This window comes from Vibrio sp. Vb0304 (assembly GCF_033338995.1).
Lineage (GTDB): Bacteria > Pseudomonadota > Gammaproteobacteria > Enterobacterales > Vibrionaceae > Vibrio > Vibrio alginolyticus.
Map to the genome: position 1 here is coordinate 285,985 of NZ_JAWOTT010000001.1, position 57,671 is coordinate 343,655.

Genomic DNA, 57,671 nt, shown 5'->3' on the forward strand with positions numbered 1-57,671 from the left:
AGCACATTATTAGATGTTGCGGATACGCTAATTGCCCTCGAAAAATGGCCGGGCGAAATAAAAGTCATTGGCCCTATATCTGAAAATCAAAAAATGGCTGTTGCATTCCGTAAAAATTCCCCTGAATTACGCAAAGCATTTGATCGTTATTTAAACTCGATAAAAAAAGACGGTTCATACGAAAAATTAGTAAAAAAATACTATCCATCTATTTACTACTTTTATAACGATTACTTTATAGAAGATAAAAAGAAAGTCCGATGAATAAGGCCGTTAAAAAATTTTCCAGTAAAAGATTTATTACAATAAGCGCAATATTAGTTTCAATTTACCTAGCTATGCTTATTACTGTGACTAGCGTAGGTCAAAATAAATTAAAAGAATCTCAATACAGAGAACTAGATTTAAAAGTTAAAAGTTATGCAAGCACACTCGATAATTTATTTACCATAGCGAGTGAAGATGTTGATAATCTAGCTACAGATAAAACAATACAAACATTCTTTGGTAATTTAGCTTCTGGAATGTCAATGGAGTATGGGTTAGGTGCCAGTTTAATTAATTTAAAGCGTCGCTTCGATGAGAAGATAGACAGTAAGCTAATTAATAGTAGCCAAATCTATAAAAAGCTCACGCTGGTAGGCAGTGATGGAGTCACCATTGTCACCACTGGATCTGAAAACCTTGCCGAGCACAAAATGGACATACAAACCTTAATGACTCAACACGGGCATCCCGAAGAGGTTTGTGCGACGCGATACAATGATGACGTTCGCATTCAAGTCATTAAGCAAGTTAAGTTCTCCGGAAAGCCTGTTGCTTTTTTAATTGCCGATCTTAATAAGAATATTGTTATTGACCAACTTACTAACCAAGAACACGAAGATAGTTATAGCCGAATGGTGCTAAAAATAAAAGACGTGGAAATGGTTGTATGGGATATCATAAATAAAATACCTTCTCACAATAAGGATGAGAACTATTTCGTTTCTGAGGCTGTAGACGGAAAAATTTACTTTGAAGTGCCTGTGGATAAACATCACTTTAAATTGATGGCGTGGTTCGAGCCTTTGAGTGAACGAGATATATTTACATCACGGCTCTTTATTATTGGTTTGAGTATTCTGGCCGTTATGATCGTCATTGCTTTATGTTATGCATTCATCACGAACAATAATAGGATTGAATTGAAAATTAAGCTTGAGGAAGAAAAAAAGCGTAAAGATATTCTTTCTCAACAGAATAAAAAATTAACGAACGAAATTGAACGTCGAAAAGCGTCTGAAAAAGAACTCGCCTTCCAAGCTAAATATGACACATTAACTAATTTGCCTAATCGTAGTTATGGTTCCGAGCGATTGGCTTTGGAGTTAATTAGGGCATCGCGTAGTGGGTCTAAAGTTTTGGTGATGTTCATCGACTTAGACCACTTCAAGCAGATTAACGATTCAATGGGACACTTTGTTGGGGATGAAATCCTTAAACTCAGTGCTCAGCGACTGTATCAAGTCGCGAGAAAAACAGACTTATTGGCGAGAATTGGTGGGGATGAGTTTTTACTCGTCATCCCTGATTTGCCTGATAATGATACTGCAAAGCGAGTTGCTTCAAGTGTACTTTCGGCGTTTAACGATCCGTTTGTTTGGAACAACCATGAATTCTTCTTGAGTAGTAGCGTCGGAATGTCTGTGTTCCCGGATGACGGAGACAACGCTGAGCAGCTTCTTGCATGTGCAGATATGGCAATGTATCGGGCGAAACAAGATGGGCGTGATGGCTTTTGTTTTTATAACCATAATATGAACCAAGACTTGCAACGCTACTTAGATCTGGAAAATCGCCTGAGAAGTGCGATCTCCAATCAGTTGTTAGAGCTGTATTATCAGCCAATTATTGAGCTGAGTAGTGGTAAAATCGTAGGGGCAGAAGCGCTAATGCGTTGGAATGATGACAAGTACGGATTCGTAAACCCTGAAGAGTTTATCTCTATTGCAGAGAAAAATGGTTTAATTCATCAAATTGGTGAGTTTGCTATTCAACAAGCGTGTCGACAAGCGGCACAATGGCAGAGTCTGACTCCGTTGTTTGTTTCTGTAAACTTTTCTAGTGTTCAATTTAGGTACTGCGAGCGCTTACTTACGTTTATTAAACACAGCCTTGAGGAGTCTGGTCTTCCGTCAGATAAGTTCGATATTGAAGTGACAGAAAGTCTCCTCTTCAATCACGATTCTGAGCTATTAGACATGCTTAATAACTTACGAGCGTTAGGCACCAAACTTACTATTGATGATTTTGGTACTGGTTATTCTGCGCTGAGTTACTTGCAGAAGTTTCCGTTCGACCGCTTAAAGATTGATCGTAGCTTTATGCAAAATATGTTCGAGAACGACTCAGACCGCGAGCTTGTGAACGTAATTATAGCAATGGCGAAAGCGCTGGATCTTAAGATCGTCGCAGAAGGCATCGAAGAACAGCGTCATGTGGATTACCTGAAAAACCTAAACTGTGAGTTCGGACAAGGTTTCCACTATAGCCGACCATTACCTGCTAAGGACTTTGAAGCACTTTTGGCTAAGCCTACCTGGCTATAATTCCTTTTATAACAACCTTATAGAAAAGCATTAATTGAATTTGTGCCTAGGATTCATTAATGCTTTTCCACCTTAAGGTATAATCCTTCCTCCTTCCTTGAATTACACTACAATTAATTGATGAGTGATAGCCCGTGACGCCCGTCACATAAAGGCTCAACCTAATTCTAAACGAGTAAATACTCGCCAAAATAACTAGGAAGGAATTTCAAATGTCTTCTGCATTCTACCAACAGATTCAGCAGCAAATCGAAGAAGTAAAGGCGGAAGGCCTTTACAAATCAGAGCGTGTCATTACGTCTCAACAGCAAGCGGCTGTTAAAATCTCTACAGGTGAAGAAGTACTAAACTTCTGTGCGAACAACTACCTTGGTCTTGCTAACCACCCGGCACTTATCGAAGCGGGTAAAGCAGGCATGGACGAGCACGGCTTTGGTATGGCTTCAGTACGTTTTATCTGTGGTACGCAAGACATCCACAAAGAGCTTGAGCAGAAGCTTTCTAAGTTCCTAGGTAAAGAAGATACGATTCTTTACACATCATGTTTCGACGCAAACGCGGGCCTATTTGAAACTATTCTAGGCAAAGAAGACGCAATCATCTCTGACGCTTTAAACCACGCGTCAATCATCGATGGTGTTCGTCTATGTAAAGCGATGCGTTTCCGCTACTCAAACAACAACATGGAAGAGTTAGAGCAACAACTGATCGCTGCGAAAGAAGCAGGTGCTCGCCACATTCTTATCGTAACGGACGGTGTGTTCTCAATGGACGGCGTAGTAGCAAACCTTCCGGCTATCTGTGACCTAGCAGAGAAGTACGGCGCGTTGACTATGGTTGATGACTCTCACGCTGTTGGCTTCATGGGCAAAACAGGTGCAGGTACGCACGAGCACCACAACGTGGTTGACCGTATCGACATCATCACTGGTACGCTAGGCAAAGCAATGGGCGGCGCTTCAGGCGGTTACACATCTGGTAAAGCGGAAGTGATTGACTGGCTACGTCAGCGTTCTCGTCCATACCTATTCTCTAACTCTGTTGCACCAGCAATCGTAAGCGCTTCTATCCGCGTTCTAGATCTACTAGAAGAGAGCGGTGACCTACGTGATCGTCTATGGGAAAACGCAGCACACTTCCGTACTCGTATGGAAGACGCTGGTTTCACAATGGGTGGTGCTGACCACGCAATCATCCCAATCATGCTTGGCGACGCAAAAGTAGCAGCAGAATTTGCAGAGCGTGCGCTGGAGAAAGGCATCTACGTAATCGGCTTCTCATTCCCTGTAGTACCAAAAGGTCAAGCACGTATCCGTACTCAAATGTCTGCGGCGCACTCTCGCGAGCAACTAGACCGTGCAATCGACGCGTTCATCCAAGTTGGTAAGGACATGGGTCTTATTTAAGATTCTAGGCCTTAGACAATAGGGCCTTTAATTAAGGTTACATTATGAAAATTAAAGCATTATCAAAGCTAAAGCCTGAAGAAGGCATCTGGATGACTGAGGTTGATAAACCTGAAGTTGGCCATAACGACATTCTGATCAAAATTAAGAAAACCGCTATCTGTGGTACAGACGTACACATCTACAATTGGGACGAATGGTCACAAAAGACAATTCCAGTGCCTATGGTTGTCGGTCACGAATACGTGGGTGAAGTGGTTGCGATTGGTCAGGAAGTTCGTGGCTTTGAAATCGGTGACCGCGTATCTGGCGAAGGTCACATCACGTGTGGTCATTGTCGTAACTGTCGTGGCGGCCGTACTCACCTATGTCGTAACACGATTGGTGTGGGCGTTAACCGCGAAGGCGCATTTGCAGAATACCTGGTTATCCCAGCGTTCAACGCGTTCAAGATCCCAGACGAGATCTCTGACGACCTAGCGTCTATCTTTGACCCGTTTGGTAACGCAGTACACACAGCACTTTCTTTCGACCTAGTAGGCGAAGACGTGCTTATCACAGGTGCTGGCCCAATCGGTATCATGGCAGCGGCAGTAGCAAAGCACGTTGGTGCTCGCCACGTAGTGATCACAGACGTGAACGAATACCGTCTAGAACTTGCTCGTAAGATGGGTGTAACACGCGCAGTAAACGTGGCTGAAGAGAAGCTAGAAGACGTAATGGCTGAGCTAGGCATGACAGAAGGCTTCGACGTTGGTCTAGAAATGTCTGGTAACCCAGCAGCATTCAACTCAATGCTAACCACAATGAACCACGGTGGTCGCATTGCACTACTCGGTATTCCACCGTCAGACATGGGTATCGACTGGAACCAAGTTATCTTCAAAGGCTTGGTGATCAAAGGTATCTACGGTCGCGAAATGTTCGAAACGTGGTACAAGATGGCTTCACTGATCCAATCTGGTCTGGATCTATCGCCAATCATCACGCACCACTACAAGATTGATGACTTCCAAGAAGGCTTCGATGTAATGCGCAGCGGTATGTCAGGCAAAGTTATTCTTGATTGGGAATAACTTATTCAAGTAAGAAATGCGCTCCTTTTGGGGCGCATTTTTGTTTCATGAAGATTTTTGTTTCGGGAAGAAATGGTCGCCAATCTTTTCTAAACTTCTCGTATCGTTCTGCTACTTTTTTAGATTTTTTCCACTCAACTTCACCCTACCTTCTAACTCATTGTCGATTCTATATTTGGAACAAGATAATAACCATTTGTTTTTGGTGGTTATTATTTAGCATTACATGCTTAAAAATCGTCACTTTTAAGTTTAATATTTTTATTTGCTGTTCGTCTTTATCCTTATCCTGCTTCTTTTTATTGTTTTACATTTTATATGCATTTGGTTTGTCATAATTGAGCTATAACTAATAAAAAGGTTATCGATATACAGTGGAATGTAAAAATGGAGCTTTATATGAAAAGATTTTATCTGATGATGCCTCTGCTCTTAACCTCATTTAGTTGGCAAGCGAGTGGAGCGTCAGTTAGCGGTACGATTGATGTTTCAATTAACCTTGTACAAGGTTGTGTGATTAATGGAAATAATGCGGTAGATGCAGCTTCTGGCGTTGGCTTTGGCTCACTCGCCTTTGGAGACGTGCCTGCAATCTTCAGTGAACAAGATGGTGTGGTAAATGGTGGTAGTGCGACGGGTATTGAAGTGCTTTGTAGTAACGGTGTGACACCGACGTTTACATTGGGCACCGGATTGTATGATGCAAGTGCGACCGTTGGTACCTATGCGATGTCAAATGGCGCGCAATTTATTGATTATACGTTGTTTACCGACTCAGACCGAAGCACACAAATTATACAAGGCGGGACGGTAGCTCTGTCTGAATTTACTAGTGCAACATCGCAAACTATTGAGCTTTTTGCGAAAGCTTACGGTACGAGCAGCATTGCCGGTACATACTCCGATACCATCAGTGTGACGCTAAGCTGGTAAAACGTGACGCTGGTTTTTAGGGGCTTTTCACTTGTCGCGATGAGTTTGTGCTCTTTAACTGTGCTGGCTGATGCGACACAAACTTTTCAGGTGTCTGCCACCGTAGATACAGGTTGTTTGATTAACGGCGTAGTACAAGAAGAAAGCGCAACCCAAGCCGGGCAAATAGGCACGTTAGATTTTGGTGAGCATTCTTCAGTTTACGCGACGGAAGTACAAGGCAGCATCACTTACAGTTCATCACTCACATTAAGCTGTACTCCGGGTATTACGATGAATGTTTCCGTAAATGGCGGGATGAATGCATCGGATGGTGTACGTAAGCTAAAGCACAGTGAAGAAGCGACAACGGTAGATTACTTTTTGTTCCAGGATCTAAATTACACGCAGGTGCTTGATATTGACACGCAATATTCCGTCGATACTGACCAAGACCCAGATAATATTCAGTTTCCTATCTGGGCAAAGGCGACAATAAATGGGAATGAAATGGCTGGAATTTATATGGATACGCTTACGCTGACATTAGAGTGGTAAGTGAACTTTGGAGGGGTGAAATGGAATTCATACTCAAAAAACTATTATTAATAGCCTTCCTTTTTGTTTTTTTCTCAAATGCCAACGCTAACTCATTATTAATTTGGCCGATTTACCCCAAAATATCAGAGGAGAGCAATGCAACATCACTTTGGATGGTAAATAAAGGCAGTGTTGATTCTTATTTACAGGTGAGAATTTTTAAGTGGGAACAAAACGAAGGAGAAGATAGCTATTCAAGTCAAAGCCAGTTAATTGCAACCCCTCCGTTTGTCAAAATTGAACCAGGTGAAAAGCAGTTAATCCGCATCATCAACCAAGATGAAGCCTCTGCGGGTAAGGAGTATGCATACCGAGTGATCATAGATGAATTACCGCCAACTCAAAACCCTCAAACAGAATTGACGGAAAATGAACTCGCTGTAAAAGTCCGAATGCGTTACTCGATACCTTTGTTTATTTACGGGAAAGGGCTGACTGATACTCAAAAACCAAACCGTGACAGTGAATTATGGGATGATTTACAGGCACAGTTTATTAAGAAAAATAATCAGCGTTTTGTTCACATTAAAAATTCAGGAAAACACCATGTTCGCTTAGTGAATTTACAATTGAACCTACCAAATAAAGATCCTGTCGTTATTTCCGATGGACTAGCTGGCTATATTCTTCCTGAACAGTATAAGGTTTGGTCTATTCCCCATAGTAATGTCAGACCTATGAGTTTGAGCGCGAATATTGGAGGTAAACGTTACCAAATACCATTGAAGCAATAATGAATAGATTTAATACAATGAATGCTTTCTTTTGGTTGGTATTACTTAGCGTAACGTGGAGCAGTATTGGTCTTTGTGCAAATTCAGCAAACCACTTCTCTGAGCTACCGAGTCCTGAAAATTTCTCTTTAGAAAAGTTTGAGAATATCAGCCTCAATCTGGAGTTGGTGATCAATCAAAGAGCAACAGGGCTTGTTGCGAAAGTTGAGCGAGTTGGCGATCAGTTCTTTTTGCTCCGGGAGGACCTCATTTCAGTTGGGGTTACCGCCAAGTCGTTGCCTGGAACCGAAGAGAGACTTGAGGTTACGTCTATCCCAGGTGTTAACGTGCGTTACTTGCAATCGTCATTGCAACTTGCAATTGACGTACCGCCTAATTGGTTACCGATGCAGAACTTATCAGCGCAGGATATGGGGCGATTTTCCCCGGCTCAGTTTGGGCGTGGTGGCCTGCTTAACTACAACGTATTTGGTGTGTACGAGAACGAAAGCCGACAAAAGGAGGTTTCTATCAATCATGAAGTCAGAGCCTTTTCTGAGTTTGGCGTTTTTTCTACTACCGGGATATTTAAATCTAACTTTCATCGCGATGTTCAGTCCCAGCAAAGCAGCCAGTACACTCGTTTTGATACGAGTTACGAGTACGTCAATCAAGAGAAGCGAATTCGTATAGAGGTAGGGGACTATATTGTTCGCCCTTTATCTTGGAGCCAACCAGTAAGACTGGCGGGTATTCAGTTGTCGCATGATTTCTCTATGCGTCCGGATGTCGTGACGACGCCGTTACCTGCATTTTACGGTGAGGTCACAGCGCCCACTACGTTAGATTTGTTTATCAATGGCTTTAAAACTGACTCAATGAATGTTGGGCCCGGTCCTTTCATTATTAACGATATTCCAATGCTCTCTGGTGCTGGGGAAGCAACGGTAATTGCAACGGATGCTCAAGGTAAGCAAACGGTCATGACCAGCCCATTTTTTCTCTCTTCCGATCTACTCAAGACCGGATTTACATCTTACAGTGCGAGTATTGGTGCGATCAGAGAAAATTTCGGTAATGCATCTAACGACTATGGAGACGGTGGCGTGGTTACCGCTCTGCGTCATGGCATGACTGATTGGTTAACACTAGAAGCTCAAGCTGAAGCAAAAGATGACCTGATCGTTGCGGGGCTGGGCTTTGTCACCAATGCTTTCAACTTGGGTACGGTGGATGCCTCGTTTCGTGTGAGTAATTTTCAGGATCAATCTACCTCATATGCGCTAGGTTATAGTTATCAGTCTCGGCTGTTTAGCTTCGCTGCTCGAACTCAAGTAGAACAAGCCGACTTTTATACCTTATCTCATTTACCAAATCACGAAATGCTCGATGAAGGCAAGGACGCTTCACTCGCGTCGCGCCATCTATCACAAATCAATATGGGAGTCCGTTTGGGAGATTGGGGCTCACTTTCTGGTGGGTACTTTGATATTCAACAATCCGACTCAGATTCACGTACCCTAAATCTTACTTATAGCTACGCTCTGCCTTTTAATATCAATATGTCCCTTTCTTACAACCATAGTATTGGTGGTCAGAGTGTTACGCTGGCGCAATTCTCTCTACCTTTCAGTTCTTTGGGGGGAAGTTCGGGGCTAACGCTGAAAAGAGAGGACGATGGCGATGTGCGAGGGCGAGTGGGTTACAGCCGCCTTGCGCCAATACGAGGTGGGTGGGGCGTCAATTTAGCGCATGATATTAACGAACACCCAGAAAACCGTAAACAGGCCGATTTGACCTACCTTGCGTCATGGGCGCAGTTCAGAGCGGGGTTAAATGGCACCAGTGGCGACTATGATTATTTTGCGGAAATGGCAGGTTCAGTCTCTACGTTGGATGGAGAAATATTCCCAGCGAATGAAGTGTATGACAGCTTTGCGGTAGTGAGCACCAGTGGTTTTGAAGGTATTCCGGTTAAATATGAGAATCAAATTGTCGGAGTGACAGACGATGAAGGTTACCTACTTGTTCCTTGGGCTACGGCGTATTACACCGCCAAATATGAAATCGATCCACTTAATTTACCAGCCAATGCTGCGTTTTCTGCAACAGAGCAGTTTGCCTCGATACATTCGGGCTACGGCTACCTGTTAGAGTTCCCAATAGAGCTACAAATTGCACTGAGCATGACGGTGGTAGACGAAAATCATTTGTTCCTTCCGATTGGTACATATGGCCGCTCAGAAACGGGCTTAACAAGCCAAATTGGTTGGGATGGTTTTACCTACTTTGAAGGCGTTGACCCAGGCCGCTACATTCAGTTTTATCCTCAAGGACAGCCGCCATGTAAAGTGTTTATTGAGGGGTTGTATCAGCGTGAGAGTCAAAAAATACAAACATTGCCTGAGCAGGTTTGTATCAAAGCCGAAGAAGAGGCCGCACTATGATTTTGCGCCGCTGGCTTGCTAGCCTACTTCTCTTTTTCTCGTGCTCGACAATGGCTTGTCAGCTCACGGCGGCAACACCTTTAATCTTGTTTGGCAATGTTTCTTCGTTTACTGTTTCAAGCTCTCAGCAGCAAAGCTCAGCTCAGCCTCATGCGGGGATTACGTGTGACTTTTCTACACTTGTGTCTTTGTTAAGTGGCGACTACGTATCAGCAACGTTTAACAGCATAAATAATGGTTTGCTATTAAATGAGGATGATCCGAGTTCGGAGCTCAGCTATCAGATTTTTGGCGATCCAGGTCTTTCACAAGAGTATGTATTCGGCCAAACTTACAATTTTTTTGAAATCGGGTTAATCGATTTACTCGGGTTGTTTGGCACTCAAGCCGAGTTTCCGCTCTATGCTCGGACGGGAGTGGGTAGTAATCTTTCCGCTGGGACTTATAAAGACCAAATCACCGTATCCTGGATTTGGGATTACTGTAAGGGTATCGGGGTTCTAGGGGTATGCATTGGCCGCGCCAATGGCAGCGCTCAAAGCGTGATTACGGTTGAGTTGGAAGTGACCCCTGATTGTATGATCACAGCGCCAGATATTGATTTTGGTTCGTCCCCATTAGTGGCCGGTTTTGAACCAGTCAGTCAGGTTATATCGTTAACTTGTACCAAGAATAGTTCCTTCTCCATTGGCTTGAATGATGGCCTAAATGCGTCCGGCGGTCAGCGGCGAATGATTTCTAGTGGTCACTATTTGGAGTATGAAATCTATAAGTCATCAACGATGGAGCGCTGGGGAGGAACCAGTTCTGAACGTCGTGAACACAGTGACGTCGATACTGGCGGCTCCATTCCTGATGGTATCACTCCACAGAATTATAATTATCGCGCGCAGATACTAACCAGCCAAACGACCCCTCCTGCAGGTACTTACACCGACTCAATAATCGTTGACGTTCAATTTTGAGCATCATGTCAATTACATCATTAGAGGCTTCTATTCCAAAAATCTTTTGTAATCATAGTTTTCACTCTGTCACTGCTTAATTTTGTGAGATTAGTATGGCTTTATTCTCACGGAATTTAACTTTCAGAAATAAGGAAAATGATGAAGAAGTCACTAACAACATTAGGTTTGGCACTGGTATTTACAGGAACAGCTTATGCAGCAAGCTGGGGCTACGAGGGAAACCATGGGCCAGCTCATTGGGGTGAGTTTGCATCTGAGTGCGCGAAAGGTCAAAACCAGAGCCCAATCAACATTGAATCGGCGACCGAAGCGAAGCTAGAAAAATTGGATTTCGACTACGAAGGTAAGGCAATTTCACTGCTGAACAACGGTCACACTTTACAGACTGGTTTAGAAGGTAAAAACACACTCACCATTGATGGTAAAGAGTTTACGTTGAAACAGTTCCACTTCCATACGCCATCTGAAAACCATGTGGATGGTAAAGAATACCCACTAGAAGTACACTTTGTGCATGCCGACAAAGTAGGTCATCTAGCTGTTGTCGCGGTGTTCTTTAAACTGGGTGACGCGAACCCAGATTTAGCTAAGATGCTAGCTAACATTCCAACTAAAGATCAAGATGTTACCATCAAGGTTCCATTTGATGCTGATGCCCTTATCCCAAGTGATAAAGACTACTACCGCTTTAACGGCTCACTAACGACACCACCATGCTCTGAAGGTGTGCGTTGGTTGGTGATGAAAGAAGCACAAACTATTTCTCCTGAGCAGATAAAATCTTTTTCGGAAGTAATGCGGAAAAACAATCGCCCAATCCAACCGCTGAATGCACGTATGGTGTTAACGCAACAATAACCACTTCATGCGAAGAAAAATAAAAAGCCCGCTTAAACACAGCGGGCTTGATTATTGGGGTATTGGTGAGAACTAGAAGCCGTGATCTTCTTGCTCTTCCGATTTTACCATTTGTATAGGGTCGAGCTTAAGCGTCTGAGTAGGGAACGCGATATCTGCATCGTGCTCTTTAATGATGTTGATTACCTTAAGCAGTATGTCCTGCTTAACCTCATGGTATCTCACCCAATTCACGGTTTTAGTAAAGGTATAGATAAAGAAGTGCAATGATGATGGACCGAATGTATCGAAATTAACGATAAGAGTTTGGCGTGCATCAATGTCTTTGTGATTTTTCAGCATTTCTTTTACCGCGGTGATAATTTGCGGCATTTTTTCAGCATCGTCGTAACGAAGTCCAATTTTTTCGTAGATGCGTCGGTTCAGCATGCGAGATGGGTTTTCTACGACAATGCTGCTAAACACTGAGTTTGGCACATACAGTGGACGCTTATCGAAAGTTCGGATAATGGTCATACGCCAGCCAATGCGTTCTACCGTCCCCTCTATTTGTCGGTCTGGAGAACGGATCCAATCGCCAACTTTAAATGGACGATCGAAGTAGATCATAAGACCTCCAAAAAAGTTAGACAGCAAATCCTTCGCCGCTAAACCGACGATCAAACCACCAACACCACCGAAGGTAAGTAGGCCCGATAGTGACAGACCAAATGCCTGCATTACGGTTAGAATTCCGACGGTAATAAAGAACAGGCGCGCGACCTTAGCTATCGCTTGTACTGTTGTTTCATCTCGGTTCTTTTGTTCGAGAACATGCTCTTCAACATTGGTAATGAGCCGCATAACGGTCCATACGAAGATGCTGATGATTAAAATCAGTTTCAGCGTACTTAACCAGTTTATTTTATCGTTGAGCTCGCTCTCTAATATGATGCCGATAGAGACGGTTGCTGGCCAACACCAAATGAGTGTACTGACTGGCGCTTTTAGCGCATCAAGCAACATGTCATCCCAGTGGAAGGGCGTTTTCTCTACGAGCGCAGCGAGGCGAGAGCGGATCAGCCGCCAAGCTATCCAAGCTATAAAGCTAGCGAGCGTAATGAAAAGGACGCTTCCACTCCAATTTTGATGAGACGTTTCAATGTAGCTTTGTAATTCGGTAAACCACTGTGGCATATGTAACTTATTTCTAGTGAACCATGGAAGGAAAGGTAGCAGATATTACTCCTTCACCCCAGTGATTTCCTTTAAATCATTTACTTATGTCTAAACCGTCCGAGATGGACTTTTCCTTCCGGTGACAAGAGAGTCACCTCAATGTTCTGTTGAGCGACCGCCTCATGCATGTTCAGAGGTACGCTACCAATGATTGAGGGTTGATATTTGGACGATCAATTATAACTTCTCTGACTTATCGCTAACATTTATCTTAAGTAAGTGTGAGAGTGTATTGGCTCTTGAATTAGCGGAGGCAGATATGGAATTTACAGAGCTGGATCGAAACGCGCTCTACGACATCTGGATGTCACAAAAAGCCAAAATGCACATCACTCAAATGGAAATGGCTAAGCGCCTTGGTTTGAGTCTACACGAGTTTTCTGGCTTGTTACGTGGTAATTCTCCACTGACGCTAGGTTTTGTAAAACAGCTATGCGAGCAGCTACATGTACGTCCTGGTCAGGTGATTCCGTCTTTGACGGAGCGTGATCTATCTGCATCTGGTACCGTTTATTTACAAAATCGTGTGACGGTGGATGGTGATATCAGTAACGTGTTTATCGACGGAAACCAAGTCGTGATCGAGTACGTTCACCAAGTTAGCTAGCTTGCTCGTCAAATTATCGGGTTGAAGAGCAATAAAAAACGAGCCACTGTTGGCTCGTTTTTTCGTTTCTGTTTTGCTCGCTCGCAAAGATTATGGGATTTTCACTAGCGAATCGCGTGAAAGATCCGCGATAGACTTAGCTCCAGTCAGCGTCATTGCTACACGCATTTCTTTATCGTACAGATCCAGTAGATTTTCAACGCCTGCTCCGCCTTGTGCTGCCAATGCGTACACAAATGAACGGCCAAGAAGCGTACAGTCTGCACCAAGTGCGAGCATACGAACGACATCAAGACCAGTACGAATACCAGAGTCTACGAAGATCTTAAGATCACCTTTTACCGCATCCGCAATGCTTGGCAGTGCTTTAGCACTTGAAAGTACGCCATCTAACTGACGGCCACCATGGTTAGATACCACAATGCCATCTGCGCCGAAACGTACCGCATCTTTCGCGTCTTCTTCATCTAGAATGCCTTTGATAATCATTGGGCCATCCCAAAAATCACGAATCCACTCAAGATCTTTCCAGGAGATAGAAGGGTCGAAGTTTGCGCCTAACCAGCCGATGTAATCTTCTAGCTTTGTTGGTTCGCCACGATAAGTTGAGATGTTACCTAAGTCGTGCGGTTTACCAAGTAGACCCACATCCAGCGCCCAGCTTGGGTGGCGCATCGCCTGGAATACACGACGCATGGCCGCGTTAGGGCCACTCATACCTGAGTGCATGTCACGGTAACGTGCGCCAGGAACTGGCATATCAACGGTAAACACCAGCGTTGTTACGCCTGCTGCTTTTGCACGCTCAAGTACGTTTTTCATAAAGCCACGGTCTTTAAGCACGTAAAGCTGGAACCACATTGGACGTTCAATTGCAGGTGCGACTTCTTCAATCGGACAAACCGAAACAGTAGACATAGTAAATGGGATGCCTTTTTTCTCGGCTGCTTTTGCTGCTTGCACCTCGCCTCGGCGCGCGTACATACCAGTTAGACCAACAGGAGCTAGCGCGATTGGCATTGCCAGTTTCTCACCGAAGATCTCGGTTTCGAGGCTCAAATCTGTCATATCGCGTAGGACGCGTTGGCGAAGAGCGACATCACCTAAATCGTCAGTATTACGCTTCAGCGTGCGTTCGTCGTAAGAGCCGCCATCAATATAATGGAATAGAAACGGGGGAAGCTTGGCTTTCGCGGCAGCGCGGTAGTCAGTAGAAGCTGAGATAATCATAATGGTGTCCTAGCGGTTATTCTAAGCAAAGTTGTGGAGCAATTTGCTCTTTCGTTGAGCCTTCATCGCAAAGCAGTGAAGACATCAAAATGAGTATAGTTACCTATGGTTCACTTACGTTTGAATCGGTGATGTTGGTAACCCATTTACATAATTGGTTGAAAAATTTTGTTAAATCACTCAATCAGTTATGCAAACTGGAAAGGGTGACACAGCTGTCGGGGGAATTGATGTAGCAAGCTAAATCAACATGTCGGGGTAGTAGTGCAGACAGCTGTGTCAAATTAGGCAGGGCTGTAAACCCTGCATTTCGCGTTACTTCATCAAGACATCTGTCATTTGGAAGCCATAAATCAGCACCAATCCAATAATGCCTGTCATTACAATGTAGTAGAACGTAGGGATAATCGTTTTACGCAATGTTGCGCCTTCTCGACCAAGCAAACCTACCGTGGCTGATGCGGCAACAACGTTGTGAATCGCAATCATGTTACCTGCGGCAGCACCGACGGCCTGGAGTGATACAACAATCACACTCGAAATAGACAACGTTTGTGCCACTTCGAATTGGAACTGGCTGAACATCATATTTGATACCGTGTTTGAGCCAGCGATGAACGCACCCAGAGCACCAACGGTGGCACTCAGCGCTGGGAACGAAGAACCAACAAGGTCAGAGGCGAAGTTTGCGGTTGTGACGGGCATACTTGCTAGGTCAGCACCGTTGATGCCTGAGTTGATAAAGATACGAACCATCGGAATGGTAAATACCAAGACAAAACCCGCCCCAATCAGTGTTTTGCTTGACTCGCCAAATGCTTCACGCAATGGCTTTACGCTGCCGCTTTGTAACATTGCAGCAAGTAGTGCGACAAACACCAGAATGCCACCAGGAAGGTATAACGGCTGAATCGCAGCGCTAACGCCAGTCTCACCAAGAATGTTGCTGAACGACAAACTTACGCTTTGTACAAAGCCTTTCAGCTCGGGGCTTACGCGGCTTGCGACGAGAATAACTGCCAGCATTACATATGGAACCCAAGCTTTTACGATGCTCATTGGCTTGCCCGGATTGTCGTTTAGATCGACTTTTAGCGAACCTAACCACTCTGCAGGCCATTTTTCTTCGCTTTCGAAATCCCACTTAGTCTTTGGTACTAAGAAGCCTTTTTTCGCTGCGGTAACAACGATAGACAGACCAACCAAACCACCGATAAGTGAAGGGAACTCTGCGCCCAAGAATACGCCGGTTAACGCGTATGGAACGGTGAAAGAGACACCAGCGAATAACGCAAATGGTAGAATATCCAGGCCTTCACTCCAGCTTCTGTTCTTGCCGAAGAAACGTGTTAACATCATCGCCATTAATACCGGGATCATCGTACCTACGACTGCGTGAATGACAGCAACGTGCGCTGTGATATCTTGCAGGTACATTTCCCACGTTGCACCTTGTGCGGCCAACGACTCACTGATGTTATGGGTGTCTAAACCTTTGTTTACACCTACGATGATAGGCGTGCCTACCGCGCCGAATGAAACAGGCGTTGACTGAATCATCATGCCCATAAGGACAGCGGCTAGCGCAGGGAAGCCGATTGCAACCAGTAGTGGTGCAGCGATTGCTGCCGGGGTACCGAACCCAGATGCGCCTTCAATGAACGAGCCAAAGCACCAAGCAATGATGATGGCTTGTACACGGCGGTCAGCCGAAATATCGGTAAATCCATTACGGATTGTGGTGATCGCTCCAGTGTGTTTTAAAGTGTTGAGCAAGAAGATGGCACCAAACACGATCCATAGAACAGAGACAGTAATGCCCAGTCCTTGGAATACGGAAGCCAGTACGCGATTGGCTGACATATCCCAAAACATAAGTGCGATAGCGACGGTTAGACCGAACGCAACAGGCATGGCTTTTTTAGCAGGCCAGTTGAGACCAACCAATAAGATGGCGGCAACAACAATTGGCGAAAATGCCACTAGGGCAAGTAGGGTTTCACTCATTTGTACATCCTTCGTACGCTGACTTCTCGAACGGTGTCAATCCGCTGTAGAGGTGACTTTTTGTTGTAATGGTTTTGTTAATTTGGCGTGAATTTACTCCTTTATTTTTTGTTGATATAGGGAAATAATGAAAATAATTAATTCCAAAAGTGACATAATGGTATGAGAGCAGACGACTTAATCCTATTTTCTCAAGTAATCGAACTTGGCAGCTTTAGCAAGGTTGCAGAGGCAAATAACCTTACAAATTCGGTAGTTAGCAAAAGAATGGCGAGGTTGGAGGAAGAAATAGGGGCTCAGCTATTATATCGAACAACGCGCAAATTAACCTTGACCGAGGCAGGTAAGGTGTTACTCCACAGTGCTAAAAATGTGAAGCAGGCCACTCAGGAGGCTATGGATGCTGTTGCAGGCTTTGGAGAGAATGTGAGCGGTCATATAAAAATGTCCGTACCGTGTATCTCTGGAGATTTGATACTTGCTGATGCTGTTGCCGAGTTTTGTAACCTTCATCCGGGTCTGACCGTGGACATGTCATTGGATAACCGCTTTGTCGATTTAGTGGCTGATGGTTACGACTTAGTCATTCGAACTGGCTACCTAGCCGACTCCAGTTTGATCGCACGACATATTCTCGATTCCCAATGGGTGGTATGCGCGTCCCCTTCATATATCGCTAAAAATGGGAAACCGATCGAGCCGATTGATCTCACCACGCACAATTGTCTGCAATACGCTTACCAAACCACAGGTGCAACGGATTGGGAGTTTAAAGGAGAAGATGGCAATTACATCGTCAAAGTATCGGGCTGCTTTTCTACTGATAACGCGACCGCATTACGTAAAGCCGCTCTGGGCGGCCATGGTATTGCTTACGTCCCGCGCTGCTTGGTGTATCACGATATTCGTAATGGTCAACTGGTGGATATTTTTCCTGAATTAGTAGGTAAAAAGTTGGGTATCTACGCGGTGTATCCGTTTACTCGTCAACCACCGAACAAAGTGAAGCTGCTTATTGAGCACATTCGTGACCGATACTTAACGATATCTCATTATTTCTAGGTTCTTCATAGATTTAAAACAATGTCGTTGAAATCAAAATTGGGTGCTCTAATGTAATCACCGCAATAAAACGATTGAAGATAAACAACTTAATAAAAACAACGGAGTAACACGGACGTTATGCATTACCCAAAAACACGTAAAGATTCTGTCGTGGACACTTATTTTGGTCACGACATTACCGACCCTTATCGCTGGTTAGAAGATGATCGCAGTGAAGAAACCGCTCAATGGGTTTCGGGTCAAAATTCGGTCACCTTCGATTTCCTTGGTCAGGTCCCGTACCGCCAACAAATCCGTGACTTAGTGGCGAACAGTCAAAACTACGAAAAATATTCCCAGCCATTTGTACGTGGTGACTACACCTACTTCTACAAAAACGACGGTTTGCAAGACCAAAGCGTATTGTATCGACGTAAAGGCGAGGGAGAAGCCGAGGTTTTCCTTGATCCAAATACTTTCTCCGAAGAGGGCACGACCTCTCTTGGCGAAGTCAGCTTCTCTAAAGACTACCGTTTGGTCGCGTATTCCATCTCGGAAGGGGGCAGTGATTGGCGTAAGATCTTTATCATTGATACGGAAACCAAAGAACAGTTAGAGCCTGAGATTGTTGATGCGAAGTTTACGTCGATTTCTTGGCTGGGCAGCAAAGGCTTCTATTACTCAAGCTACGATAAGCCGCAAGGCAGCGAGTTGTCTGCTCGAACTGAGCATCACAAGCTTTATTATCATGAACTTGGTACACCTCAATCTGAAGATAAAGTGATTTTCGGTGAGTTGGATACGCAAGTTCATCGTTATGTGTCTGGTACCACGACGACGGACGATCGCTTCCTCATTATTTCTGGCGCAGAATCCACATCGGGTAATCGTCTGTTTTATATCGATTTACAGTCTGACTCCCAAGCAATTGTGACGCTGCGCGATACAACGCAAGGCGACACCTACTTAATTGATAGCCAAGACGCAACCTTGCTGCTTTACACCAACCTAGACGCGCCGAATGGCAAAGTTGTCAGCTACAACACTCAGACAGAACAATGGGCTGACGTGATTGCTGAACAAGAACAGCCGTTAGAAATCAGCAAAGGTGGCGGTTATCTGTTTGCGACTTATATGGTAGATGTGCTTTCTAAAGTGCAGCAGTTTAACTACCAAGGTGAGTGGATTCGAGATGTACAATTGCCGGGAGAAGGCACGGCTTATGGTCTGGCGGGTAAAAAAGAAGAAACCACACTTTATTACACATTCACTAACTACGTGACGCCTCCGACGATTTTCTCATTTGATGTCGAATCTGGTGAATCGACACTGTTTCAGGAGTCAAAGGCACCGTTCGATCGTAATGAGTATGAATCAAAACAGGTGTTTTACACCTCAAAAGACGGCACGCAAGTTCCGATGATCATCTCATACAAGAAGGGCATTGCACTTGATGGTAGAGCACCAACCATGTTGTATGGTTACGGCGGTTTTAACATCAGCCTTACTCCAATGTTTTCTGGCAATGTAGCCAACTGGCTAGAGTTGGGTGGTATATACGCTGTCGCCAACATGCGAGGCGGCGGTGAATACGGTAAAGCCTGGCACAACGCAGGCACTCAGCAGCAAAAGCAAAACGTGTTTGATGACTTTATTGCGGCGGCGGAATACCTGATTGAAAACGACTACACTAGCTCGGATCGCCTAGCGATTCGCGGTGGTTCTAATGGTGGTTTGTTAGTTGGAGCGTGTATGACGCAACGCCCTGAACTATTCAAAGTCGCGCTGCCTGCGGTTGGCGTGCTTGATATGCTGCGTTACCACACGTTTACGTCTGGAGAAGGCTGGAAGTATGACTATGGCACGTCGGAGCAAAGTGAAGCGATGTTCCAATACTTGCTTGGCTACTCTCCTGTTCACAATGTAAAAGAAAACGTGCAATATCCTGCTACCTTGGTGACAACCGCCGATCACGACGATCGTGTGGTTCCAGCACATTCGTACAAGTTTATTGCGGAGCTGCAAGACAAACAGCAAGGCGCTAATCCAGTATTGATACGCATTGATGTTAATGCCGGTCATGGTGCAGGAATGCCGCTGAGTAAGCAAATTGACCTCACCACAGACGTGTATGCATTTACGTTACATAATATGGGTATTGAGTCGATTTAATGCCCTAGTTGTTCGAAGCTTCTGAGAATAAAAAATGCCGCGACAGTGTCGCGGCATTTTTCATGGTTGGGGGAACTCAATTCATACTGCTTGCCAGTATTTGAGCCAGGTTGACTAAGTCTGACTCTTGAACCAACCAGTCTCGGCGGCCAAACCGAAAGGCAGCTACGCCATTCTTAAGACAAGATGAATTTATCACCTTTTCTTAATCCTAGTTTATGAATATGAAACTGTGATGAACCTAAGCCGCATTGTGCTGATTTTCACTGTTTTCAAGATCAAATGAGGCATCTATCAGTTTTTTCGTGTAGTCATTTTTAGGGTTTTGGAAAATATTTTCGGCTGTACCTTGTTCCATGACCTCGCCTTTTTGCATGACTAGAACACGATCAGAGAGCGCTTTAACTACTGATAGATCGTGGCTAATAAACAAGTAGCCAATATTATGCTTTTTCTGCAAATCTTTCAGAAGGTCAATCACTGTCAGTTGCACCGAGCGGTCTAATGCAGAGGTTGGCTCATCAAGCAGAATAAACGAAGGTTCAAGGATCAGTGCTCGCGCGATAGCAATACGCTGACGCTGGCCTCCTGAAAACTCGTGCGGATAACGGTTGATGGACGCGGGATCTAAGCGGACCTCACGGAGCACGTCGCGCGCTTTCTGCATACGTTCTTTTTTACTCAACATTGGTTGGTGGACAGTTAATCCTTCTGTGATGATCTCGCCGATAGTCATACGAGGAGAAAGCGAACCATAAGGGTCTTGGAATACCATCTGAACGTCTTTTTTCAGCTCAAAACGTTCTTTGTTTGTCAGCAAGGCCATATCTTGGCCTTTATATTCTATTTTGCCAGTTGAGGGCAGTAGACCTATCAAAGCTCGGCCGAGTGTAGACTTACCTGAACCGGACTCCCCAACGATCCCGAGGGTCTCTCCTTGTTTAAGCTCAAGAGAAATGCCTTTTACCGCTTCGAAGTACTCATTCTTGCTCGCAATAAAATGCGACTTTACCAAGAATTTGACTCGTATATCGTCGGCCTTTAAAAGCTGTGTAGCACTTTCGCTAATAGGCTCCTTACTGCCTTTAGGAATCGAGTTGATTAGCATACGTGTGTATTCGTGCTTTGGGTCCTCGAAGAGTGTTTGCGTTTCGCCTTCTTCGACGACTTCTCCTTTACACATCACAATGACACGGTCTGCAAAGTGTTTTACGACGCCTAAGTCATGAGTAATAAATAGGATTGCCATGCCCATCTGAGCCTGAATTTCTTTAATCAGGTGCAACACTTCTGCTTGAACCGTGACATCCAACGCTGTTGTAGGTTCGTCGGCGATCAAAATATCGGGCTCGTTAATCAGTGCCATCGCAATCATGATGCGTTGCAATTGACCACCAGAAAATTCGTGTGGGTACTTGTTGTACGCTTTTTCTGGGTTTGGCATATGAACCAATTCAAACAGCTCTAACACCTTTGCTTTTGCTGTTCGTCTGTCGACCGGGCGGTGACACATGATGGCCTCAGCGACTTGGATACCCACCCGCATGTACGGGTTTAGTGAGGTCATCGGCTCTTGAAAAATCATGCCAATGCGATCACCGCGAATACTTTGCATTTCACGCTCTGTTTTATCCAAGATGGAGCTACCCTCAAACATGATGGATGAGCTTTCATGCAAAATAGCGTTGTCTGGCAATAGTTTCATCAGTGCATTGGTTGATACTGACTTGCCAGAGCCAGATTCGCCAACGATGGACAGCGTCTCGCCTGCTTTTAAATCGAAGCTAACATTCTTTACTGCATCGACGATCCCATCGTTTGTCGTAAAGCTGACTGATAGGTTGTTCACCGAAAGAATGGTTTTAGAAGACATCACAGATCCTTGTGGTTGATAAAGCAAATGATATTCAAGCAATGGACAGCATAAATCTAGCTGGCCTCAATGCTTGAGCTTTAGATTAATTATACAGGTGAGAAGGCGAAGATTTTGCCGAACTCATTGCTTGCAAATGTAAGAACTGCTCATGTGCGCGCGTTACGTGCTCGAGTTCTATCATCCATTGAGCATTACGTTGGGCAGAGCAAAATGCCGCCATGTGAGCTAACAAGTCTTCGCTCTGTTGACCAAGTAGGTGACCTACGCGCTCAATCAGTTCATGGCTCTCTAGCTGCAAAAATTGAAATAGCGCGTAAGTTTGATTGAGTATTGAGAACGCATCATGCTGTAAGCCGAGTTTGTTGAGAATCTCTGATTGCGTCACGCTGGCATCTCTAAGCCCCGTAATGAGACATACAAACTGGCAAGGTTTAGTTTGTGCATTTTCTAGCGCTAGATGAATGTGGTTGGGTAGATTGTTGAGCACGTCGTCATATAAACGATGAGCTTCTGGCCAATGGCCTTGTTCCATCAGTTGCTCCGCTTTTAAGTAGCGCATCCAGCATTGCTCAATATTCATATCCATCTCCACAACATTTGATTTGTTTAGATATTAAATGAAATTGATTATCAATTGCAAGTGCGTGTTAATATCACTTATGTGTTCATAAAATGTCCAATCAACCTAGGGTGGAAGGTAAATCACTTAAAATTAAGCAAATAATCTCTACACTCAAATAACGAAAATAAGAAAAAAGGAAGTGGATATGGCAATACTAAGATTGGAAGCTAAGCAGCTATATTCTGTAGCAGATCTAGAGAATATGCCATGTAAGTCGACCAAGGAGTTACCTCCAATTGATGAAATCGTGGGCCAAGAGCGCGCGCAAAAAGCGGTCGAGTTTGCGATGTCCATCAAAGAGAAAGGGTATAACATCTACGCCATTGGTCAGAATGGGCTAGGTAAACGCACCATGATCTTGCGCTATCTGAATCGTCACCAGCACGATGCAGCAGCCCTGTTTGATTGGTGTTACGTTGCGAACTTTGAGGATACCCGTACACCAAAGGTATTAAAGCTGCCTTGTGGTATCGGAAATAAGCTACGTGTTGATATTGAAGCTTTAATGGGCAAATTATTAAATGCTTTACCCCTAGCATTCGACAATGAAATGTACTTTAGCCGCGCTGAGCGATTAAAAAATCAATTGGCAGCTAAGCAACAAAACGAGCTGGATCGTATTAGTCGAGAGGCAAAAGAAAAGGGCATCAGCCTAACACTGACTACGCAGGGGGATTATCAGTTTGTCGCCATGAACGGTGATGAGCTTCATACGGAAGAGTCTTTTGATGTACTAAGCAAAAAAGAACAAGAGCAATTCAGCGATGCTATTGATGAACTCGAAGTGCGATTGCGCTCGATGGTTCGTGAGCTTACGGAGTGGGAAGAGACATACAGCGATAAAATCAAAAAGCTCAATGATGAAGTGACGCTTGATGTGATTACTCACTTCATCAAAAAACTCAAAGTGGATTACGCGCAATATTCCGAAATCAAAACCTACTTAACTGAGCTGCAAAAAGATATTGTTGAAAACGCAGATATCTTCCTTGACCAAAGTGGCGAGCAAGGCGAAATTGCGACGGCATCCTTGGATAAAAAATTGCCACGTCGTTATAAAGTGAACGTCTTGGTAAGCCGTAAAAGCAGCGAATTTCCTATCGTTGTTGAAGAAAATCCCAACTATCATTCACTCTTCGGGTCGATTGAGACTGCCACTTTCAAGGGAACGGTGTTTACCGACTTCTCGCTGATTCGTGCAGGGAGCTTGCATAAGGCGAATGGCGGCGTTCTATTAATGGATGCTCAGAAAGTACTTGAACAGCCTTACGTTTGGGATGGTTTGAAGCGCGCATTGCGTGCTCGTCAATTGAGTTTTACGTCTCTAGAAAAAGAAGTCACATTGACGGGGGCGGTATCACTCGATCCTGAACCGATTCCGCTTGATATCAAAATCATCTTATTTGGTGATTACCGAACTTACCAATTACTCCAACATTACGATCCAGAGTTCAGCGAGTTGTTCCGTGTGACGGCAGATTTCGAAGACGAAATGAAACGTACGCCGGAGTCTGAGCTGCATTACGCGCGCTTTATCTCTAGCGTGGTGCATGACAACAATATGCTGCATTGCGATCGCAAAGCCATTGCTCGGATCATCGAATACAGCTCACGTTTGTCTGGCGACCAATCCAAGCTATCTCTACATTCGGCTAATATCGCCAACTTGCTTCGAGAGTCGAATTACGTGGCTCGTCAAGCCAACTCCAACATGATCCGTATTGGTCATGTTGAAGAGGCGCTCAATAACCAAGAAATGCGAGTAAGCCGATTACGCGATAACGTAATGGAAACCTTTATTAACGGCACAACGCTGATTCGCACCGAAGGAGAAGCCGTAGGCCAAGTGAACGCACTTTCGGTATTGAGCACTAGTGACTACATGTTTGGTGCACCGAATCGCATCACAGCGACGACGTGTTACGGTGATGGGGAGGTTATCGATATCGAGCGCAGCGTGGATTTGGGGGGCAGTATTCACTCTAAGGGTGTGATGATTTTGTCTGCCTACTTATCTTCCGTATTTGGTAAAACGGCACGAGTGCCATTAACGACAACCATTACCTTTGAGCAATCTTATGGTGGTGTTGATGGTGATAGTGCCAGCATGGCTGAGTTATGTGCGGTTGTGTCTGCTTTTTCAAAGCAACCAAACCGACAAGACATTGCGATAACAGGGTCGATGAATCAATTTGGTCAAGCTCAGCCTATTGGTGGCGTAAACGAAAAGATCGAAGGCTTTTATGATGTGTGTGTAATTAAAGGTCGTCATGACGGGCAGGGGGTCATTATTCCGCGCTCTAATGTTCACAATCTAATGCTTCGTTCCGACATCGTGAAAGCAGTCGAAAAAGGCGAGTTTAATATTTGGGCGATTGACCATGTTACTGAAGCTATCGAATTGTTTACGGGGAAAGTTGCTGGTGAGCCAACCGATGAAGGTTCTTATCCAATCGATACCATTTTTGGCCTTGCTCAAGCTAAGCTCAATTCGTTGAGAAAATAGGCTGAAACCGTCCTAAATGTGAATATATCTCATCATAAGTGATCATAATTTATCATAACGACAATATCCCGACGCTACTGTCGGGATATTGTCAATAACAGATTGAAAATGGAGAGTTTTTGTACTAGACAAAAGTGTGATCGACCTCTAATATTCGCCACTTGTTTATTCGTCTGGGATTTATCCCGTCGCAAGGAAGCATAGATATTCAAACTGCCGAAAAGTAACGTTGTTATAAGCACTGCTCGAGTTTGTTTGGATATAGACATCACGCATACAACTGAGGCCCTGTCATGCAGTTATCACTGAAAAATTTGTCAGTACGAACGCAAATTTTGGTTCCGGTATTATTTACCGCGATTGTTTTGTTTATTGCTCTTTGGATTACTAAAAACAATCTTCAAGCAGAGCAAGATGTTATTGCTTCCAACCAAGAATCTTTGGTTTTTCACAAAGACACATTGGCGAGTATTGACGACCAAATTTACCCTCTGCGCATAAGCGCGGTTTACGCTATTTACGATGCTTCTCGTCGTGAGAATTTTCTAACCGAATTGAAAGAAGGCTTAAAGCAAGTTGATGCCGATTTAAGCGCAATTGAAGCCCGAAACCTATTCCGTGACGATGCCGTTAAAGTTCGCCAAGCAATTGAATCCTATGTGCGATATTCAGAGCGCTCAGTTGCTTTCTTCAACCAATACGATCAAGGTTTGAAATCGGATAGCGAGTACCGTGCATTTGTCAAAGAGTATCGCAATGTTGGCCGAGAAATGGTCCAACAAATTAACACGCTATCAAAGCATGTAAACGAGCAAGCTGAACAATCTACTATCAGAAGTCATCAGCAAAATGAACGTGTGCAAAATAACGCTATGTTGACGGTTTTAGCGGTATTTGCTTTCTCATTGATAGGCGCTTGGTTCCTATCTGGCATGATTGTTACACCAATCCAAAAGCTGCAAGAAGTGATGCGTCAGTTAGCAATGGGTAATCTATCAGTACGTGCAGATGTCGATGGGGACAATGAGATCTCTAAGCTGAGCAAAGATGTAAACCAAACCGCAGAGCAGTTATACAACACTGTGGACCAGTTAACCCGTATTAGTGAGGAAGTTGCATCTGCATCGACCGAATTAGCTGCGGTAATGACGCAAGCGGAAGCGAACGCTCAACAAGAGTTGGCGGAGATCGAGCAAGTTGCATCTGCGGTTAACGAGCTTGCAAGTACTGCGAATAATGTGAGTGATAACGCGACCTCTGCTGACGCAACCGCGCGTGAAGCTGATGGACTTGCTCAATCAGGTTTGGCTATCTTCCAAGAAAGTGCGGAAGCAAGTGCGCAAATGTCTCAAGCATTGAACGATGCAGCGCAAGTTGTTTTGCGTCTAAAAGAGCAATCTGTACAGATCAACGATGTTATTGAAGTGATTCGCGGCGTATCTGAGCAGACCAACTTGCTAGCATTGAATGCTGCGATTGAAGCGGCGCGAGCTGGTGAGTCTGGTCGTGGTTTTGCGGTAGTAGCTGATGAAGTACGCATGCTAGCAGCGCGTACTCAAGACTCGACACAAGAGATCCAAACGATCATTGAAAAGCTTCAAGCGCAGTCTGGGCTTGCGAATGACAGTATGCAAGTCAGCCTTGATATGCTTAGCCGCAACAACGAGCTGACGCAACAAGCGAATGAAGCGTTGGTTGGAATTACCGAGTCAGTCGCCAACATCAACGATTCAAACACGCAAGTAGCAACCGCAGCCGAAGAGCAGTCTCAAGTTACTCAAGATATCAATCGCAACGTGGTTAACATGTCGGAGCTTGTAAACCAAAACGTAGCGGGCATCAGCCAGAGTGCAAGTGCGAGTACTGAGCTTTCATTACTTGCAGAGAAGCAGAAAGAGCAATTAAGTTTCTTTAAGCTTTAATTCATCATCTACTTATCAAATCTCTAAATCCCTGAGTGAATGCTCAGGGATTTTTTTGTTTGTAATAATCGGATTTATTATCAATAAGTCTATCTAAAACAGTTAGTTAACAAGATTTTTTTTGCGGGCAATATCACGTTTTGTGATATTGTTTTTACATTTTTTTCGTCAATTTTTTTTTGACGCGAACATTTTTTTTAACTCAACCGATAACTTGATGGTTGAGAGGTATTCATATCGTCATTTTAAGTGGTGTTTTCTTCTATAAGCGCTGTTTATTCAACACGTTGCGTGAAAAATAACAGCTGCTACTATGCCGCCAGTTTTCTCGTTGGTACAGAAAAGTCCTGTTTTTCTGGTGAGAAAGCACATATAAAACAATGATATGGAAAATAAAAATGAAATTAAAAACTTTAGCTGTAGCAGTGGCGCTAATGGCATCAGGATCTCAAGTTGTCGCTTCAGAACTATACAACCAAGATGGCACTTCTCTTGAGATGGGCGGCCGCGCTGAAGCGCGTCTTTCTATGATGGATGGTAAGGCAGAAGACCGTACTCGCATCCGTCTTAACTTCCTAGGCAAACAGGAAATCAATGAAAACCTATACGGTGTTGGTTTTTGGGAAGGTGAGTTCAAAACAAAAGAAGAAGGTGCTGTAGATAACGATAGTGATCTTGAAACTCGTTACGCTTATGCAGGTCTGGGTGGCAAATACGGTGAAGTAACTTACGGTAAAAACGACGGCGCACTAGTGGTTCTTACTGACTTTACTGACATTATGGCTTACCACGGTAACACAGCAGCACTTAAACTGCCTGTTTCTGACCGTACAGATAACATGCTGTCTTACAAAGGCCAATTCGAGCAACTAGCTGTACGCGCTAGCTACCGTTTTGCTGATCGCACAACAGATGCACAAGGCTTTACAGACAACGAGGAAGATGGCTTCTCTCTATCTGGTGTTTACGCGTTTGCTAACACTGGTTTTGAACTAGGTGCTGGTTACGCAGATCAAAACGACAGCGATGAGTTCATGCTAGTAGCTGCATACTCTGTAGGTGACTTCTACTTCGCTGGTAACTACACTGGCGCGGATATGGATGTTGCAGGCAAGACTCTTGATTACAAAGGCTACGAACTAGCCGCTGCTTACACTATGGGTCAAACTGTATTCACTTCTACGTTCAACAAAGGTGAACTAGAAGACGCAGATACTGTAGAAAACCTAGCTGTTGATGTAACTTACTACTTCAAGCCTAACTTCCGTGGCTACGCATCATACAACTTCGATCTAATGGATAACGAAGGCGCTGATGAAAAAGATGAGCTAGCGCTAGGTCTACGTTACGACTTTTAAGTCATGACTCTTATCTAAGACACTGCCTTATTCTTAGTAAATAAAACCCCTTACTGAAAAGTAAGGGGTTTCTTGTTTTCTAGCACTTCAAAGCTTCTTGATAAGCGATAGGGGTTATCAAATCTATCTTTTTAGTGTGAGCTTAGTACCATCAAATTTGAGGTGACTGAGGAGGTTTTTAGCGTTGTTTTTACCAACCTCATCAAACTCCATTCCGTAGCGAGCATAGTGCGTTGATTTTTGTAAATTACAAATACGACCTCGCAACGGCGCTAGCATACGACTTTCTCCGGGCATCGTTAGATCCAATGAAACGTGGTCACCAACCTGAAGTGGTCGGCTCATTGGTGATGTTACAAAACGACAGCCACTACGAGATAAATCTCTTATTTCGCATTCAGTTCGATAGGCTTCTAAACAAACACGCGCTCTCAAATTTACTTCGTAACGCACTTCTTTGCGAAGCTGAAAGACCTGCATAGTGTTGGGTAGGTCTAGCACCAAAATTGGGTACGGATCGCCTAGTCGATGCTGTAATTGGGCCCGAAATGGGATAACGGCCCCTTCACCTCGATGAGAGTAGGCTTTTACATTGATCCAAAAGCCTTCTTGAAAATAGAACTTCAAGTCTTCATCGGAGATGTTCGGAACCTCTATCAATGCAGTATTATTTGAGTGACAGCCAACAAATGTGCTGGTTGTAATAAACTTTGTACCAACGGGGGTGGTGACGTTTAAGCTCACTTCACTGCCATGTTCGACCATTGCCATTGCATCGGTGCTATTTAATGTACTTGCCTGACGTTCTGGTGCCTTCTTGCTTTGCAGAGGTAGCTTGCCGTCTCTGGCAATTGGGCTCATATTTCTCATTATAATTGTCGTACCTGATGTAAGAAGGTAATCGCGTGAGGCGAAGCAGCACTCTCGCATGGTATCGATTTTATTCAGTGATATAGTTTGATTCAATCAATCTGTAACAAAAATTAGAGAGCAAGATATGCATAAAGTAACTCATGAGACCACGAATAGTACATTCTGGGTTGATTTAGAGCAGGGTTATAAAGCCAAGGTGATTTATCAGCTTAAGGGTAATGTCATGCACATTACATCAACGGTTGTTCCTGAAGCACTGCGAGGTAAGGGGTACGGAAAAGTGATGATGGAAGCGGTGTTGCCAGAAATTGAGTCACTCGGTTATCAAATCAAACCAGTTTGCCCATATGTTATTCACTACATGGAGAAGAACCAAACGTGGTCACATCTGATCGCATGATGAGTAACAACCACCAACGCTACCAAAATATTGGCCAGGAACTCAATCTCGGTAATTACCGCTCTGTAGAAGTCATACAATCGCTATGGGGAGGCTATGGGGAGTTAGTCCGAGTTACTTATTCTACTCGTTCGGTGATCATTAAGCATGTAAAACTCCCTAAGCCTTCAGAGCATCCTAGAGGCTGGAATACGGACCGTTCTCATCAAAGAAAGTTGCACTCTTATCAGGTGGAAGTGAATTGGTATGAGTATTTTTCCGGAGGGGTGGATACTCGCTGCCGAGTACCACAAGGTCTAAAAACGTTCCAATCGGAGAATGAATGGCTCATTGTGATGGAAGATCTCGCCGAGGTGGGCTTTCCAAAAGTCATCACAGATGCACAGCTAAAGCATCTACAAGCCTGCCTCACTTGGTTGGCGAACTTTCATGCGCGATACATCAATGTTCGTTCTGATAAGTTGTGGCATATCGGTACATACTGGCACTTAGCAACCAGACCCGACGAGCTTGAAGCATTGCAAGACACTGAGCTACAAAATGCGGCTCAATTGATTGATCAAACGCTTTCGCAAGCTAAGTTTAAAACACTAGTACACGGTGATGCCAAATTGGCGAACTTCTGTTTTGATGAAGAAGAATCAAACGTTGCTGCGGTTGACTTTCAATACGTTGGATGTGGGTGTGCCATGAAAGATGTGGCACTGTTTATGAGTAGTGCCGTTAAGCCAGAACGTTGTGCAGAGATGGAAGTTTGGGTTTTGGATACGTATTTTGCTCAGTTGCAACACGCGCTAATGGGCTATCAACCGAATCTTGACCCTAATGAAGTCGAGCGTGAATGGCGTCCTTTGTTTGCTGTGGCTTGGGCAGACTTTCAGCGATTTGTGAAAGGTTGGAGTCCCGACCACTGGAAGATCAATCCCTACACAGAAGCATTGACTCGCAGAGCGTTGGCTTACTTACGAAAGTGAGTCGAAGTTTAAAAAGAAAAGCCTCCAATTAGTAGGAGGCTTTGTTTTATCTTTGGCCTGGTCTGATGCGCGCCATGTAATAGGTATTGATGAATTCACCATCACGGAAGGAACCGTCAATCGCTTCACCCTCAATTTTAAATCCATGCTTTTTATAAAGCCCAATGGCGGCGTCGTTATCGGCATTGACCTCTATTTGAATTCTTCTCACATTTAACCAGTTATCTGCTAGTTCAGTGACTGTTTCTATCAGTTTGCTACCAATACCGAGTCCGTGGAAACTATCATGTACTCCGATGCCAAACGATGCCGTGTGCATTGTTCTTGGACGTAGAGAGTGATGAAAGCCAATATTTCCGACGACTTTACCATCTATTTCAGCGACATAGCTATAAACACCATCAGGTATGTTTGACAATCTTTCCACCCACATCGCGAGCGAAGGCTTTGGGAGTTGCAGGGTTTCACGTTGTGCTTTTGGTTGTGAATAGATTTCTACGAGTGCTGCTGCGTCTTCGACGGTCGTTGGACGTACGATAATTTCCATGTCTCTCTCCTTCGCTTTTTAGTTTTAATTTTTAATCTAACCACAGTTTTCTTATTTGGATAGTGTTTTCTTATGTTTAATGGATAAATGCCTTTTAAATTAGCTTGTTATGATGTCATTTTTTGAATTTTTAGTAGTGATTTATCATCGAATTGAGCGAGTAGATTGCAAAGGTGTTGAATTATTGTACTGAGAATGGCGCGTACTGCAGAGTATCGTGGTGAATTTCATGTCGCAGTAAATAAACGCATTTAGTCAAACTGTGACGACGGCACTGTGCGTCAGTTGACTTGAATCAATAGAGAAAGGGGTTACCTCCTATGAGGTATAGGGAAACGACACGTTTAGGGCTATTTATGCTTAACTTGATAAGGGAGTTTTGTTGAGGAAATAGTATGAAATCCTCTCAGTCTAAAATATCGCAAAGTCGGCGCCGATTTTTGCGTGATACAGCTCGAACTGCGGCTGGTGTTGGTGCAGCTGCGTGTGTATTGGGCTTACAATCGCTACAAAGCCAAGCTCGAGAAACCAAAGGTGTGCCTATTCGTCCGCCTGGTGCATTGCCGGAAGGCGATTTCGAATCAACTTGTATTCGATGTGGCTTGTGTGTTCAGGCATGTCCTTACGATACCCTGAAACTTGCGACATTACTTTCACCCGTCGCGACTGGCTCACCTTACTTTACTGCACGCGATATTCCCTGCGAAATGTGCGAAGACATTCCTTGTGTTGTCGCTTGTCCGAGTGGGGCGCTGGATCCGAAACTAACCGATATTGATGATGCTCGAATGGGTACAGCGGTTCTTATTGACCATGAAACTTGCCTTAACTGGCAAGGGTTACGATGCGACGTTTGTTATCGCGTTTGTCCGCTGATTGATGAAGCCATTACGTTAGAGATGGTTCACAACGATCGAACTGGCTATCACGCCAAACTTATCCCTACAGTGAATTCCGAAGTGTGTACCGGATGTGGTAAGTGTGAACAAGCGTGCGTGTTGGATGTCGCTGCTATTAAAGTTGTCCCGACGGATTTGGCGAAAGGCAAAGTGGGCAGCCACTACAATTTTGGTTGGAAAGAGATCGACAAACCACTCGAAAATATCCTCCCTAGTGAGACGCCTGTGCCGGAAGGTGCGCTTGAATCGCTAAAAGGAGGTAAGTAATGGCAAAGAATTTAGCTCAAAATGCTGGCAAAGAAGCGCTTGAAAAGCTTGGTTGGTGGCGCGCGCATCGGTTTTTGATTTTACGTCGGCTATGTCAGTTCACCATCATTGCGCTGTTTATGGCTGGGCCGACGCTGGGAATTCTAACTGGTAATCTGTCATCAAGTATGTTGCTCGATAACGTGCCGTTAAGTGACCCGTTAATTGTGCTTCAAGCTTTGGCGACAGGGCATGTTCCGGAGTTTAATGCGTTGTTAGGCGTAGTGATTGTCGTGGTGTTTTACGCGATTTTGGCGCCGCGCGCATTTTGTGCTTGGGTGTGCCCGTTGAACATCGTGACAGACTTGGCGGCGTGGTTGCGTCGAAAGTTCAACATTAAATCGAGCTATCGTTGGTCTCCCATGATTCGTTATTGGCTGATCCCTGTTTTGATGTTGGGCAGTGCGCTATCTGGCGCGATTCTTTGGACATGGTTAGATCCAGTTGCGGCACTTCATCGCGGGTTGGTGTTTGGTATGGGCGCAGGTTGGGTGCTAATCGCCCTAGTGTTTGTGTTGGATTTACTCTTGGTTGAGCATGGGTGGTGTGGGCACTTATGTCCACTGGGGGCTACCTATGGCGTGATAGGCCGAAAAAGCCTGTTGCGCGTTACTGCTGTTCGGCGCGAAGATTGCACCAAATGCATGGATTGCTTTTACGTTTGCCCAGAACCAGAAGTGCTTCGGCAGCCTTTGAAAGAGGGAGATCGTCGAGTTATGGATCAAAACTGCATTAGCTGTGGTCGTTGTTTGGATGTATGTCCAGAACATGTGTTTGAATTTAAAAATCGCCTATCAGTAAAAGTCATTGATTAAGCCACTGAGCACATTTACTCATGCTTTATTTCTCTTGATACTTGAACATCGCGCTTAGCCAGGAGTTAAGCGCGATGTTTATCTTCATAACAATATTCCTCAGCCATATCTGCTTGCTCTGGGCTTAAAATAATAATGATATTGCGAATTTGTTACATTTAAAGCTATGATGATGCCTTCATATTTAAAGGAAACATCATGACTACCTCATCGCACGGCTGGAGAACGCCGCAAAATTTCCTCCTGTTAATTTCCATTATCGTGCCCATTGCTTTTTCTACCTGGATGGCGTTGTTGAACAACTTTGTTATCGAGAAAGCAAACTTTGATGGTGCAGACATAGGCCTATTGCAAAGTGTGCGCGAAATTCCGGGTTTTTTGGCCTTTACCGCCGTGTTTGTATTGCTGTTTATCCGAGAGCAACGCTTTATGCTCGTCTCTTTGGCGATGCTTACGCTTGGTACGGCATTAACAGGTTATTTTCCCACTTTGTACGGTCTACTTTTTACAACCTTGTTAATGTCCACCGGCTTCCATTACTTTGAAACACTCAAGCAGTCTTTGTCTTTACAATGGCTATCTAAAGAAGAAGCGCCAGAAATGCTGGGTAAGTTTATTTCTGTTGGAGCTTTGGCTTCTCTGTTTACCTACGGCGCCATTTGGGTTTCGCTCGAACAGCTCAAACTTGATTTTAAAACGGTCTATTTAATGGCTGGTGGTTTAGGTTTTGTGCTCATTTTGGTGATGGCATTTGCCTTCCCACAATTTAAGACAAAAGTGCCTCAGAACAAGAAGCTCATCCTGCGTAAACGTTACTGGTTATACTATGCGCTTACGTTTATGAGTGGAGCACGCCGTCAAATTTTTACGGTGTTCGCTGGTTTCTTGATGGTAGAGAAGTTTGGTTACTCCGCCGCAGATATTACGTTGTTGTTCCTGATTAACTATGTCTTTAACTTCTTGTTTGCGAAGCGAATAGGCCGTTTTATCGGCGTTGTTGGTGAGCGCAAAGCGTTGATGTTTGAATACGTCGGTTTGATCTTCGTGTTCGTCGGGTACGGTTTGGTGCAAACGGCAGAGTGGGCGGCAGCATTGTATGTTGTCGATCATTTATTTTTCGCGTTAGCGCTTGCGATTAAAACCTACTTCCAGAAAATTGCCGATCCTGCCGATATGGCGTCGACCGCAGGCGTTGCGTTTACGATTAACCATATTGCTGCAGTTGTAATACCTGTTACGTTTGGTGTCATCTGGCTTGTTTCACCTGCGAGCGTATTTTACATCGGCGCTGGTATGGCAGCAGTGAGCTTGCTGTTGTCACTCAATATTCCAGCGAAGCCGGAAGAAGGCAACGAAACTCGCTTGTTGAAGTGGAGTTAAGTTGGTACTCACTATCTAATCGTTAAAGCGAATACCTGTAATTAGACTCGCTAAAAAGGGTGCTTATGCGCCCTTTTCTTTTTATTGCAAATAGATAATCCCTCCAATGGTTGTCAATGCATGCCACGTCCGTTAGGGTTTAGAACTAAGTATTTCGAAATAACTTGGGCATAACTGACGCGAAACAATAAGAGGGGAGCTATACAGTGCAGATACATGGCAGAGAGTTGGATTTAGATCTAGGAAGCCGTCACATCGTTATTCAGCGCCGCTATGAGGCGTTAGGTGCTGCAAACGACCTACTCATTGCTATTTGGTTTTTAATTGGTAGCTTTTTCTTTTTGAATGATTCGTTGATTGAAAGTGGTACTTGGCTTTTCATCGTGGGCAGTGCGCAGTTGATCATTAAGCCCCTGATAAAACTGATGAGTTTAGTTCATGTTGGTCGTTTGAATAAGCAACTTTCTGGCACATCAGCGAGCCGCTGAAATTACCGCTTCTTTTGAATACTTGCAAGCTAGAAGTCAACAGGCGAGTTATCGAGGGGAAAGACGGAAGATAACGTGGTCACAACACTAACCACGTTATGTTCAGTTTGAAGCTTCAGAATTTAAAACGGATACCAGAACAGTTGTGTGTCCATCACACGCTTGCTGATCGCCGCAATCACTATCACCGCAATCCCCGCCATACAGATCATATCGGCTGTGGTTAGTGGTTTTAAGCTGTACCAAGTGCGAGAGGAGTGACGGCCAAAACCACGTAGCGTCATCGCGTTTGAGATTTGATCGGCTCGGTCTAAACTAGAGAAAATCAGAGGTCCAAGAATCTTCGCGACGTTCTTCATACGAGTGAACAACGGAGCCTTCTTGCTCAGTTCTACTCCTCGTGCTTGTTGCGCGTGCATGATGTTAACAAAGTCCTTTTTCACTTCCGGCAAGTAGCGCAGCGTTAAGCTTACGGCATAGGCGATTTTGTAAGGTACACCCAAGCGGTTCAAGCTGGCTGAAAACTCCGTCGGGTGAGTGGTAAATACAAACACCAACGCGATTGGAAACATGCTGAAGTATTTCAACGTCACTGTTACTAGGTAAAACAACGTCTCTTGAGTGAGCGAGTAATTACCGGGTAACGAGAGTAAAACCGTTGATGAGCCCATGAACTCAGTACCTTGTTGCGGTGCTAACGCGAACATAAACAGGGCATTGATCAGTAATACCGTGCCTGTCCCCAGTAAAAGCGGTTTGTAGACATGAAATGGCACTTTGGTCATTTTCAATAAGCCTAAACCAAGCACGATCAACAGCGCGATGATTCGCAAGTCAAATGTGGTCAACACCACCGTTACCCAAGCAATGAAAAGCAAGAACTTAGTAATGCCATTCAACTTATGAAGTGGCGATTGGGTATCGATGTAGTTGATACCAAACTTCATCTTATTGTCTTTCATGCCACCGCTTTCTCTAGTTGGTTTACGTCGTCGCTTTTTTGTTGGCGGTGCGCTTTTTCTACATTGATAAAGTGCTGCATAAAGCCATTGGTGTCCTCGATACCAACTTTCGTAGCCAACTCAAACAAACTTGTGGTAGTGAGGTTTGCTTGGTTTAGTAGCTCTGGACTGCTGAATACCTGCGTCATTGGTGCATCCGCGACTAATTTACTGTCTGCAATCACGATAGAGCGCGAGGTATATTCCAACACTAAATGCATGTCATGAGAGATGATCATTACGGTTACGCCCAACTCGCGATTGAGCTTTTCGATGAAACTCAGCATAGACGTGTAGTTTCGATAGTCCTGACCTGCCGTCGGTTCATCAAGGATCAGAAGCTCTGGTTCCAAGACCAAAATTGACGCAATGGTTACGCGCTTTTTCTGGCCATAACTCAATGCTTCGATTGGCCAGTGACGGTATTTACTCAAACCGCACAGCTCAAGGACTTCAAGTACTTTAGCTTCGATTTGTTTCTCTTCAACGCCACGATTACGGAGGCCGAAGGCCACTTCGTCGAAAATCATGTGATGGGAAATCATGTGATTCGGGTTTTGCATCACCACGCCCACTTTCTGGCTGCGCTCGAAGATGGTCAGTTCGTTAAGATCTTGACCATTCATACTCATTGAGCCGCTATCCGCTTCAATAACGCCCATAATCAGTCTGGTAATGGTCGATTTACCCGAGCCATTTTTGCCAAGTACAGAGACAAACTCGCCACGCTTGATGTCAAAACTCACGTCTTCTAACGCGTTTTTCTCACCGTCGTAAGAATAGGTGAGGCCACGGACTTCAAGCAAAGTCTCGGCTGGCGTTTTGGGCGGTTGTGCTGTTGAACCATCAAACCATGCTTGTACTGCCGGTTTATATTGCTCCAACGGTAAGTTAGTTAAGCTAGAAGGTTTTGCATCGCCCTCAATCGCGCAGCCTGCTTCTTTCAGTGCTGAAATATAAAGCGGTTCGCGGATGCCGTAATCTTCTAGCAGAGGCGACGCTAAAATTTCATCTGGCGTTGTATCGGCAATGATTTTGCCGCTTTCCATCAAGATAATACGGTCAACTGAGCAATGCAGAACGTCTTCAAGACGATGCTCAATGATCACGATGGTTTTGCCCGTTTCGCGGTGTAGATCATCGATGATCTCGATGGTTTTTTTACCCGTTTTAGGGTCAAGCGCAGCTAGTGGTTCATCAAACAAAAGGATATCGACGTCATCGACGAGAATGCCCGCCAAAGAAACACGCTGTTTCTGCCCGCCAGATAAATCGTGGGGTGAGCGTTCTAGCATCTGTTCCAAGTCGACCATTTTGGCCGTGGCTTTGACCAATGGGTACATGTCGATATTTGAAGTTAGCTGGTTCTCCAGCGCAAATGCAATGTCTTCGCCAATGCTCAAACCGACAAATTGGCTGTCCGTATCTTGCAGTACGGTGCCAACTTGCTCAGTGTATTGGTGCATGTCGAAAGGGGCGGTGTCTTGACCATTGATGGTCAATGTTCCACTGGTTTCCCCTTTGATTGCGTGTGGGATCAGTCCGTTAAGACATTGCCCAAGGGTAGATTTACCACTACCACTTGGACCGATAATGACGATTTTCTCTCCTTTCTCTATCCTTAGATTGATATTTTTTAGCGTCGGTTTGTCCAGCGACTCATATCTAAAAGAGAAGTTAGAAAATTCGATTGTCATTCGACATTAAGCCTCTGTTAAGTTACGGCTTTGCTTGTTACGTTTAGCGACAGATTTAAGAATGAAGAAGCCAACAATAGCAATAAGAATGGTGTTACCGATCGCGATAATAGAAAGCTGGGTAAACACTTTAGTGAACGGTTCTGCGTATAAAATCGTGTCGAGGAATGCAGAGCAACCGTAACCAAATACGTTGCCTAATAGCGCAAGTACTACGAATAACGCGAAGTCTTTCATATTGAAATCACCTTTCTCCAAACGGTAGCGCGTTAGAGAAGGGAATAGACCGATAATCAAACCAACAATACCTGAACCAAGTACCCAAGTGAGCCATACGCCCCAACCTGCAAATAGGTCAGTAACCCAGTGACCAATAAAACCAACCAAGAAGCCAACAAGTGGTCCAAATAGTACTGAGAACAATGCTAATACTGCCATTGCTGGTTTTAGCGTTGTGTTTGCAAACACAGGGATGCCAAACATAGGTAAGCCGCCGATACCGTAAAGAGCAGCACCGATTGCAATAACCACAACAGTTTTAGCGGAAAGATTCATAGATAACCTCAGTTCAATAGTCGATTTTAAAGAACGTTCATTTATATTGTTGGAAAGCGTTAGTTATTTGATTGTGTAACATATATTCAAAACAACCAAGCTGCTTATTGTTTGCTCTATTTTTCTTCAGGAAATGTGTGATTTGATTCACGCATCCCTTTGACTGGCTTTGGTTTTAGCAAGCATTAAAAATAAGGCGCGCATTATACAGAATATTAATAAAAGTGGGAATGCTATCTATCTGGATGGCTAGAATGAATCAGGGGCTGATCGTCAGCCCCTGATTACACGGTTTGATGTTATTTTTACCAATAAATGAATGCGCTATATGTTCATTAATGGTCGAGGTATAAATAGTTCTGCCAGCTCTTCATACGAATAAGCACTTTGCGCATCACTGATACGTGAGTAAAGCTGTCTGAATAAACTGCAACTTCAACCGCAGTACCCATTGGTAGGTGGTATCCACTCAAGTCGTCGGTAATTTTCAGCTTCGCAAAAACACGTCCGCTCGTGCGCAAGGCATCAGTCCCAAGCAGAGCGCCTCGCGCTTGAATTTGGCTTTCACCAATGGCTGGAATCACGTCAATGACTTCGCCACGGAACACTTTGCCCGGAATTGCGCGGAACATAAATTCTGCTTCAAAGCCTGGCTTCAAGCGTTGTAATGAGTTCTGTCTGAATGCCGCGGTGTACGTAATGTCTTCGGTATGTACGAAGGTCATTGCCGGGGCAAGTGGCAACGGCACAGCCATAACACCAGGACGCAAAGCCAATTGCGTAACGTAACCATCGGTTGGCGCACGAACGACGGTTTGCTCTAGGTTAAACTCTGCTTTACGCAGCTCGGCAAGAAGTTGCGCGACTTGGGTATTTTCGCCTCCGATTTCAGAGTCCAGAGCGATTTGCGCTTGTTCTTGTTGCAAAATCGCAACGTCTAACATGGCTTCTGCCGCTTTATACGCTTGGCGTCGAGTATCCAAATCTTGTTCAGTAAACGCGCCACGATCAAAGCCCCTTTGATATCGGCTAAATTCCCTTTGTGCTTTATCTCTGTCCGCTTGTGCTTTCAATACAGCAGCTTCTGCCTCTCTTAGATCAGACTCTAAGCCCAACGCACCTTGGCTTGCTTCTTTAACTTTCGCTTCCAGGCGAGCAACTTCTGCTTCAAAAGGGACAGGATCGATTTTGAAAAGAATATCGCCCGTTTTGAGCGGTTGGTTGGCCTGGACTGGCACTTCCACCACGCGGCCACGCACGCCAGAGACGATAGGCGTAGTCGGGAACACTTGGTTACCCAATTGAGTAAATGGGTGGTTGTAGTTCATAAGCAGCACGAGTGTGCCCACTAACACTACGCCGCCAAGTACGGCGGTTGGAACGGTCCATTTGTTTAGAGGAATATTGAAAATTTTAAAAATGGCAATACAAAGAGCTGCGTAAGTCAGAATCAGCAATAAGTCCATTATTCGTCCTCTTTACTTTGTTCAGGCAAAGGCTTTTGCTGAATCTTTTGTTGTTTCAACATCGATACTTGGTTTTTGAGTTCGTTGACTTCATCGATGAGTTCTTCAAGGCGGTGATGAATGTCGTGTGTTTCTTGTTCTAGTTGTTTAAAACCCCAGCCGCGTTCCTTGCGCCATAATGTTGCCCAGATCCATAAAAATGGCCACAGCGCATGCAAAGTGAAAAGGCTGACCCAGCCAGCGTAGTGAATTGCGTCTTGGTGCGGGTGCTCTCTCTCTTTGGCGATTTCATATGGAATATCATGGATGACAATGATTCCGTAAAAGATCACTAAAGCAACGAAGATGAGTAACCCAAGTGCAAAATAGTCTAGAAACATCTTACCTACCTGTGCGTATTGCGAAATGGAAAATCTACGTAAATTAACAATTTAAGTATTTGTCTTAACTACAGATGAATCAAGCGGTTTTTATGTAGGAATTATGTTTATGCGATGTAAGTATCCACTGATGTTTATTGGCAGCTAAGGTGTTGCTGAGTACTTATTTAAACAAGCAGTGAAGTGATATAGGAAGGATAAGTAAAAAGTATACTAAAGCCCAGGTGTCAACCGGGGCATGGTTTAAAGTTCGGTACAGACTTGGTTTCTGCCATTGGCTTTGGCGCGATAAAGAGCTTTGTCTGCACGATAAAAAGTTCGCTGAGTATTCTCGCCTTCTCGATGCAAGGTAATCCCTATGGATACGGTCAGCCCCCGCTCACCAAGAATATCGTCCCAACCATATTGATAAATCCGTTCACGATAATTCTCGGCATGCATTTCTGCGCGTTCCAGTTGGGTATTCTCAAGGATCACGAGGAACTCTTCACCACCAAATCGTACGCACGATGCGCCTTTAAATCTGAAGTAGGACGCCAGTTCCTGTGACACACTTTTGATCGCTTTGTCGCCCACCAAGTGGCTTAGTTCGTCATTGATGGATTTGAAGTGATCGATATCGATGACCATCAATGCAAATGCAGTATCGTGCAGAAGTAGATCTTTTAGTTTAACTTCTAACCAGCGTCTGTTGTGTAAAGACGTAAGTGGATCGGTAAAGACGTCCTGCTGTAGCTGAGCAACAGTATTTTTATGCTGCTTGGTGGTTTCTTTTAGTTCTTTGTTTTCTAGCTCTGACAAAATGAGTTTGAGTTGTAACTCAAAGCGTGAAAGTCGGCGTAGTTGAGCAGACCCTAACTCACCGATCGGAATATGTTTTACAAGATCAGATTCGATTCTATGCGCTTTTTTTTCACAATTTAATGCTTCTTGATACAACCCTTGAGAGGCGTAAACTTGACTCATCGCGTTATAAAAATGCTGAGTAACGATAGGAGATAGCTGCTTTTGAATCCTTTTACTGATGGAGTCCAACGTTAAATTAGCTAAAGAGGTGTGCCCTACACCGTTTAGACAATACGCAGTCTCAATTTTGACCATCGTAGATAACCAGTATGTCGTGGCACTACCCGTTGTATACTGAACATTCGAAATAGCCAGCAACGCACTGGGGTAGTCTTCTTGCAGACGATGTAATTTGGCTCGGTAGAGGTGAATTTGTGCGGCGAGGTTTTTATCACTGACGAGAATGCTCAGTTCTTCACATTCACTCAATAGCTCTTTGGCGTCTGCGGTACGGTTCAAGCTGATATAACAGGCAAGCATGTACAGCTTGTAACGAAGGCGTAGGGATCGACTGCCAATAGCGTGATCGATAGCATCTATTTTTTGATAATAACGTAATGCACGTTGGTGATCCCCATAGGCATCGCACAAATTACCCATTCCAATAATGGCCAATACGTACTCATCAATATAGCCGTACTCGACGGCGATATTGGTTGAAGCAACATACTCGGTCAATGCCGCATTGTAGTCACCTACTTCAACTAAACGCTCACTCAAGCTTGCTTTCACAGAAAGAATATCTTCCACATCTTCTGGTAAAACAAGCAACTCAAGCGCTTGTTTCAATTCACTAATGCTGTCGTTGAGCTGTTTGATCTCTCTTCGATACTCGGCGCTAATGATATAGCAATGCGCTTTCTCTCGGTTTGTTGACGCAATATGTAACCCTATGTGTTCCCATAGCGTAATCGCTTCTTCACCTGAAACGGAAGAAGGATCGATACCTGCGTCAGTCACCTTGCTAAGCAGTTGTTCCATTCTTCATTACCTCAATATAACTTTCTTCGAGCTGTTCTAACGTGAATGGGAAGGTCAGGATATCTTGCAAATACAGTATCGGTTTAGGGCCTTTGATTCCGCGTCGCTTCCATGGATAGATGTCTAACATCGCTTGGACAGTGCGGTAGACCTCTTCTGCTGCTTGACCTTTTTCTGCAATTAACATTGCTAGCCTGTTACTGGAAATTCTCGAGATGAGGTCGCTAGAGGTTGTCAATGCATGAACGAGCTCGGTACAAACATCGAGAACTTCGGGGTTTGAATGCTGAATCATAATGATGGCGTGGTTAGAGCGTTTGAGCTCCGTTTTAAACAAAACTAACTGTTCCCACCAGTAGGTCTCAGAAACGACATTAGAGAACTGTTTTTCAGGGTCGTATTCGTGTTGAGAGCGAATATGATTGATCAGCTTACGTGCTCGCTGCTCTAGTTGGCGTTTAGAGCCTCTTGCTTTATCCATGCTGATTCGGTGAGTTTGTTCTTTGAGCATTTTGAGTGCGTGCTTACGGTATTTCTTGAACGCGTTAAACGCAGACTCAAAGTCTCCTTGTTCTTCAGCGACTCGTGATTGTTGGAAGCAAATTTGGCTGAGTAGCTCACCGTGGTCGAAACTGAGTGCAGACTCTTCTGCTGCAAGTAGCAACTTGGCAGCGCTGTCTGTATTTTGGCGCAAAAGCTCAAGTCTTGCTCGGCTAATAAAAGAGTGTGCTTTCATCCAAACGAGGTCATGCTCAATGGCGAGCTGGTGGGCTTTTTGGGTGGCTTCTTCGGCCGCATCAAGGCGTTCTAGTCCAAGCAGTGCTAACCCTTTAAAGTCCCAGATCTCGGCTTGCCACGTACTGTCATCATGATCTTTTAATACTTCGGTTGCTCCATCCAGTACCGTAAGCATCTCGACAAACTTATTTAGTAAGTAATAGTCCCAAGCTAATAGGATGCGCGCTTTGCCTTCTAACCAAGCAATACGAACATTGTTTGCCACTTTAACGGCTAACTCATGAGTTGAAGCGGCAAGTTGGTGTTCATTAGTGATGCGCCATACATTACCAAGCCCAATTAGAGATTCGATTTGAATTTCAACATCATCAACAAGAGCAGATTGTTCGAGCGCATTAATCCAATATTGTTGCGCGGAATAATACTTTGCTTGGCCCCAATATTGGAGTGCAAAAAGATGGAGAATTTCCGGGAGATGATCGTCGGTTTCAAGCTGTGTTTGTTTGCTGTAAGCGTCTTTGACGAGTTTTAAGCCTTGTCGGTAATCCATTAGGCACCAACAGCATTGCGCCATGATGAGTAAGGCTTTGATCTCTCCGTCCACAAATAAAATTTGTTCCGCGCGGATACGATATTGCTGCGCAACATTAAAGGTATGTTTAGGGGCCGATTTTATTTGGCCTTTAAGCTTAGTGAGATCATCTTCTAGCTGAATTTGGTTTTTATCCAACGTTCACATCCATGACTATCGAACTGGAAATCACACCTAATATTAAGTGGTTAGATGCATGTTTCTTTACCAAAGCGATGCGGATAACGTTTTGGTAAACGATCAGGGGCCGTAATGTATACCGTTACAACCCCTAATTACTACATCTAAATTACCAATAGAATAGCTACGATAGGAGCTGTTTGATTGTCAAAGGTGCATCAGAGACTTCCAACCTTTGTGCAGCGGTAAGACCTTGTTTATCCTGATAGCACAAATTATGCCAAGCTCTGAATATATCTAAAAGAGGTAAAATACCAGCAGGTCGTAATTTGCGACGTGGCTCGTTAATGAAGCTTTCGAAAAGAATCTGAAAGCGGTTTTGATAAAACTTCACATGACGAGTTGTCGCAACGTTAAACCATTTTTCAGGCTCATTTTGATCGCCAGCGAGGTAGCAAATGCCTTTGTGGTTTTCGTTTTGACTAGAGATTGCCCAGCGATCGCGCCACCAACTCATATAGGCGATATCGACTTTGCCAAAGGGAGTACTCATGTCCCAACTAGCGTCCTCTTCTACGTACATCAAGTCGACACTTTTCTCTTTAATACGAGGTAAACAAACGCTCAGTGCAGCTGAACGTAGTAGGGGATCTTGAGGCATGTATAGAGATACACGTTTGTTTGGGCAGCACATATCAAGTACGTGTAAATAGTGTGCATACGAGGTGTATGGCGGACGGACTAATGCCCCTTTTGAAGGGTAATGAAATACAGATAGATTACCAAGAGGGTCTTCTACGTTACCGCGAGCCAAAATTGTTTGGTATTTTTGGTCAATTCGCTCTCTCAGGTGATGAGAAGGTTCCGCAAGCGGCTCACTTGCTTCCGCTACGTACTCCTGGGAAACAAAACGAGACACCTCATCGTAAGGGTTATGATCGAGAGTTGCGATTGGCTCTTCATCAGCGGAATAATTGACGTGCTGGCAAAGAATATAGCCAGAATGCGCTTCGCCAGAAACAATCCAATACACACCATTATTGCTGTTCGGTTGCAATGCAATATAGTTTGAGGCCAATTCATAATGCGTTGCGTGGTTTACCCAGCGCGCATCAATGGTTGCCAGCTTGCGGCGGCAGCGGCTAGCTATATGGTCAACATGATCGTAAAAGGTTTTTGGGTTAATACTAAGCTTGCGGCAGATTTCTCGTACGGAATATCCCGTAAACAATAAACCCATCAAGTTCTCTTGAAATTGAAGCTTCTTGTTGGCACCAGACCACTTGTCGACAAAGGTACTTTGACACACTTTACAGCGGTAACGTTGGCGATCGCCACTGTAACCGAAAGCGTGATAGAGGTGTTTGTGAGTGTGGACAGAAAGTCCAAAGTTGTCGCAATCATCATTACGGCAAGCAGGCAACCCGTCACTGTGGACGTGCCGCAGGCGATGAAGTTCGTTCACGACATCGCGATTATTAAGTAAGGGGGGGAAAGCTCCACATTCACGGCATACCATCGCCGGACGCTTAGGGTTCGCATGTTGCAGAACGTAACGCTTTGCATCACTCAATCCAAAGTTGTCACACGCCAATGTTTTACAAAAGTTGAGTTGTAACCCATCTGCGTCTTTTGGCAGTTCGCCGTTAGACACAATCGCCCCCTCGGGATAATTCGGGCAGCCAGCATAACTCTGGCTGCAAATTATTACTTACTATTTGTTCTTAGATGTTGATTGCAGTTTCTAGTGCAACTTTCATCATGTCGTTGAACGACTTCTGACGCTCTTCTGAGCTTAGTTTTTCACCACGGATGATGTGGTCAGAAACTGTCAGGATAGTCAGTGCTTTCGCGCCTAGGTCAGCTGCTACGCCGTAGATACCAGCCGCTTCCATGTCTACACCTAGGATGCCTAGTTTTTCCATCTTCTCGAAGATGTCTGCTTCTGGTGTGTAGAACAGGTCAGCAGAGAATACGTTACCTACTTTTACAGGCACTTCCTGAGCGCGCGCTTGGTTAACGGCTTCTTCTAGAAGACCGTAATCAGCGATTGCTGCGAAATCGTGGTTGTTGAAACGGATACGGTTAACTTTAGAGTCTGTAGAAGCACCCATACCGATAACAACGTCCATTAGTTTCACGTCGTCACGTACTGCACCACAGCTACCCACACGGATAACGTTTTTCACGCCGTATTCAGCGATTAGCTCGTGTACGTAGATACAGCAAGACGGGATACCCATGCCGTGGCCCATTACAGAAACTTTTTTGCCTTTGTAAGTGCCAGTAAAGCCGAACATGTTGCGAACGTCACAAACTTGTTTCACATCTTCTAGGAACGTTTCAGCGATGTATTTAGCGCGCAACGGGTCGCCTGGCATTAGAACTGTTTCAGCGAAATCACCTGGTTGTGCGTTAATGTGTGGGGTTGCCATAAGTGCTCTCCAAAGTTTTGTTTTGATAAAACGCCTCTATTATAGAGCGCTATTACCAATTCTGTTGAACTTGTTCGTTTTCGTTGAGGCAATAATATCGGGACGTACAGTAGCCCCTTGAGAGCTTAGTCACAAAAACCACGCATTTAGAAACTGCAACTACTATTGATAACCAAATCTGTTGAAATCAAAAGAGCAATCGATTTGCTTTTGAGCAGTTTGTCGATTGCGCGCACAAATTCTTTGTTTTTGGGCCAAACTTTTTTCTGACAGCTGGTTGATCGAAATACTTTCGAGTGAAGTAAAACGATTAAATTGTACAACTTATTTTCTTGTACAATCTGGAAAGGCTTGCTATAAGTTATACAACAAAACTTTTTGTATAGGGATGCGTCATCATGGAATCTTCAATCAAAGTAGGTATCAGTTCGTGTGTTTTGGGTGAACGAGTGCGTTTTGACTCTGGTCATAAGGTGAGCAACTTTGTGACTAAAGAGCTCAGCCCGTATTTTGACTTTGTTTCGGTATGCCCTGAAGTCGGCGTAGGTATGCCAGTACCCCGTCCAACAATTCGTCTTGTTTCTAATGAAGAGCGTGTTGCATTGGTTGAAACCAAAAATCCAGAAAATGATCATACCGACAATATGCTCACTTACTCGGCCAATAAAGTAGATGAACTTCAAAGCGAGCAGCTTTGTGGTTACATCGTTTGTGCCAAGTCACCAACTTGTGGCATGGAGCGAGTCAAGGTTTACAGCAAGAACAGTGCTGCGAAAGAAGGTGTTGGCTTGTATACACAAACATTGATGCAAAAAATGCCTTGGTTGCCTGTTGAAGAGGATGGCAGACTTAACGACCCTGTATTGAAAGAAAATTTTATTACTCGAGTATTTTGTCTAAATGACTTTTACGACTCGATGGATGGTGAGCCTACTCGTGGCAAAATCATCGACTTTCATTCGCGCTACAAACTGACGTTAATGGCACACCACCCAGAGTCATACCGATCCCTTGGCCGCTTAGTTGCCGATGTCGCTAATTATGAAATTGAAGACTTTTACCAAGAGTATCGTTTAGGACTGATGAAGGCGTTAACGAATCGGGCTAGCCGCAAAAATAACACAAATGTGTTGATGCATTTACAAGGGTACTTCAAACGCTCACTAACTAAAGAAGAAAAAGAAGAGTTAGCGACAGTGATTCACGACTACCGTATTGGAATGCTGCCTCTGCTAGCACCACTTACGTTGATTAAGCATTACTTAAATACTTACCCAGACGAGTATTTAGCAAAACAGAAGTTTTTAGAACCGTATCCGCAGGAGATGAGATTACGCTATGGTTTGTAGTTCAGAAGAAAAACTATACGCGATCCGAGATGTCGCAGAAATCACGGGTGTAAAACCAGTTACGCTGAGAGCTTGGCAACGAAGATACAACTTGATCCAGCCTCAGCGAACTGAAAAAGGACACAGACTCTATCGCCAGCAAGATCTCGATACGATTCGCGAAGTCCAGAGTTGGCTCGCGAAGGGGATTTCGATTGGTAAAGTGAAGGGGTTGCTAGGAAAAAGCGCCGATGTCGAAGTCAAAAACGAGGTTCGCACACTCGAAGAAGTTGAAAACATGCTGCTTGCGCTGTCTACCCTGAATCGAGGAAAAGCAGAGAGTTTACTTGCCTCTGTTCTTAAAGAGTACCCACTAAAACTCGTTATTGATCAGTTTATTAGCCCAGTATTTGATGCGCTAGATATGGTAAAAGGATCGTTGCGATCCTTGCAGGTGGGGTTATTTCAGACTTGTTTAATCACTCGACTTGCCCTTGTTATCGATTCTGAAAACAAAGCCGCTTCCAAAGGAAAGTGTCTGCTCATTAGCTTTGAACAAAACAGAGAATCTGAGAGTTGGATTCAAGCAGCGAAGCTTTGTGAACAAGGGTATCACACGACTTTGATCGATAAGGTTGATGATGTTTCTGGTCTACTAGATCACGAGGTCATTGAAAATGGTTCGTTTATCTACCTTTTCTCCAATAAAGCACTAGCTGCTAAACAAGTAGCGTCCATCAAAATGCTTCACGCACAGCTAGGTGATCGGATGGGGTGCTCTGAAGTGATAGAGAAATTACACCTAACTTAGTAGACAAAAGATAGGAGCTACCATGATTTTAGTATGGTTTCGACGTGACTTGCGTACGTTAGACCACACGGCACTCAAAGCGGCATTGGATTCAGGTCAGCCTGTCGTCGCTTGCTTTATCGCGACGCCAGAGCAGTGGCGGGAGCATCACATGGCGCCGATGCAGGCAGACCTCATTGCTCGTCGCTTAGCTTGTTTGAACGAGGAGCTTGAAAGCCTTAATATTCCTTTTTTGTACAAAGAGGTGCCGTCGTTTTCCGATTGTACAGATGTGATTAGTGGGTGGGCGGAAACACTTGAAGCCACGTCTGTCATGGCAAACATTCACTATGAGGTGAACGAACGAGAGCTCGATACACAAGTAAGTGAAGCGTTAGCTTCTCACGATATCGAATTTGAACTGTTTCATGACAAATGTGTGCACGCGCCAACGACGGTTCTTAATAAGCAAGGCGAATATTTTAAGGTATTTACGCCATTCAAGCGTGCTTGGTTAACGCAGTTCCATATGCCGACGGTAGTAAAACCTCACGAGCAAACGCCACTCAATAAAAAGGTACTCGAACAATTAGAGTCGGCTCGATTTAATTCAAGCTTCACATTTAGCTATCCTCGAGAATCCAGTGAAGACTGGCTGGCTTCGACTAATGATATTTTGAAGCAGCTTAGGGAATTTGCACGGGAGCGCAGTGACGCGTATCAAAGCGAGCGAGACTTTCCAGCTATTGATGGCACTAGCCAACTGTCTCCATACCTTGCGATTGGCGCGCTATCACCAAGGCAGTGTATTGCTCGTTTGTATGCTGAAAATCAACAAAATGACCTTACAGAAGGGAAAGCAACTTGGTTAAGTGAGATCATTTGGCGTGAGTTTTATCAGCACCTATTGGTTTTCGAACCAAAACTCGTCAAAGGCAAAGGATTTATCGATTGGGAGGATAAAATCCAGTGGTCCTATGATGAGAAAGCCTTTGAGCGATGGAAGACAGGAACAACAGGATACCCAATCGTTGATGCAGCAATGCGTCAGCTCAATCAAACAGGCTGGATGCACAACCGATTACGTATGATTGTCGCGAGCTTTCTTACCAAGGACTTACATATTGATTGGCGATGGGGAGAAGCGTACTTCATGAGTAAGCTGGTGGACGGCGATTTTGCAGCGAACAATGGTGGCTGGCAATGGTCTGCTTCTACGGGCTGTGACGGGCAGCCATACTTTCGTATTTTCAACCCGATAAGCCAAGGCGAAAAGTTCGATGCTAATGGTGAATTTGTGCGCCACTGGGTACCAGAAATCAAAAGTGTACCGAACAAATACATCCATAAACCTTGGACTTGGGAGGGCTTTTCTTTACTGGAATATCACAAGCCGATGGTTGATCACAAGACAGAAAGAGAGATAACCTTACAGCTCTTTAAAAGTGCCAAGGAATAGAGTGAAATGCTTAGCAAAAAGCGATCAATGAGTTTCGCAAAACGTACCCTGCTATCTGTGTCGTTATCTTTAGTGAGTGGTCTATCATTCGCTAAGATGTACGAATTACCAGAGGATGGAAGCCGTTTAATTGGTCGCCTTGAAAACCACGTCGTGCAAGAAGGCGAAACCATGGCAAATATCGCTAAGCTCTACGATGTGGGTATGCTAGGTTTAATGGCCGCAAACAAAGGCGTGGATCCCTTCTTACCAGAAGAGGGGCATGTTCTTACTATTCCGACACAGCTAATCCTCCCAGACGTACCTTATAAAGGTATCGTTATTAATCTAGCCGAGCTGCGCTTATATTACTTTCCGAAAGGAGAGAATATTGTCCATGTATTTCCTGTCGGAATTGGCCGAATAGGGCGCGATACCCCAGTAATGACAACGCGTATCAGCCAAAAACGACCGAACCCTACATGGACTCCTCCAGCCTCTATTCGTGCCGAGTACAAAGCAAAGGGCATTGACCTACCAGCCGTTGTTCCTGCGGGGCCTGATAATCCACTTGGTATGTTTGCATTGCGTTTAGCTTACGGGAATGGCGAATACCTAATTCATGGTACCAACAAGGACTTTGGGATTGGTATGCGAGTCAGCGCGGGTTGTATTCGTATGGACCCAAGTGACATTGAGTGGTTATTTGACAAGGTTCGTAACGGCGAAGACGTTAACATCATTAACCAGCCTATCAAAATGACACTTGAGCCTGACAGAAGTGTGTTCTTAGAAGCACATGAGCCTTTGACTCGTAGTAATGGCGAGAAAGATGAACTGAAAGTGCCGAAAGAGTTAAAGTGGTGGTTGGATGAATTCGGTATGAAAAACGTGAAGGCTAAAGCAGCAATCGCTGCACAGAATGGGGTTCCTATCGAAATAACCGCGCCTTAACGGGCGTTAAGACGCGGTACCAAATCTTACTTAGTGTAAGACTGAGCGATGTTATCGATACGCTCGTTAGCACGCTCAGCTTCTTCTTGAGCAGCCATTGCTGCTGCGCCTGATTTTTGAACGTCAGATTGAAGAGCTTGTACGTCTTGGCTTAGTTGGCTAACTTGGTTGCTTAGTTCGTCTAATTTTGCTGCATTTGCTGTAGCTGCGTCATCAGAAGAAGCACAACCGGCTAGTAGAAGTACTGAAGTTGCTGCAGCTGCGATCAACGTTTTGTTCATATAAGAACTCCTTGCTTATAGTGAAAGTCTCGCCACTAACTATTATTTTATACAGTAGCGAGGTTAAATGTGGTTACATTTTATCAGTACATGATGTAGCAAAAGTCAAAAAAACCCAAGAATTTCATGGAGTACCTGACGTCAACTTTTACCTGAACTTAACAAAGTTTAACTACCTATCCTTTATTTCGTTCTCACAACAGTTTTCATAGCAGGTGTATTTGCCACGTTCCTGATATCAATAATTTAGACGATATTGACACAAATGAAAGTTTATTGGCCCAAATAACTGCTATTTAAGTCGTTTTGTTGATGGATAGAAGGCATATTTGAACGGCTTTTCTCTAAACTTCCTGTCCAGCTGCTCATCAAAAAGGCTAGTCTTTACTCTGAACTGAGCCACAAATGATGTTTTACCGTTACCACAGGGAATTAGTTTGTGTGATCTCTATCTATACTCCTATGATTTGCGGTATTATACCGAGCTTTATTTTTTTGCTGCGTTAGAGCGGAAACGACACTACAGAGCGCTCAGACGCTGACTGATTTATTGGAGAATACTTTGCAATTTAAAGATCTAGGCCTAGACAACCGATTGTTGAAGAACCTAAAACACTACGATTTTAAAAAAGCGACTGACATTCAGCAGCAGGCGATTCCTGTTGCGATTGCAGGCAAGGATCTATTGGCATCTTCGAAAACAGGTTCGGGCAAGACTTTGGCGTTTGTATTGCCAATGCTTCATAAGTCTTTAAAGACAAAATCGTTTTCTGCGAAAGACCCTCGCGCGGTAATCCTTGCTCCTACTCGTGAGCTAGCGAAACAAGTATATGGTGAGCTTCGTTCTATGCTAGCTGGCCTATCTTATGAAGCAGCACTGATTTTGGGTGGTGAGAACTTTAACGATCAGGTAAAAGCTCTGCGTCGTTACCCGAAATTTATCGTGGCGACACCAGGACGTTTGGCTGATCACTTAGAGCACCGTTCGCTTTATCTGGATGGTTTGGAAACGCTAATTCTGGACGAAGCAGACCGTATGTTGGATTTGGGCTTTGCACCAGAGCTTCGTCGCATTCATAAAGCAGCCAAGCATCGTCGTCGTCAAACGTTGATGTTCTCTGCGACATTAGATCATGCAGACGTCAATGAAATCGCGGCTGAAATGCTCAATGCGCCAAAGCGAATTGCTATCGGCGTTTCTAACGAAGAACATAAAGATATCACGCAAAAATTTTACTTGTGTGATCACCTAGATCATAAAGAGGCAATTTTAGATCGTGTTCTTTCTGAGGCTGAATACCGTCAAGTTATTATCTTTACGGCAACGCGTGATGATACTGAGCGACTAACAGAAAAGCTGAACGAAAAGAAACTGAAGGCTGTAGCACTAAGTGGTAACTTGAACCAGACTCAACGTAACACCATTATGAGTCAGTTTGAGCGCGCAGTATTTAAGATCCTTGTAACGACTGATGTTGCTTCCCGCGGTTTGGATATTGCAACTGTGACACACGTCATCAACTTCGATATGCCAAAGCATACCGAAGAATACGTACACCGAGTTGGTCGTACTGGTCGTGCTGGAAACAAAGGGGATGCAATCTCTCTTGTTGGTCCAAAAGACTGGGATAGCTTTAAACGTGTAGAAGCATACCTACAACAAGATCTTGAGTTTTCAGTGTTCGAAGATTTGAAAGGTAAGTTTAAAGGCCTTAAGCCACCTAAACCAGATTTCCGCAATAAGAAAGCGACCGCAAAGAAAGCTCGCCCTCAAGCGAAAAAATCGGCGAAAAAACCAGCTAAGCGTGACAAGAGCTTCTACAAAAACGTATCTGTGGGTGATGATGTCTTCATCCCTAAGAAAAAACCAGCGGCACCGAGCTCTGAAGAGTAAAAGCTGCTGTAGTTTCCCACGGATTTTAGTTCTTAAAAATCCGAGTGTTCGCACTCGGATTTTTTATGTCTGTCGCTAGGTGAAATAGCGTTTTTCCATACTCACTCGTTTGTCAGCTTTTATATTTGTCTGGTTGTATATAAACAGCATAGAACGCTAATTTAGAAAGTTATTAAGTTTTATTACCTCGGTCAAAGCAAACGTTTTTCCTCACACACTAGATAAAAATCTCACATGATTATGAAAATGATAATTGATCTCATTTTTATTTAAGGGCAGAATACGCGCCATTGTATTAATCCTATAAATGAATTCGCTCTCTATATGAAATTTACTCATGTTTTTTTAGGGCTCATAATTACCTCTAGTTCTGGCTTTGCTGCTGATGATTTCAACTGGCTTCGAGATGATGCTCGTAAAGATGAGCGAGTTCTTACCTACCTAACAGAACAAAACCACAAAACTGAACAGCACCAAAAAAGTTATCAGACGTTGACAAAAAACCTACTCACGCAGTGGGATACCATGGTGGCAGACAAAGGTGATAAGCCATGGTCGATCGTGAGTGGAAGAGAGTGGACGCTAACGCGTCGCGATGGTCGTTACTTACTATTATCCCGTGCGAGTCAACATGCACCAGAAAACGTGGTGTTCGATTTCGATGAACGACAATCTGCGCATCAGTACTACCAACTTGGTCAATGGCAAGTGAATGGTGACACGCTCCTTTTCACGGAAGATATCGACGGTAGCGAACAATATCGTGCTGTGGTTGTTGATTTACTCTCCGGCCAATCTACGGAACTGGCGACGCACGTCGATAGTGGCGTATTGTTGTCACCTAACGGGAAAGTGGCATTCCTCGTTGCAAAAGAAAAGCGCACTCAGCGACCTCATCAGATCTTACGTATCTCCACTGAATCTTTGGCAAAAACAGTCCTATGGAATGAACCCAAGTCAGATTGGTTACTTTCTTTCTATCGTGCGGCAGATAGCCGTTATGCTGTGCTACAAAGCAACAACGAGTCAACAACAGAGCAGAAGCTTGTCGATCTAGAAACGGGCACTGTCTCAGATTCATTGCGAAAGCCTGAAGTGGGTGTGGAATATTACGCGGATGTGGCGAAAGGTTACATTTATCTTAAAAGCAACCTGGAAGGAAAGTTCGCCCTTTACCAAGCCGAACTCGCACCGCTTGGCGCAACATGGCAACGCTTTACCAATCCTCATGAGCCGCTTGAACAGTTCTACCTTTATGATGCAGGAGTTGTGGCACTTAGCAAGCCAAACAATGTGTCGACTTTGACGGTGTATTCTTACCAAGGTCAGGAAAAAGTGATACTGCCATTGGAACACGATGGTAATGTCGCTTGGCTAAGCACATTGGGCGATTTTGAATCAAACAAAATTCGTATCCGAAGCATGTCGATGACTACGCCTCCTCAGTGGGAAGAGTTCGATGTAAAAACGCTGAATAAATCCTTGTACTCTCAAGATGCTTACCAAGACTTTGATAGTCAGCGTTATGTATCCCAACGTATTTTTATTAAGCACGACGGCGTTTCTGTCCCTGTCTCTTTGGCGTATCGCAAAGACAAATTGCACCCACAATCTCCTGTGATGATTTACGGTTACGGCGCGTATGGTTTTACGATGAAACCGTACTTTATGCCTCAGGTTATCAGTTTACTCGACCAAGGTGTGATTTACGCTATCGCCCATGTCCGTGGCGGTGGGTACTTTGGCGATGAATGGCACGAGCAAGGCCGTGGTGTGCGAAAAGCCAATTCTATTGGTGATTTTGTCGCGGCCGCGAAGGCGCTGCAAACATTCGAACGTGGCAATAGAGAGGTTTTCGCCATCGGTTCTAGTGCTGGTGGTACGTTGGTGGCCGGAGCGGTTAATCAAGATCCTAAATTGTTTTCAGGTGTCGTACTTAAAGTGCCTTTTGTTGATGTGGTTGCAAGTATGTCGGATACCTCACTTCCGCTTACCACACAGCAGTATGGCGAATGGGGTAACCCAACCAAACCTGAACAATTGGCGTTAATGAAGGCGTACGATCCGATTCTCAATATCCATAAAAACGCTTACCCACCCATGTTGGTTCAAGTCGGTTTAATCGATCAGCGCGTGCCATATTGGGAAGGCGCAAAGTATCTCGCTAAAGTTTCAGCGTTAAGTGAGCGCAACGGGCCGTACTTGTTGCAAACTAATTTTAATTCGGGCCACCAAATGGACCCGCGACAAGCGCAAGAACAACAAGCAAAAGAATACGCATTTCTACTATCACTCATTAAAACATCTAAAGCGGAGCAGTAAATGAAGCTTACCCCAGTGTCAGCGGCAGTACTTTTGGTACTTGCTGCCAGTCAAGTGCACGCCGAATCTAAGGTTTTCTCAATGGAAGAGGTGGTGGTAACCGCCAATAAAATCGATCAGCCATTGTCAAAAGTGGCAGGTAGTGTCGCGGTTATCACAAACGAGCAAATCGAAGAAAGAGGCGAGACCGAGCTATATGACGTGCTGCGTAACGAACCTGGTGTAAGCGTGACGGGCGGTGCAGGACGTCCGCAAAACATTACCATCCGTGGTATGACGGGTAACCGCATTATGATCGTTCGTGATGGCATTCGTTCTGCGGATGGCTTCGGTGCGAATGACATTAATGATGCAGTTGGGCGAGATACTTTTGATTTATCCAATTTTGAATCGCTGCAAATCATTAAAGGGGCAAGTTCTTCGGTGCATGGCTCTGGCGCGATCGGCGGTGTGGTGATTTTAGAATCCAGTCAGCCGGGTGATTTCTTAAAAGACAAAGACTTCTACACCGATGTTTCCGGTACTTACACCGACATCAGCAACAAGTACAAAGGCACGAGTAATCTAGCTTTCCGTTCCGGTGATACAGAGAGTTTGTTTAACGTTTCATACTGGCAAGGACAAGAGACACGTAACTTTGATGAAGATTTGTATAACCGCGACCTCGATGGTTACAGCGGTGCTTATACGATCAACCACTTTTTCAATGAAGAGGTGATGTTGAAAGCCAAAGCGGAACTCTACACCCAGAACCAAGAGCGTTTGGAGGGTTCACCGTCCATTCAACCTGATGGAATTTGGCATATTGAAGACTTTGCTGAGGATGAAACCACAGAAGAGTACAGCGCTTATATTGGTGCAGAGCTGACTCCGATTAATCCAACTTGGTTCGAAGAGTTGGATACCAAAGTTTACTGGCGTCACACCGAAGTGGTGGAAGACACCAACCGTTTAATGCGCCAAGTGGATCACAATGGTTTGATCACCAAGCGTCGCGAGCTGGAACACAAAACCTTCATTGACGAAACAATTGGCTTCCGTGGCGATTTCACCAATACGATTTATGCAGCAAATGCTGAGCACCAATTGGCTTACGGTGTTGAGCTTTCTACAGACTATTACGAACGCACAGATAGCGACTCCAAGATTGATTGGAACGGAGTAACACCTTCGACCAAACAACCTTTCGCTCCTGCTCGTGCTTATAACATTGGCTTGTATGTCCGAGACATGGTGGAACTGGATAAATGGACCATCACAGGTGGCCTACGCTTTGATGCGCACCGTCTCACGCCAGACGGTGCGGGTGAAGTGGGCGGCTTCCCATTAAAAGACATGGATAGCTCAGAGGTATCTCCAAGTCTTTCGGTTTCTCGTGAAATGTTTGCCAACAACATCGCTTATGTATCTTATAACCATGGTTACCGTGCTCCGGAATACGATAAAGCGTATGGCTTCGTAAGCCACGACTTTGTGCCGCTCACGCCGTTTGTCATTGCACCAAACATGGATCTAGAAGCTGAAACTTCCGACTCATTTGAAATCGGTAACAAGTTCGATAACGGTCGTGCGTATGTCTATGCGTCTTTGTTCTACAACAAGTTTGAAAACTTCATCGACGTTGTGGCCACGGGCTTTGACTCAAGCAATGGTAATTACATTAAACAATACCAAAACCTCGATGGTGTCGAGACGTATGGTGCAGAGCTTTCTGCAGGTTACGCGATCACTAAGCGATGGAACATCAGCACCAAGTTTGGCTACGTAGATGGCAAAGACGCGGAAGGTGAATACGTTCGAAGCATTACGCCATTCGAAGGTAACGCTCAACTGAAATACGCCGACCAAGACTTCAATGCTTACGTGGCTTGGAACTGGGCCGCGGCAATGGATCGCGTTCCTAAATGCCAGACCACGCTTGGTCTAGCGACAGATTGCGCGCAGACAAGTGCGTGGAATACGTTTGATATCGGCGCAACTTACCACGTTTCCAAAGACCTTCGTGTTAGCGCAAACATCATCAACCTATTCGACAAAGAATACATCCGATACCAAGACGTAGCGGGTATCGTTGAGGAAAGTAAGCGTTACTCAACTGAGCCAGGGCGCTACTTCACGCTGACTGCAAAATACGAATTCTAGGACGAAATCATGAAGCTAAAACCATTGGCGTTTTCACTGCTTATTGCATGTACCCCTGCGGCGCTGGCTGCAGAGTGGGATTATCCCTCAACGGATTCTGTGGTGACCAATGAAGCGCAAGCGAAAACTTATCTAGACAGCCACTACTCAGAAGCGGGCGAGTTTAAGTTCCGTTACAAAACCCAGTCTCAGCTTGGCAAGCATTACAATTTTGATGTTTGGGTTAACGGTGAATATCAAGCACAGCGTGCCCTCGTAGTAACAACCGATAAAAATCATCACGTTGTGCGAGTGTTTAAGAGCCTTGACGATACGATCATTCGCAACGGTAAACCAACGGTTGCAATGGAATTGGAATCGCCTCGCCAACTGCAAGCACAAGAGCCACCGGCTTTGAGCTCTGGAAGTCTGGTTGATGTTGAGGTTTCTTTATTCAACCCAGATCTTCGCACCATGCAACAGCAAGCAGCACCAGAATCGACGTGGTCAGCACTGTCCGATTACCCTCAGCCGATCGAGTACGTAACCAAGTCGATTGAGGTTTTAAAGTCGGGAGGTAAGTTCTATCTCTCTAACCCAAGATTAAAGCAAGTGGATGCGACGGGTTTATTTGCAGCCCCAGCACCTGGTGAAGCGCCTGTACTCGATACGTTGGACTTTCTCAGCGCAGAAGGAGTTCAAGCGTTTGACAGTGTTGATGAGATGCAAAGCACCGAGTTTGGTGACAATGCGTTCCCACAGTTGATGGCTTTTTATCATCTTGATAGCTCGATCCAATATCTGACAAGCCTGACTTACGACTTGTTTGACGAACCGCTTCGTTTTGACGCTCGCGGTTTATCAAAAGATAACTCTACTTACTATTACGGTCCGAAAGCACTCATGCTGGGTGTCGG

General features: G+C 44.5%; 47 protein-coding genes (2 of these 47 only partly in view). 30 read left to right on the forward strand and 17 right to left on the reverse strand.

Annotation, left to right across the window (positions count from 1 at the left end):
- The 10 genes from R7P35_RS01245 to R7P35_RS01290 form a co-directional block, all read left to right on the forward strand.
- On the forward strand, positions 1-264 hold the 3' portion of the coding sequence (locus tag R7P35_RS01245) for a transporter substrate-binding domain-containing protein (protein WP_042521667.1). 669 nt of this gene lie to the left of the window's left edge; 264 of the gene's 933 nt are visible here — the last part of the coding sequence; its start codon lies beyond the left edge, outside the window; the stop codon is at positions 262-264.
- Positions 261-2,591 (forward strand): putative bifunctional diguanylate cyclase/phosphodiesterase, encoded by a 2,331-nt coding sequence (locus tag R7P35_RS01250; RefSeq protein WP_318091583.1) that lies wholly within the window; start codon positions 261-263, stop codon positions 2,589-2,591. Before R7P35_RS01245 ends, R7P35_RS01250 begins: the two co-directional genes overlap by 4 nt.
- Before the next feature lie 212 nt (positions 2,592-2,803).
- Positions 2,804-3,997 (forward strand): glycine C-acetyltransferase, encoded by a 1,194-nt coding sequence (locus tag R7P35_RS01255; protein WP_005375095.1) that lies wholly within the window; start codon positions 2,804-2,806, stop codon positions 3,995-3,997.
- A 44-nt stretch (positions 3,998-4,041) separates the two neighbouring features.
- Positions 4,042-5,073, forward strand: a complete 1,032-nt coding sequence (gene tdh / locus R7P35_RS01260; protein ID WP_005394871.1) for an L-threonine 3-dehydrogenase — start codon at positions 4,042-4,044, stop codon at positions 5,071-5,073.
- A gap of 387 nt (positions 5,074-5,460) precedes the next feature.
- On the forward strand, positions 5,461-6,006 hold the full coding sequence (locus tag R7P35_RS01265) for a spore coat U domain-containing protein (protein ID WP_005375099.1): 546 nt from the start codon (positions 5,461-5,463) through the stop codon (positions 6,004-6,006).
- Positions 6,007-6,045: 39 nt separating this feature from the next.
- On the forward strand, positions 6,046-6,543 hold the full coding sequence (locus tag R7P35_RS01270) for a spore coat U domain-containing protein (RefSeq protein ID WP_033906710.1): 498 nt from the start codon (positions 6,046-6,048) through the stop codon (positions 6,541-6,543).
- A 20-nt stretch (positions 6,544-6,563) separates the two neighbouring features.
- Complete coding sequence (locus R7P35_RS01275; protein WP_169628864.1) at positions 6,564-7,319, forward strand: molecular chaperone; 756 nt, start codon at positions 6,564-6,566, stop codon at positions 7,317-7,319.
- Positions 7,319-9,745 (forward strand): fimbria/pilus outer membrane usher protein, encoded by a 2,427-nt coding sequence (locus R7P35_RS01280; protein ID WP_373920917.1) that lies wholly within the window; start codon positions 7,319-7,321, stop codon positions 9,743-9,745. The genes R7P35_RS01275 and R7P35_RS01280 overlap by 1 nt, the downstream gene beginning before the upstream one ends.
- A gap of 50 nt (positions 9,746-9,795) precedes the next feature.
- Positions 9,796-10,710, forward strand: coding sequence for a spore coat U domain-containing protein (locus R7P35_RS01285; RefSeq protein ID WP_213895949.1), 915 nt, complete (start codon positions 9,796-9,798; stop codon positions 10,708-10,710).
- 141 nt (positions 10,711-10,851) lie between these two features.
- The gene (locus R7P35_RS01290; protein WP_225455619.1) at positions 10,852-11,571 is read left to right on the forward strand and encodes a carbonic anhydrase; all 720 of its coding nucleotides are present in this window, start codon (positions 10,852-10,854) and stop codon (positions 11,569-11,571) included.
- Between the two features lie 72 nt (positions 11,572-11,643).
- Here R7P35_RS01290 and R7P35_RS01295 read toward each other — a convergent pair whose 3' ends face one another.
- Complete coding sequence (locus R7P35_RS01295) at positions 11,644-12,747, reverse strand: mechanosensitive ion channel family protein (protein ID WP_065275477.1); 1,104 nt, start codon at positions 12,745-12,747, stop codon at positions 11,644-11,646.
- A gap of 301 nt (positions 12,748-13,048) precedes the next feature.
- On the opposite strand from R7P35_RS01295, the gene R7P35_RS01300 reads away from it, so the two are divergent.
- The gene (locus R7P35_RS01300; RefSeq protein ID WP_005375109.1) at positions 13,049-13,396 is read left to right on the forward strand and encodes a helix-turn-helix domain-containing protein; all 348 of its coding nucleotides are present in this window, start codon (positions 13,049-13,051) and stop codon (positions 13,394-13,396) included.
- A 90-nt stretch (positions 13,397-13,486) separates the two neighbouring features.
- Here R7P35_RS01300 and lldD read toward each other — a convergent pair whose 3' ends face one another.
- Complete coding sequence (lldD, locus tag R7P35_RS01305) at positions 13,487-14,626, reverse strand: FMN-dependent L-lactate dehydrogenase LldD (RefSeq protein WP_046875768.1); 1,140 nt, start codon at positions 14,624-14,626, stop codon at positions 13,487-13,489.
- Between the two features lie 315 nt (positions 14,627-14,941).
- Positions 14,942-16,633 (reverse strand): L-lactate permease, encoded by a 1,692-nt coding sequence (locus R7P35_RS01310; protein ID WP_258458239.1) that lies wholly within the window; start codon positions 16,631-16,633, stop codon positions 14,942-14,944.
- A 162-nt stretch (positions 16,634-16,795) separates the two neighbouring features.
- Between R7P35_RS01310 and R7P35_RS01315 the strand changes: the two genes are divergently transcribed.
- Both R7P35_RS01315 and R7P35_RS01320 read left to right on the forward strand, forming a co-directional pair.
- On the forward strand, positions 16,796-17,695 hold the full coding sequence (locus R7P35_RS01315; RefSeq protein WP_005375112.1) for a LysR family transcriptional regulator: 900 nt from the start codon (positions 16,796-16,798) through the stop codon (positions 17,693-17,695).
- Positions 17,696-17,815: 120 nt separating this feature from the next.
- On the forward strand, positions 17,816-19,849 hold the full coding sequence (locus tag R7P35_RS01320; protein ID WP_258458238.1) for a prolyl oligopeptidase family serine peptidase: 2,034 nt from the start codon (positions 17,816-17,818) through the stop codon (positions 19,847-19,849).
- A gap of 241 nt (positions 19,850-20,090) precedes the next feature.
- On the opposite strand, the gene R7P35_RS01325 is transcribed toward R7P35_RS01320, so the two are convergent.
- Together R7P35_RS01325 and R7P35_RS01330 are read right to left on the reverse strand one after the other, a co-directional pair.
- Complete coding sequence (locus R7P35_RS01325) at positions 20,091-21,722, reverse strand: ABC transporter ATP-binding protein (protein ID WP_237305721.1); 1,632 nt, start codon at positions 21,720-21,722, stop codon at positions 20,091-20,093.
- Positions 21,723-21,807: 85 nt separating this feature from the next.
- Positions 21,808-22,305: a hypothetical protein gene (locus R7P35_RS01330; RefSeq protein WP_005375116.1), complete on the reverse strand. Its 498-nt coding sequence runs from the start codon at positions 22,303-22,305 to the stop codon at positions 21,808-21,810.
- 187 nt (positions 22,306-22,492) lie between these two features.
- Here R7P35_RS01330 and R7P35_RS01335 point away from each other — a divergent pair, with 187 nt between their 5' ends.
- The 3 genes from R7P35_RS01335 (at position 22,493) to R7P35_RS01345 (ending at position 28,133) form a co-directional block, all read left to right on the forward strand.
- Positions 22,493-24,853 carry a Lon protease family protein gene (locus tag R7P35_RS01335; RefSeq protein ID WP_054574916.1) on the forward strand — a complete coding sequence of 787 codons (2,361 nt, stop codon included), beginning with the start codon at positions 22,493-22,495 and terminating at the stop codon, positions 24,851-24,853.
- 293 nt (positions 24,854-25,146) lie between these two features.
- Positions 25,147-26,775: a methyl-accepting chemotaxis protein gene (locus tag R7P35_RS01340; protein ID WP_318091586.1), complete on the forward strand. Its 1,629-nt coding sequence runs from the start codon at positions 25,147-25,149 to the stop codon at positions 26,773-26,775.
- A 398-nt stretch (positions 26,776-27,173) separates the two neighbouring features.
- Positions 27,174-28,133 carry a porin gene (locus R7P35_RS01345; RefSeq protein ID WP_053350045.1) on the forward strand — a complete coding sequence of 320 codons (960 nt, stop codon included), beginning with the start codon at positions 27,174-27,176 and terminating at the stop codon, positions 28,131-28,133.
- 123 nt (positions 28,134-28,256) lie between these two features.
- Here the strand turns inward: R7P35_RS01345 and R7P35_RS01350 are convergent, their stop codons facing one another.
- Positions 28,257-29,003 (reverse strand): flagellar brake protein, encoded by a 747-nt coding sequence (locus R7P35_RS01350; protein ID WP_042521645.1) that lies wholly within the window; start codon positions 29,001-29,003, stop codon positions 28,257-28,259.
- 127 nt (positions 29,004-29,130) lie between these two features.
- Here R7P35_RS01350 and R7P35_RS01355 point away from each other — a divergent pair, with 127 nt between their 5' ends.
- Positions 29,131-29,406 carry a GNAT family N-acetyltransferase gene (locus tag R7P35_RS01355; protein WP_017820514.1) on the forward strand — a complete coding sequence of 92 codons (276 nt, stop codon included), beginning with the start codon at positions 29,131-29,133 and terminating at the stop codon, positions 29,404-29,406.
- Positions 29,403-30,380 (forward strand): ecdysteroid 22-kinase family protein, encoded by a 978-nt coding sequence (locus R7P35_RS01360; RefSeq protein ID WP_253657586.1) that lies wholly within the window; start codon positions 29,403-29,405, stop codon positions 30,378-30,380. Before R7P35_RS01355 ends, R7P35_RS01360 begins: the two co-directional genes overlap by 4 nt.
- A 46-nt stretch (positions 30,381-30,426) precedes the next feature.
- Here R7P35_RS01360 and R7P35_RS01365 read toward each other — a convergent pair whose 3' ends face one another.
- On the reverse strand, positions 30,427-30,927 hold the full coding sequence (locus R7P35_RS01365; RefSeq protein WP_149191636.1) for a GNAT family N-acetyltransferase: 501 nt from the start codon (positions 30,925-30,927) through the stop codon (positions 30,427-30,429).
- Positions 30,928-31,322: 395 nt separating this feature from the next.
- Here R7P35_RS01365 and napG point away from each other — a divergent pair, with 395 nt between their 5' ends.
- From napG to R7P35_RS01385, 4 genes are all read left to right on the forward strand, one after another.
- The gene (napG, locus tag R7P35_RS01370) at positions 31,323-32,093 is read left to right on the forward strand and encodes a ferredoxin-type protein NapG (RefSeq protein ID WP_149191635.1); all 771 of its coding nucleotides are present in this window, start codon (positions 31,323-31,325) and stop codon (positions 32,091-32,093) included.
- On the forward strand, positions 32,093-32,947 hold the full coding sequence (gene napH / locus R7P35_RS01375; RefSeq protein WP_149191634.1) for a quinol dehydrogenase ferredoxin subunit NapH: 855 nt from the start codon (positions 32,093-32,095) through the stop codon (positions 32,945-32,947). Before napG ends, napH begins: the two co-directional genes overlap by 1 nt.
- Positions 32,948-33,145: 198 nt before the next feature.
- Positions 33,146-34,327: an MFS transporter gene (locus R7P35_RS01380; RefSeq protein ID WP_005375129.1), complete on the forward strand. Its 1,182-nt coding sequence runs from the start codon at positions 33,146-33,148 to the stop codon at positions 34,325-34,327.
- A gap of 206 nt (positions 34,328-34,533) precedes the next feature.
- Positions 34,534-34,815 carry a YrhK family protein gene (locus R7P35_RS01385; protein WP_025768568.1) on the forward strand — a complete coding sequence of 94 codons (282 nt, stop codon included), beginning with the start codon at positions 34,534-34,536 and terminating at the stop codon, positions 34,813-34,815.
- Between the two features lie 122 nt (positions 34,816-34,937).
- Here the strand turns inward: R7P35_RS01385 and R7P35_RS01390 are convergent, their stop codons facing one another.
- The 9 genes from R7P35_RS01390 to deoD form a co-directional block, all read right to left on the reverse strand.
- Positions 34,938-35,777, reverse strand: a complete 840-nt coding sequence (locus R7P35_RS01390) for an energy-coupling factor transporter transmembrane component T family protein (protein WP_213972890.1) — start codon at positions 35,775-35,777, stop codon at positions 34,938-34,940.
- Entirely contained in the window at positions 35,774-37,513 is a 1,740-nt protein-coding gene (locus R7P35_RS01395) for an ABC transporter ATP-binding protein (protein ID WP_258458237.1), read from the reverse strand. Before R7P35_RS01395 ends, R7P35_RS01390 begins: the two co-directional genes overlap by 4 nt.
- A 6-nt stretch (positions 37,514-37,519) precedes the next feature.
- Entirely contained in the window at positions 37,520-38,068 is a 549-nt protein-coding gene (locus tag R7P35_RS01400) for an ECF-type riboflavin transporter substrate-binding protein (protein ID WP_005375133.1), read from the reverse strand.
- Positions 38,069-38,403: 335 nt separating this feature from the next.
- Entirely contained in the window at positions 38,404-39,534 is a 1,131-nt protein-coding gene (locus R7P35_RS01405; protein WP_005375134.1) for an HlyD family secretion protein, read from the reverse strand.
- The gene (locus R7P35_RS01410; protein ID WP_064376388.1) at positions 39,534-39,914 is read right to left on the reverse strand and encodes a DUF3302 domain-containing protein; all 381 of its coding nucleotides are present in this window, start codon (positions 39,912-39,914) and stop codon (positions 39,534-39,536) included. The genes R7P35_RS01405 and R7P35_RS01410 overlap by 1 nt, the downstream gene beginning before the upstream one ends.
- Before the next feature lie 243 nt (positions 39,915-40,157).
- Positions 40,158-41,741, reverse strand: a complete 1,584-nt coding sequence (locus R7P35_RS01415; protein WP_005375136.1) for a GGDEF domain-containing protein — start codon at positions 41,739-41,741, stop codon at positions 40,158-40,160.
- Entirely contained in the window at positions 41,725-43,209 is a 1,485-nt protein-coding gene (locus tag R7P35_RS01420) for a hypothetical protein (protein ID WP_054729922.1), read from the reverse strand. Before R7P35_RS01420 ends, R7P35_RS01415 begins: the two co-directional genes overlap by 17 nt.
- A gap of 166 nt (positions 43,210-43,375) precedes the next feature.
- Complete coding sequence (locus tag R7P35_RS01425) at positions 43,376-44,845, reverse strand: hypothetical protein (protein ID WP_005383936.1); 1,470 nt, start codon at positions 44,843-44,845, stop codon at positions 43,376-43,378.
- 70 nt (positions 44,846-44,915) lie between these two features.
- Positions 44,916-45,626 carry a purine-nucleoside phosphorylase gene (gene deoD / locus R7P35_RS01430; protein WP_005375140.1) on the reverse strand — a complete coding sequence of 237 codons (711 nt, stop codon included), beginning with the start codon at positions 45,624-45,626 and terminating at the stop codon, positions 44,916-44,918.
- 398 nt (positions 45,627-46,024) lie between these two features.
- On the opposite strand from deoD, the gene R7P35_RS01435 reads away from it, so the two are divergent.
- From R7P35_RS01435 to R7P35_RS01450, 4 genes are read left to right on the forward strand one after another with little or no spacing between them, the layout of a single operon-like run.
- Entirely contained in the window at positions 46,025-46,975 is a 951-nt protein-coding gene (locus tag R7P35_RS01435; protein ID WP_005375141.1) for a YbgA family protein, read from the forward strand.
- A complete protein-coding gene (locus R7P35_RS01440; protein ID WP_005375142.1) occupies positions 46,965-47,765 on the forward strand; it encodes a MerR family transcriptional regulator in 801 nt (266 codons plus the stop codon). The genes R7P35_RS01435 and R7P35_RS01440 overlap by 11 nt, the downstream gene beginning before the upstream one ends.
- 22 nt (positions 47,766-47,787) lie before the next feature.
- Positions 47,788-49,203 carry a deoxyribodipyrimidine photo-lyase gene (phrB, locus tag R7P35_RS01445; protein ID WP_213872623.1) on the forward strand — a complete coding sequence of 472 codons (1,416 nt, stop codon included), beginning with the start codon at positions 47,788-47,790 and terminating at the stop codon, positions 49,201-49,203.
- A gap of 6 nt (positions 49,204-49,209) precedes the next feature.
- Positions 49,210-50,136, forward strand: coding sequence for a L,D-transpeptidase family protein (locus R7P35_RS01450; protein ID WP_005375144.1), 927 nt, complete (start codon positions 49,210-49,212; stop codon positions 50,134-50,136).
- Between the two features lie 26 nt (positions 50,137-50,162).
- On the opposite strand, the gene R7P35_RS01455 is transcribed toward R7P35_RS01450, so the two are convergent.
- A complete protein-coding gene (locus R7P35_RS01455) occupies positions 50,163-50,417 on the reverse strand; it encodes an Lpp/OprI family alanine-zipper lipoprotein (RefSeq protein ID WP_005375145.1) in 255 nt (84 codons plus the stop codon).
- A gap of 550 nt (positions 50,418-50,967) precedes the next feature.
- Between R7P35_RS01455 and R7P35_RS01460 the strand changes: the two genes are divergently transcribed.
- From R7P35_RS01460 to R7P35_RS01475, 4 genes are all read left to right on the forward strand, one after another.
- Positions 50,968-52,311 carry a DEAD/DEAH box helicase gene (locus tag R7P35_RS01460; protein ID WP_031778885.1) on the forward strand — a complete coding sequence of 448 codons (1,344 nt, stop codon included), beginning with the start codon at positions 50,968-50,970 and terminating at the stop codon, positions 52,309-52,311.
- A 324-nt stretch (positions 52,312-52,635) separates the two neighbouring features.
- Entirely contained in the window at positions 52,636-54,633 is a 1,998-nt protein-coding gene (locus R7P35_RS01465; RefSeq protein ID WP_213904617.1) for a prolyl oligopeptidase family serine peptidase, read from the forward strand.
- Positions 54,634-56,775 (forward strand): TonB-dependent hemoglobin/transferrin/lactoferrin family receptor, encoded by a 2,142-nt coding sequence (locus R7P35_RS01470; RefSeq protein WP_213904616.1) that lies wholly within the window; start codon positions 54,634-54,636, stop codon positions 56,773-56,775.
- A gap of 9 nt (positions 56,776-56,784) precedes the next feature.
- Positions 56,785-57,671 carry the 5' end (the start) of a proprotein convertase P-domain-containing protein gene (locus tag R7P35_RS01475; protein WP_258628047.1) on the forward strand. The gene runs 1,366 nt beyond the window's last position, so only the first 887 of its 2,253 coding nucleotides appear in the window; it begins with the start codon at positions 56,785-56,787; its stop codon lies off the right edge, out of view.

Bases quoted from the DNA above. Each gene is read 5' to 3' on its own strand.
- R7P35_RS01250 (WP_318091583.1), top strand. From the start codon at position 261: ATGAATAAGGCCGTTAAAAAATTTTCCAGTAAAAGATTTATTACAATA.
- R7P35_RS01285 (WP_213895949.1), top strand. From the start codon at position 9,796: ATGGCTTGTCAGCTCACGGCGGCAACACCTTTAATCTTGTTTGGCAAT.
- R7P35_RS01255 (WP_005375095.1), top strand. From the start codon at position 2,804: ATGTCTTCTGCATTCTACCAACAGATTCAGCAGCAAATCGAAGAAGTA.
- tdh (WP_005394871.1), top strand. From the start codon at position 4,042: ATGAAAATTAAAGCATTATCAAAGCTAAAGCCTGAAGAAGGCATCTGG.
- R7P35_RS01325 (WP_237305721.1), bottom strand. From the start codon at position 21,722: ATGTCTTCTAAAACCATTCTTTCGGTGAACAACCTATCAGTCAGCTTT.
- R7P35_RS01380 (WP_005375129.1), top strand. From the start codon at position 33,146: ATGACTACCTCATCGCACGGCTGGAGAACGCCGCAAAATTTCCTCCTG.
- R7P35_RS01390 (WP_213972890.1), bottom strand. From the start codon at position 35,777: ATGAAAGACAATAAGATGAAGTTTGGTATCAACTACATCGATACCCAA.
- R7P35_RS01410 (WP_064376388.1), bottom strand. From the start codon at position 39,914: ATGTTTCTAGACTATTTTGCACTTGGGTTACTCATCTTCGTTGCTTTA.
- napH (WP_149191634.1), top strand. From the start codon at position 32,093: ATGGCAAAGAATTTAGCTCAAAATGCTGGCAAAGAAGCGCTTGAAAAG.
- R7P35_RS01360 (WP_253657586.1), top strand. From the start codon at position 29,403: ATGATGAGTAACAACCACCAACGCTACCAAAATATTGGCCAGGAACTC.
- R7P35_RS01355 (WP_017820514.1), top strand. From the start codon at position 29,131: ATGCATAAAGTAACTCATGAGACCACGAATAGTACATTCTGGGTTGAT.
- R7P35_RS01395 (WP_258458237.1), bottom strand. From the start codon at position 37,513: ATGACAATCGAATTTTCTAACTTCTCTTTTAGATATGAGTCGCTGGAC.
- R7P35_RS01300 (WP_005375109.1), top strand. From the start codon at position 13,049: ATGGAATTTACAGAGCTGGATCGAAACGCGCTCTACGACATCTGGATG.
- lldD (WP_046875768.1), bottom strand. From the start codon at position 14,626: ATGATTATCTCAGCTTCTACTGACTACCGCGCTGCCGCGAAAGCCAAG.
- R7P35_RS01400 (WP_005375133.1), bottom strand. From the start codon at position 38,068: ATGAATCTTTCCGCTAAAACTGTTGTGGTTATTGCAATCGGTGCTGCT.
- R7P35_RS01450 (WP_005375144.1), top strand. From the start codon at position 49,210: ATGCTTAGCAAAAAGCGATCAATGAGTTTCGCAAAACGTACCCTGCTA.
- R7P35_RS01365 (WP_149191636.1), bottom strand. From the start codon at position 30,927: ATGGAAATTATCGTACGTCCAACGACCGTCGAAGACGCAGCAGCACTC.
- R7P35_RS01470 (WP_213904616.1), top strand. From the start codon at position 54,634: ATGAAGCTTACCCCAGTGTCAGCGGCAGTACTTTTGGTACTTGCTGCC.
- R7P35_RS01465 (WP_213904617.1), top strand. From the start codon at position 52,636: ATGAAATTTACTCATGTTTTTTTAGGGCTCATAATTACCTCTAGTTCT.
- R7P35_RS01455 (WP_005375145.1), bottom strand. From the start codon at position 50,417: ATGAACAAAACGTTGATCGCAGCTGCAGCAACTTCAGTACTTCTACTA.
- R7P35_RS01405 (WP_005375134.1), bottom strand. From the start codon at position 39,534: ATGGACTTATTGCTGATTCTGACTTACGCAGCTCTTTGTATTGCCATT.
- R7P35_RS01275 (WP_169628864.1), top strand. From the start codon at position 6,564: ATGGAATTCATACTCAAAAAACTATTATTAATAGCCTTCCTTTTTGTT.
- R7P35_RS01295 (WP_065275477.1), bottom strand. From the start codon at position 12,747: ATGCCACAGTGGTTTACCGAATTACAAAGCTACATTGAAACGTCTCAT.
- R7P35_RS01345 (WP_053350045.1), top strand. From the start codon at position 27,174: ATGAAATTAAAAACTTTAGCTGTAGCAGTGGCGCTAATGGCATCAGGA.
- R7P35_RS01320 (WP_258458238.1), top strand. From the start codon at position 17,816: ATGCATTACCCAAAAACACGTAAAGATTCTGTCGTGGACACTTATTTT.
- R7P35_RS01315 (WP_005375112.1), top strand. From the start codon at position 16,796: ATGAGAGCAGACGACTTAATCCTATTTTCTCAAGTAATCGAACTTGGC.
- phrB (WP_213872623.1), top strand. From the start codon at position 47,788: ATGATTTTAGTATGGTTTCGACGTGACTTGCGTACGTTAGACCACACG.
- R7P35_RS01290 (WP_225455619.1), top strand. From the start codon at position 10,852: ATGAAGAAGTCACTAACAACATTAGGTTTGGCACTGGTATTTACAGGA.
- R7P35_RS01415 (WP_005375136.1), bottom strand. From the start codon at position 41,741: ATGGAACAACTGCTTAGCAAGGTGACTGACGCAGGTATCGATCCTTCT.
- R7P35_RS01335 (WP_054574916.1), top strand. From the start codon at position 22,493: ATGGCAATACTAAGATTGGAAGCTAAGCAGCTATATTCTGTAGCAGAT.
- R7P35_RS01435 (WP_005375141.1), top strand. From the start codon at position 46,025: ATGGAATCTTCAATCAAAGTAGGTATCAGTTCGTGTGTTTTGGGTGAA.
- R7P35_RS01340 (WP_318091586.1), top strand. From the start codon at position 25,147: ATGCAGTTATCACTGAAAAATTTGTCAGTACGAACGCAAATTTTGGTT.
- R7P35_RS01440 (WP_005375142.1), top strand. From the start codon at position 46,965: ATGGTTTGTAGTTCAGAAGAAAAACTATACGCGATCCGAGATGTCGCA.
- R7P35_RS01330 (WP_005375116.1), bottom strand. From the start codon at position 22,305: ATGAATATTGAGCAATGCTGGATGCGCTACTTAAAAGCGGAGCAACTG.
- deoD (WP_005375140.1), bottom strand. From the start codon at position 45,626: ATGGCAACCCCACACATTAACGCACAACCAGGTGATTTCGCTGAAACA.
- napG (WP_149191635.1), top strand. From the start codon at position 31,323: ATGAAATCCTCTCAGTCTAAAATATCGCAAAGTCGGCGCCGATTTTTG.
- R7P35_RS01270 (WP_033906710.1), top strand. From the start codon at position 6,046: ATGAGTTTGTGCTCTTTAACTGTGCTGGCTGATGCGACACAAACTTTT.
- R7P35_RS01280 (WP_373920917.1), top strand. From the start codon at position 7,319: ATGAATAGATTTAATACAATGAATGCTTTCTTTTGGTTGGTATTACTT.
- R7P35_RS01310 (WP_258458239.1), bottom strand. From the start codon at position 16,633: ATGAGTGAAACCCTACTTGCCCTAGTGGCATTTTCGCCAATTGTTGTT.
- R7P35_RS01265 (WP_005375099.1), top strand. From the start codon at position 5,461: ATGGAGCTTTATATGAAAAGATTTTATCTGATGATGCCTCTGCTCTTA.
- R7P35_RS01350 (WP_042521645.1), bottom strand. From the start codon at position 29,003: ATGAGAAATATGAGCCCAATTGCCAGAGACGGCAAGCTACCTCTGCAA.